General features: G+C 70.4%; 67 protein-coding genes and 2 tRNA genes (1 of these 69 only partly in view). 38 read left to right on the top strand and 31 right to left on the bottom strand.

From position 1 onward, the window contains the following. From dnaJ to ALI22I_RS03760, 4 genes are all read left to right on the top strand, one after another. On the top strand, positions 1-44 hold the final stretch of the coding sequence (dnaJ, locus tag ALI22I_RS03775) for a molecular chaperone DnaJ (protein ID WP_077004146.1). 1,108 nt of this gene lie to the left of the window's left edge; only the last 44 of its 1,152 coding nucleotides appear in the window; the start codon falls outside the window, past its left edge; the stop codon is at positions 42-44. After that, the gene (locus tag ALI22I_RS03770) at positions 41-775 is read left to right on the top strand and encodes a 16S rRNA (uracil(1498)-N(3))-methyltransferase (protein ID WP_077004145.1); all 735 of its coding nucleotides are present in this window, start codon (positions 41-43) and stop codon (positions 773-775) included. The genes dnaJ and ALI22I_RS03770 overlap by 4 nt, the downstream gene beginning before the upstream one ends. Positions 776-916: 141 nt before the next feature. Next, positions 917-1,651, top strand: a complete 735-nt coding sequence (locus tag ALI22I_RS54415; protein ID WP_338013461.1) for an alpha/beta hydrolase family protein — start codon at positions 917-919, stop codon at positions 1,649-1,651. Between the two features lie 266 nt (positions 1,652-1,917). Further along, on the top strand, positions 1,918-2,259 hold the full coding sequence (locus ALI22I_RS03760; protein WP_077004143.1) for a histidine triad nucleotide-binding protein: 342 nt from the start codon (positions 1,918-1,920) through the stop codon (positions 2,257-2,259). A gap of 25 nt (positions 2,260-2,284) precedes the next feature. Here the strand turns inward: ALI22I_RS03760 and ALI22I_RS03755 are convergent, their stop codons facing one another. Then, positions 2,285-3,073, bottom strand: coding sequence for a GNAT family N-acetyltransferase (locus ALI22I_RS03755; RefSeq protein ID WP_083751399.1), 789 nt, complete (start codon positions 3,071-3,073; stop codon positions 2,285-2,287). Between the two features lie 137 nt (positions 3,074-3,210). On the opposite strand from ALI22I_RS03755, the gene ALI22I_RS03750 reads away from it, so the two are divergent. From ALI22I_RS03750 to ALI22I_RS03735, 4 genes are read left to right on the top strand one after another with little or no spacing between them, the layout of a single operon-like run. Next, positions 3,211-4,287 (top strand): PhoH family protein, encoded by a 1,077-nt coding sequence (locus tag ALI22I_RS03750; protein WP_077004142.1) that lies wholly within the window; start codon positions 3,211-3,213, stop codon positions 4,285-4,287. Positions 4,288-4,292: 5 nt separating this feature from the next. Next, positions 4,293-4,847: an rRNA maturation RNase YbeY gene (gene ybeY, locus ALI22I_RS03745; RefSeq protein ID WP_077004141.1), complete on the top strand. Its 555-nt coding sequence runs from the start codon at positions 4,293-4,295 to the stop codon at positions 4,845-4,847. 13 nt (positions 4,848-4,860) lie between these two features. Further along, complete coding sequence (locus ALI22I_RS03740) at positions 4,861-6,156, top strand: hemolysin family protein (protein ID WP_077004158.1); 1,296 nt, start codon at positions 4,861-4,863, stop codon at positions 6,154-6,156. After that, entirely contained in the window at positions 6,149-6,487 is a 339-nt protein-coding gene (locus tag ALI22I_RS03735; protein ID WP_077004140.1) for a cytidine deaminase, read from the top strand. Before ALI22I_RS03740 ends, ALI22I_RS03735 begins: the two co-directional genes overlap by 8 nt. Positions 6,488-6,607: 120 nt before the next feature. Here ALI22I_RS03735 and ALI22I_RS03730 read toward each other — a convergent pair whose 3' ends face one another. Together ALI22I_RS03730 and ALI22I_RS50360 are read right to left on the bottom strand one after the other, a co-directional pair. After that, positions 6,608-7,504 (bottom strand): ester cyclase, encoded by an 897-nt coding sequence (locus tag ALI22I_RS03730; protein ID WP_077004139.1) that lies wholly within the window; start codon positions 7,502-7,504, stop codon positions 6,608-6,610. A gap of 23 nt (positions 7,505-7,527) precedes the next feature. After that, positions 7,528-7,968 carry an ester cyclase gene (locus ALI22I_RS50360; RefSeq protein WP_179118084.1) on the bottom strand — a complete coding sequence of 147 codons (441 nt, stop codon included), beginning with the start codon at positions 7,966-7,968 and terminating at the stop codon, positions 7,528-7,530. 355 nt (positions 7,969-8,323) lie between these two features. Between ALI22I_RS50360 and era the strand changes: the two genes are divergently transcribed. The 8 genes from era (at position 8,324) to ALI22I_RS03685 (ending at position 16,364) form a co-directional block, all read left to right on the top strand. After that, complete coding sequence (era, locus tag ALI22I_RS03720) at positions 8,324-9,220, top strand: GTPase Era (RefSeq protein ID WP_077004137.1); 897 nt, start codon at positions 8,324-8,326, stop codon at positions 9,218-9,220. Then, positions 9,221-9,991, top strand: coding sequence for a DNA repair protein RecO (recO, locus tag ALI22I_RS03715; RefSeq protein ID WP_077004136.1), 771 nt, complete (start codon positions 9,221-9,223; stop codon positions 9,989-9,991). 60 nt (positions 9,992-10,051) lie between these two features. Further along, the gene (locus ALI22I_RS03710; protein WP_077004135.1) at positions 10,052-10,870 is read left to right on the top strand and encodes an isoprenyl transferase; all 819 of its coding nucleotides are present in this window, start codon (positions 10,052-10,054) and stop codon (positions 10,868-10,870) included. Continuing rightward, positions 10,871-11,299, top strand: a complete 429-nt coding sequence (locus tag ALI22I_RS03705; protein WP_274522743.1) for a YbjN domain-containing protein — start codon at positions 10,871-10,873, stop codon at positions 11,297-11,299. Then, complete coding sequence (locus ALI22I_RS03700) at positions 11,299-11,571, top strand: hypothetical protein (protein ID WP_077004134.1); 273 nt, start codon at positions 11,299-11,301, stop codon at positions 11,569-11,571. Before ALI22I_RS03705 ends, ALI22I_RS03700 begins: the two co-directional genes overlap by 1 nt. Positions 11,572-11,711: 140 nt before the next feature. Further along, complete coding sequence (locus ALI22I_RS03695) at positions 11,712-14,477, top strand: P-loop NTPase fold protein (RefSeq protein WP_077004133.1); 2,766 nt, start codon at positions 11,712-11,714, stop codon at positions 14,475-14,477. A 159-nt stretch (positions 14,478-14,636) separates the two neighbouring features. Next, positions 14,637-15,647, top strand: a complete 1,011-nt coding sequence (locus ALI22I_RS03690; RefSeq protein WP_083751397.1) for a permease — start codon at positions 14,637-14,639, stop codon at positions 15,645-15,647. A 12-nt stretch (positions 15,648-15,659) separates the two neighbouring features. Next, the gene (locus tag ALI22I_RS03685; RefSeq protein WP_077004132.1) at positions 15,660-16,364 is read left to right on the top strand and encodes a TIGR03943 family putative permease subunit; all 705 of its coding nucleotides are present in this window, start codon (positions 15,660-15,662) and stop codon (positions 16,362-16,364) included. On the opposite strand, the gene ALI22I_RS03680 is transcribed toward ALI22I_RS03685, so the two are convergent. Genes ALI22I_RS03680 through ALI22I_RS03670 form a run of 3 tightly spaced genes read right to left on the bottom strand, consistent with a single transcriptional unit; the run spans position 16,352 to position 17,493 of the window. Then, positions 16,352-16,783, bottom strand: coding sequence for a Fur family transcriptional regulator (locus ALI22I_RS03680; protein ID WP_077004131.1), 432 nt, complete (start codon positions 16,781-16,783; stop codon positions 16,352-16,354). The two genes, ALI22I_RS03685 and ALI22I_RS03680, sit on opposite strands and share 13 nt — an antisense overlap. After that, entirely contained in the window at positions 16,780-17,181 is a 402-nt protein-coding gene (locus tag ALI22I_RS03675) for an ArsR/SmtB family transcription factor (RefSeq protein ID WP_143531941.1), read from the bottom strand. Before ALI22I_RS03675 ends, ALI22I_RS03680 begins: the two co-directional genes overlap by 4 nt. Before the next feature lie 45 nt (positions 17,182-17,226). Then, positions 17,227-17,493, bottom strand: a complete 267-nt coding sequence (locus tag ALI22I_RS03670; RefSeq protein ID WP_238598066.1) for a hypothetical protein — start codon at positions 17,491-17,493, stop codon at positions 17,227-17,229. Positions 17,494-17,510: 17 nt separating this feature from the next. On the opposite strand from ALI22I_RS03670, the gene ALI22I_RS03665 reads away from it, so the two are divergent. Beyond that, positions 17,511-17,891, top strand: coding sequence for an antibiotic biosynthesis monooxygenase family protein (locus ALI22I_RS03665; RefSeq protein ID WP_077004129.1), 381 nt, complete (start codon positions 17,511-17,513; stop codon positions 17,889-17,891). 207 nt (positions 17,892-18,098) lie between these two features. On the opposite strand, the gene ALI22I_RS03660 is transcribed toward ALI22I_RS03665, so the two are convergent. After that, positions 18,099-18,917: a tetratricopeptide repeat protein gene (locus ALI22I_RS03660; RefSeq protein ID WP_077004128.1), complete on the bottom strand. Its 819-nt coding sequence runs from the start codon at positions 18,915-18,917 to the stop codon at positions 18,099-18,101. Positions 18,918-19,029: 112 nt separating this feature from the next. Here ALI22I_RS03660 and ALI22I_RS03655 point away from each other — a divergent pair, with 112 nt between their 5' ends. Further along, positions 19,030-20,415: a glycine--tRNA ligase gene (locus tag ALI22I_RS03655; RefSeq protein ID WP_077004127.1), complete on the top strand. Its 1,386-nt coding sequence runs from the start codon at positions 19,030-19,032 to the stop codon at positions 20,413-20,415. Between the two features lie 123 nt (positions 20,416-20,538). Continuing rightward, a complete protein-coding gene (locus ALI22I_RS03650; protein WP_179118083.1) occupies positions 20,539-20,961 on the top strand; it encodes a hypothetical protein in 423 nt (140 codons plus the stop codon). 15 nt (positions 20,962-20,976) lie between these two features. Here the strand turns inward: ALI22I_RS03650 and ALI22I_RS03645 are convergent, their stop codons facing one another. Continuing rightward, complete coding sequence (locus ALI22I_RS03645; RefSeq protein WP_077004126.1) at positions 20,977-21,903, bottom strand: AraC family transcriptional regulator; 927 nt, start codon at positions 21,901-21,903, stop codon at positions 20,977-20,979. A 95-nt stretch (positions 21,904-21,998) separates the two neighbouring features. On the opposite strand from ALI22I_RS03645, the gene ALI22I_RS03640 reads away from it, so the two are divergent. The 4 genes from ALI22I_RS03640 (at position 21,999) to ALI22I_RS03630 (ending at position 25,036) form a co-directional block, all read left to right on the top strand. Continuing rightward, complete coding sequence (locus ALI22I_RS03640; protein WP_202970643.1) at positions 21,999-22,418, top strand: anthrone oxygenase family protein; 420 nt, start codon at positions 21,999-22,001, stop codon at positions 22,416-22,418. Positions 22,419-22,574: 156 nt separating this feature from the next. Next, the gene (locus ALI22I_RS48555; protein WP_143531939.1) at positions 22,575-22,916 is read left to right on the top strand and encodes a hypothetical protein; all 342 of its coding nucleotides are present in this window, start codon (positions 22,575-22,577) and stop codon (positions 22,914-22,916) included. 55 nt (positions 22,917-22,971) lie between these two features. Then, positions 22,972-23,559, top strand: a complete 588-nt coding sequence (locus tag ALI22I_RS03635; protein WP_077004124.1) for a carbonic anhydrase — start codon at positions 22,972-22,974, stop codon at positions 23,557-23,559. Positions 23,560-23,590: 31 nt separating this feature from the next. Beyond that, a complete protein-coding gene (locus tag ALI22I_RS03630) occupies positions 23,591-25,036 on the top strand; it encodes a SulP family inorganic anion transporter (protein WP_077004123.1) in 1,446 nt (481 codons plus the stop codon). On the opposite strand, the gene ALI22I_RS03625 is transcribed toward ALI22I_RS03630, so the two are convergent. Continuing rightward, complete coding sequence (locus tag ALI22I_RS03625; RefSeq protein ID WP_077004122.1) at positions 25,037-25,249, bottom strand: 3'-5' exonuclease; 213 nt, start codon at positions 25,247-25,249, stop codon at positions 25,037-25,039. It abuts the gene before it with no gap. 72 nt (positions 25,250-25,321) lie between these two features. Between ALI22I_RS03625 and ALI22I_RS03620 the strand changes: the two genes are divergently transcribed. Continuing rightward, complete coding sequence (locus tag ALI22I_RS03620; protein ID WP_077004121.1) at positions 25,322-25,525, top strand: hypothetical protein; 204 nt, start codon at positions 25,322-25,324, stop codon at positions 25,523-25,525. Between the two features lie 297 nt (positions 25,526-25,822). On the opposite strand, the gene ALI22I_RS03615 is transcribed toward ALI22I_RS03620, so the two are convergent. From ALI22I_RS03615 to ALI22I_RS03605, 3 genes are all read right to left on the bottom strand, one after another. Further along, positions 25,823-26,278 (bottom strand): hypothetical protein, encoded by a 456-nt coding sequence (locus ALI22I_RS03615; RefSeq protein ID WP_077004120.1) that lies wholly within the window; start codon positions 26,276-26,278, stop codon positions 25,823-25,825. Positions 26,279-26,377: 99 nt separating this feature from the next. Further along, positions 26,378-27,343 (bottom strand): serine hydrolase, encoded by a 966-nt coding sequence (locus ALI22I_RS03610; protein ID WP_143531938.1) that lies wholly within the window; start codon positions 27,341-27,343, stop codon positions 26,378-26,380. A gap of 16 nt (positions 27,344-27,359) precedes the next feature. Beyond that, entirely contained in the window at positions 27,360-28,091 is a 732-nt protein-coding gene (locus ALI22I_RS03605) for a peptidase E (protein ID WP_077004118.1), read from the bottom strand. Positions 28,092-28,143: 52 nt separating this feature from the next. On the opposite strand from ALI22I_RS03605, the gene ALI22I_RS03600 reads away from it, so the two are divergent. The 6 genes from ALI22I_RS03600 (at position 28,144) to ALI22I_RS03570 (ending at position 33,650) form a co-directional block, all read left to right on the top strand. Beyond that, the gene (locus ALI22I_RS03600; RefSeq protein ID WP_077004117.1) at positions 28,144-28,782 is read left to right on the top strand and encodes a YdcF family protein; all 639 of its coding nucleotides are present in this window, start codon (positions 28,144-28,146) and stop codon (positions 28,780-28,782) included. Positions 28,783-28,902: 120 nt separating this feature from the next. Next, positions 28,903-29,592: a hypothetical protein gene (locus tag ALI22I_RS03595; RefSeq protein ID WP_143531937.1), complete on the top strand. Its 690-nt coding sequence runs from the start codon at positions 28,903-28,905 to the stop codon at positions 29,590-29,592. A gap of 29 nt (positions 29,593-29,621) precedes the next feature. Beyond that, complete coding sequence (locus ALI22I_RS03590; protein WP_077004115.1) at positions 29,622-30,884, top strand: deoxyguanosinetriphosphate triphosphohydrolase; 1,263 nt, start codon at positions 29,622-29,624, stop codon at positions 30,882-30,884. 259 nt (positions 30,885-31,143) lie between these two features. After that, the gene (locus tag ALI22I_RS03580; protein ID WP_077004113.1) at positions 31,144-32,190 is read left to right on the top strand and encodes a serpin family protein; all 1,047 of its coding nucleotides are present in this window, start codon (positions 31,144-31,146) and stop codon (positions 32,188-32,190) included. 262 nt (positions 32,191-32,452) lie between these two features. Beyond that, complete coding sequence (locus ALI22I_RS03575; RefSeq protein WP_077004112.1) at positions 32,453-33,019, top strand: Uma2 family endonuclease; 567 nt, start codon at positions 32,453-32,455, stop codon at positions 33,017-33,019. 64 nt (positions 33,020-33,083) lie between these two features. After that, the gene (locus tag ALI22I_RS03570; RefSeq protein ID WP_077004111.1) at positions 33,084-33,650 is read left to right on the top strand and encodes a carboxymuconolactone decarboxylase family protein; all 567 of its coding nucleotides are present in this window, start codon (positions 33,084-33,086) and stop codon (positions 33,648-33,650) included. On the opposite strand, the gene ALI22I_RS03565 is transcribed toward ALI22I_RS03570, so the two are convergent. Beyond that, positions 33,647-34,609: a sigma-70 family RNA polymerase sigma factor gene (locus ALI22I_RS03565; RefSeq protein ID WP_443216883.1), complete on the bottom strand. Its 963-nt coding sequence runs from the start codon at positions 34,607-34,609 to the stop codon at positions 33,647-33,649. The two genes, ALI22I_RS03570 and ALI22I_RS03565, sit on opposite strands and share 4 nt — an antisense overlap. A gap of 34 nt (positions 34,610-34,643) precedes the next feature. Here ALI22I_RS03565 and dnaG point away from each other — a divergent pair, with 34 nt between their 5' ends. The 3 genes from dnaG to ALI22I_RS03550 all read left to right on the top strand — a co-directional run bounded on the left by dnaG (position 34,644) and on the right by ALI22I_RS03550 (position 37,874). Beyond that, the gene (gene dnaG, locus ALI22I_RS03560) at positions 34,644-36,539 is read left to right on the top strand and encodes a DNA primase (protein ID WP_077004110.1); all 1,896 of its coding nucleotides are present in this window, start codon (positions 34,644-34,646) and stop codon (positions 36,537-36,539) included. Further along, positions 36,539-37,048, top strand: a complete 510-nt coding sequence (locus ALI22I_RS03555) for a hypothetical protein (RefSeq protein WP_077004109.1) — start codon at positions 36,539-36,541, stop codon at positions 37,046-37,048. The genes dnaG and ALI22I_RS03555 overlap by 1 nt, the downstream gene beginning before the upstream one ends. A gap of 79 nt (positions 37,049-37,127) precedes the next feature. After that, complete coding sequence (locus ALI22I_RS03550) at positions 37,128-37,874, top strand: trans-aconitate 2-methyltransferase (RefSeq protein ID WP_077004108.1); 747 nt, start codon at positions 37,128-37,130, stop codon at positions 37,872-37,874. A gap of 95 nt (positions 37,875-37,969) precedes the next feature. Here the strand turns inward: ALI22I_RS03550 and ALI22I_RS03545 are convergent, their stop codons facing one another. Beyond that, positions 37,970-38,200, bottom strand: coding sequence for a hypothetical protein (locus tag ALI22I_RS03545; RefSeq protein ID WP_077004107.1), 231 nt, complete (start codon positions 38,198-38,200; stop codon positions 37,970-37,972). Between the two features lie 136 nt (positions 38,201-38,336). On the opposite strand from ALI22I_RS03545, the gene ALI22I_RS03540 reads away from it, so the two are divergent. The 3 genes from ALI22I_RS03540 to ALI22I_RS03530 all read left to right on the top strand — a co-directional run bounded on the left by ALI22I_RS03540 (position 38,337) and on the right by ALI22I_RS03530 (position 39,536). Next, positions 38,337-38,408: transfer RNA gene (locus ALI22I_RS03540), tRNA-Asn, on the top strand. Positions 38,409-38,526: 118 nt separating this feature from the next. Then, the gene (locus ALI22I_RS03535; protein WP_083751394.1) at positions 38,527-39,468 is read left to right on the top strand and encodes an oxygenase MpaB family protein; all 942 of its coding nucleotides are present in this window, start codon (positions 38,527-38,529) and stop codon (positions 39,466-39,468) included. Then, positions 39,459-39,536: transfer RNA gene (locus ALI22I_RS03530), tRNA-Ile, on the top strand. The genes ALI22I_RS03535 and ALI22I_RS03530 overlap by 10 nt, the downstream gene beginning before the upstream one ends. On the opposite strand, the gene ALI22I_RS03525 is transcribed toward ALI22I_RS03530, so the two are convergent. The 4 genes from ALI22I_RS03525 to ALI22I_RS03510 form a co-directional block, all read right to left on the bottom strand. Further along, positions 39,502-41,124 carry a recombinase family protein gene (locus ALI22I_RS03525; RefSeq protein WP_077004106.1) on the bottom strand — a complete coding sequence of 541 codons (1,623 nt, stop codon included), beginning with the start codon at positions 41,122-41,124 and terminating at the stop codon, positions 39,502-39,504. The genes ALI22I_RS03530 and ALI22I_RS03525 overlap by 35 nt on opposite strands. A 453-nt stretch (positions 41,125-41,577) precedes the next feature. After that, a complete protein-coding gene (locus ALI22I_RS52950) occupies positions 41,578-41,994 on the bottom strand; it encodes a hypothetical protein (protein ID WP_238598065.1) in 417 nt (138 codons plus the stop codon). Then, on the bottom strand, positions 41,991-43,010 hold the full coding sequence (locus tag ALI22I_RS03515) for a GH25 family lysozyme (RefSeq protein WP_179118082.1): 1,020 nt from the start codon (positions 43,008-43,010) through the stop codon (positions 41,991-41,993). The genes ALI22I_RS52950 and ALI22I_RS03515 overlap by 4 nt, the downstream gene beginning before the upstream one ends. Positions 43,011-43,044: 34 nt before the next feature. Next, the gene (locus ALI22I_RS03510; protein ID WP_077004104.1) at positions 43,045-43,353 is read right to left on the bottom strand and encodes a hypothetical protein; all 309 of its coding nucleotides are present in this window, start codon (positions 43,351-43,353) and stop codon (positions 43,045-43,047) included. Between the two features lie 318 nt (positions 43,354-43,671). On the opposite strand from ALI22I_RS03510, the gene ALI22I_RS03505 reads away from it, so the two are divergent. Beyond that, on the top strand, positions 43,672-43,992 hold the full coding sequence (locus ALI22I_RS03505) for a hypothetical protein (protein WP_077004103.1): 321 nt from the start codon (positions 43,672-43,674) through the stop codon (positions 43,990-43,992). A gap of 203 nt (positions 43,993-44,195) precedes the next feature. Here ALI22I_RS03505 and ALI22I_RS03500 read toward each other — a convergent pair whose 3' ends face one another. From ALI22I_RS03500 to ALI22I_RS03455, 11 genes are all read right to left on the bottom strand, one after another. After that, positions 44,196-46,259, bottom strand: coding sequence for a hypothetical protein (locus tag ALI22I_RS03500; protein ID WP_077004102.1), 2,064 nt, complete (start codon positions 46,257-46,259; stop codon positions 44,196-44,198). A 142-nt stretch (positions 46,260-46,401) separates the two neighbouring features. Beyond that, complete coding sequence (locus ALI22I_RS03495) at positions 46,402-46,956, bottom strand: hypothetical protein (protein ID WP_077004101.1); 555 nt, start codon at positions 46,954-46,956, stop codon at positions 46,402-46,404. 250 nt (positions 46,957-47,206) lie between these two features. Then, positions 47,207-50,014 carry a phage tail protein gene (locus ALI22I_RS03490; protein WP_077004100.1) on the bottom strand — a complete coding sequence of 936 codons (2,808 nt, stop codon included), beginning with the start codon at positions 50,012-50,014 and terminating at the stop codon, positions 47,207-47,209. Between the two features lie 117 nt (positions 50,015-50,131). Next, a complete protein-coding gene (locus ALI22I_RS50355) occupies positions 50,132-50,614 on the bottom strand; it encodes a hypothetical protein (RefSeq protein WP_179118081.1) in 483 nt (160 codons plus the stop codon). Then, entirely contained in the window at positions 50,530-50,811 is a 282-nt protein-coding gene (locus tag ALI22I_RS03480; RefSeq protein WP_077004098.1) for a hypothetical protein, read from the bottom strand. Before ALI22I_RS03480 ends, ALI22I_RS50355 begins: the two co-directional genes overlap by 85 nt. Then, positions 50,808-51,293, bottom strand: a complete 486-nt coding sequence (locus ALI22I_RS03475; RefSeq protein ID WP_077004097.1) for a phage tail tube protein — start codon at positions 51,291-51,293, stop codon at positions 50,808-50,810. Before ALI22I_RS03475 ends, ALI22I_RS03480 begins: the two co-directional genes overlap by 4 nt. Next, a complete protein-coding gene (locus tag ALI22I_RS50350; protein WP_179118080.1) occupies positions 51,290-51,433 on the bottom strand; it encodes a hypothetical protein in 144 nt (47 codons plus the stop codon). Before ALI22I_RS50350 ends, ALI22I_RS03475 begins: the two co-directional genes overlap by 4 nt. An 86-nt stretch (positions 51,434-51,519) precedes the next feature. Continuing rightward, positions 51,520-51,942, bottom strand: a complete 423-nt coding sequence (locus ALI22I_RS54410) for a hypothetical protein (protein WP_077004096.1) — start codon at positions 51,940-51,942, stop codon at positions 51,520-51,522. After that, positions 51,939-52,256 carry a hypothetical protein gene (locus tag ALI22I_RS03465; RefSeq protein WP_077004095.1) on the bottom strand — a complete coding sequence of 106 codons (318 nt, stop codon included), beginning with the start codon at positions 52,254-52,256 and terminating at the stop codon, positions 51,939-51,941. Before ALI22I_RS03465 ends, ALI22I_RS54410 begins: the two co-directional genes overlap by 4 nt. Before the next feature lie 2 nt (positions 52,257-52,258). Further along, positions 52,259-52,483, bottom strand: a complete 225-nt coding sequence (locus ALI22I_RS03460) for a hypothetical protein (protein WP_077004094.1) — start codon at positions 52,481-52,483, stop codon at positions 52,259-52,261. Positions 52,484-52,714: 231 nt separating this feature from the next. Beyond that, positions 52,715-53,074 (bottom strand): hypothetical protein, encoded by a 360-nt coding sequence (locus tag ALI22I_RS03455; protein ID WP_077004093.1) that lies wholly within the window; start codon positions 53,072-53,074, stop codon positions 52,715-52,717. A 139-nt stretch (positions 53,075-53,213) separates the two neighbouring features. Here ALI22I_RS03455 and ALI22I_RS03450 point away from each other — a divergent pair, with 139 nt between their 5' ends. Then, a complete protein-coding gene (locus tag ALI22I_RS03450; protein WP_077004092.1) occupies positions 53,214-53,717 on the top strand; it encodes a hypothetical protein in 504 nt (167 codons plus the stop codon). Here the strand turns inward: ALI22I_RS03450 and ALI22I_RS03445 are convergent. Together ALI22I_RS03445 and ALI22I_RS03440 are read right to left on the bottom strand one after the other, a co-directional pair. After that, the gene (locus ALI22I_RS03445) at positions 53,714-53,902 is read right to left on the bottom strand and encodes a hypothetical protein (protein ID WP_077004091.1); all 189 of its coding nucleotides are present in this window, start codon (positions 53,900-53,902) and stop codon (positions 53,714-53,716) included. The two genes, ALI22I_RS03450 and ALI22I_RS03445, sit on opposite strands and share 4 nt — an antisense overlap. Then, positions 53,899-54,690 (bottom strand): SU10 major capsid protein (locus ALI22I_RS03440; protein ID WP_077004090.1); only part of this gene is annotated, 792 nt, incomplete at its 5' end. The genes ALI22I_RS03445 and ALI22I_RS03440, both read right to left, overlap by 4 nt.

Genomic DNA, 54,690 nt, shown 5'->3' with positions numbered 1-54,690 from the left:
GCGGGCTGTTCTCGCGGCTGCGGTCCGGCCGCAACCACCGGTGACCCTGCCGGTCTTCCTGGTCGCCGCGCTGCCGCTCGGTGACACGGCCGTCCTGGACGGGCCGGAAGGGCGGCACGCGGCCACCGTGCGGCGGTTGCGCGCGGGGGAGGAGCTGGTGCTCTCCGACGGCACGGGTGCCCAGGTGCGGTGCGCGGTCGAGGAGGCGCTGAAGGACTCCCTGCGGCTGCGGGTCGTCGAACGCTGGGTCGTGCCACCGCCGTCCGTGCGGGTGGTGGTGGCACAGGCGCTGGTGAAGGGCGACCGCGGTGAGCTGGCCGTGGAGCTGGCCACCGAGGCGGGCGTGGACGGCGTCGTGCCGTGGCGTGCCTCGCGCTGCGTGACGAAGTGGGAAGACGGTCCGCGCGGGGCCAAGGCCCTCGAACGCTGGCGCAGCACCGCGCGTGAGGCGGCCAAGCAGGCCCGCCGGGCACGCGTGCCGTCGGTCGCGGAACCCGTTTCGACTTCCGGCTTGGCGCGGTTGGCGGCGTCCTCGGCGGTAACCCTGGTTTTGCACGAATCGGCGTCAGTGGGCATTGGATCGGTTCAACTGCCGGCTTCGGGTGATGTGCTGCTGGTGGTCGGACCGGAAGGCGGCATCACCGACGAGGAATTGTCGGCGTTGACCGGCGCGGGCGCGCACGTTGTGCGACTGGGTCCTACCGTTCTGCGAGCATCGACCGCGGCCGCTGTCGCCTTGGGTGCGCTGGGTGTGTTGACCGATCGCTGGCGGTAATTGGCCTTGCTCCCTTCTGGCGAACGCCTGGCATAGGGGTTACGCTCATGGCCGAGGGGTTGCATTGGTCTAAACACGATCGGCCCTTCGGACCAGACTCGCCGGACACCTCCCCCCTCGGTCCGGCGCCGCCGCGTCGCGGTGGGACGACCCCCAGGTCCCACCGCGACGCGGCCCTCTTTGTGTGCGGGGTTTCGATTGCGCATCGTCTACGGGCGACACCCGAGCCAGTTCGGTGAGTATTACGCGCCCGATGGTGAATCATTTCCCGTCGTCGTGGTAATCCATGGTGGTTTTTGGCACGAACGTTATGGCCTCGAACTGGGCAGGCCCCTCGCCGCCGACCTCGTAGCCCACGGCGTCGCCGCGTACAACATCGAGTACCGCAGGCTGGGCGGTGGCGGCGGCTGGCCCCAGACGGGCGACGACGTGCTCGCCGCGATCGACGCCCTCGACCCCGCCTTCGGCCCCGTAGTCACGCTGGGTCACTCCGCCGGCGGCCACCTCGCCGTCTGGGCCGCCGCCCGCCACCCCCGCGTCATCGGCGCCGTGGCCCAAGCAGGCGTCCTCGACTTCCTCCAACACCCCCACATCACCCGCCGCGCCGCCGAACTCCTGGGCGGCACCCCTTCGGAAGTCCCCGCCCTCTACGCCGACGCCTCCCCCGCCGCCCTCCTCCCGATCTCCAAGCCCCTGATCCTCATCCACGGCGAAGACGACGAGGACGTCCCGTTCGCCCAAAGCGAGGCCTTCGCCCGCGCCTCCGGCGCCGAACTCATCGCCCTCCCCGCCACCGGCCACATGGCCCTCATCACCCCCAACACCCCCGCCTGGACCACCTCCCGCACCGCCGCCCTACGCCTAACCCACCCCTAACCCGCCGAGAGCCAAACCCCACCCCCCAAGAGCCAAACCCCCAAGTCCCGAGAGTCGAACCCTCAGGCCCCGTGAGTTCAACGCTCAGAACACACGAGCCTCGCCTCCGCACCTGCCCGGCCTGTCCTGAGCGTTGAATTCGGGGTACCTGAACGTTCGACTCTCGCGCGTGTCCAACGTTCGGAACGGGCGTGTCCAACGTTCGGAACGGGTGAGTTGAACGTTCGGGATGGCGTGGGTGGCGGTGGTCGGTAGCCTGCGGAGCCATGTCCGATTGCCTGTTCTGCCGCATCGTCGCCCGCGAGATCCCGGCCACCGTGGTGCACGAGACCGACACCACGCTGGCGTTCCGCGACATCTCCCCGCAAGCGCCGACGCACGTCGTCCTGGTGCCCAAGGTGCACGCGCCGGACGCCGTGGCGCTGGCCGCCGCCGCGCCCACCGTGCTGGACGACCTGTTCCTGGCCGCCGGCGAGGTGGCGAAGTCCGAGGGCGTCGCCGACAGCGGCTACCGGCTGCTGTTCAACACCGGCGCGGACGCGGGCCAGACCGTCTTCCACGCCCACCTGCACGTGCTCGGCGGACGACGGCTCGGCCCGCTGGCGTAACCGGGCTGACCGGGGCTAACCGGACCTAACCGAGGGCCTGCATCACCGGCGCGTAGAGCCGCGCACGGTCGCCGCTGAACGCCCCGCGCACCATCAGGTCCGCGGTGAACCGCGGCACGACCCCGTGCCCCTCCAGCCACGCCCCCAACGCCGGGTCCCGCACGTCCACCCGCACCGTCGCCCCGACCGCCACGTCCGCGATCAACTCCGCCGCACGCGACACAGACGGCGCCACCACCGGCCCGACCATCGACACCGAACCGTTCCGCCACACCGCCGCGAACCCGTCATCGGCCACCCTGACCTGCGACGCGAACCCGAACAACGCACCCCACATCGCCGACCGGTCGGCCCCGAACACCTCGGCGTCGACCGCTACCACCTTCGCCCGGTCCCCGTCCTCCACCGGCCGCGACGTCCCCGACGCCGTCCCGTCGAACGCCCCGATGTGCGCGGTCACCAGCCCGACCGACCGGAACCCCAGCTTCTCGTACAGCGGTTTGCCGTAGGACGTGGCGTGCAGCGACACCACCGGCGTGGCGGCGAATTCCAGCGCGTGCTCCATCAGCCGACGCCCGAGCCCACGCCCGCCGTGACCGGGCGCCACCAGCACCATGCTGATCGCCGCGTGCTCGTCACCGAATCGGGTGGCGATGGTGGTGCCGACCAGCTCACCGCCGTCGAACAGCCCGAAACCGGTACCGACCCGCAAGAGGAACGCCCACTTGTCCGGCTCCTCGGGCCACTGCCGGTCCGCCGCCAGCCGGACGCACGCGGGCAGGTCTTCGGGGGTGAGCACGCGCAGTTTCTCCACGCCCCCGAGTACACCCGCCGTGTCCAACCCGTTTCTTACTCCGGTGCGGAGTGTCGGTGGGGACGGCTAGCATCGGACCAGTAGGTCGAATTCGCCAGAGCACGGCGCGAACGCGCAGGAAGAGGGCCCGAGGCCACGTGGCCGGTACCGCTGACAACACGCCGCAGGCAGGCCGGGCCGCGGCCGACGCCCAATCCAAGTTCGCCGTGCCCGACGGCGCGGTGCTCGCCCTGCTCGGGTCGCGCGACGAGAACCTCAGGCTCGCCGAAGAGCTGCTGGACGCCGACGTGCACGTGCGCGGCAACGAGATCACCCTCTCCGGCCCGCCCGCCGACGTGGCGTTCGCCGAACGGGTGTTCTCCGAGCTCGTCACGCTCGCCAGCCGCGGCCAGCAGGTCGGCCCGGACACGGTCCGCCGCACGGTCGCGATGCTGTCCGCGGGCACCAGCGAGTCGCCCGCCGAGGTGCTCAGCCTCGACATCATCTCCCGCCGCGGCCGCACCATCCGGCCCAAGACGCTGAACCAGAAGCACTACGTGGACGCGATCGACCAGAACACCATCGTGTTCGGCATCGGCCCCGCGGGCACCGGCAAGACCTACCTGGCCATGGCCAAGGCCGTGCAGGCACTCCAGGCCAAGCAGGTCAACCGGATCATCCTGACCCGGCCGGCGGTCGAGGCGGGCGAACGCCTGGGCTACCTGCCCGGCACGCTCTACGAGAAGATCGACCCGTACCTGCGCCCGCTCTACGACGCGCTGCACGACATGGTCGACCCGGAATCCATCCCGCGCCTCACCCAGGCGGGCACGATCGAGGTCGCTCCACTGGCTTACATGCGCGGTCGCACGCTCAATGATGCGTTCATCATCCTCGACGAGGCGCAGAACACGACGCCCGAACAGATGAAGATGTTCCTCACCCGATTGGGATTCGGTTCGAAGGTCGTGGTGACCGGCGACATCACCCAGGTCGACCTGCCCGGTGGGCAGCGCAGCGGCCTGAGGGTCGTCCGGGACATCCTCGAAGGCGTGGAGGACGTCCACTTCTCCATCCTGACCAGCAGCGACGTGGTCCGCCACCGGCTGGTCGCGGACATCGTGGACGCCTACGAGAAGTGGCAGGTCGAGCAGGACGAGGGTGACGCGGGCGACCGGCACCAGCACCACGCCGGACCCGGTGCGCGGTCGCGCGGGCAGCGCCGGGGACGATAGGCGCCGTGAGCATCGAGATCGCGAACGAGTCGGGCGTGAACGTGGACGAGCCGTCCATCGTCTCCGCCGCCCGGTTCGCCCTGGACCGGATGGGCGTCAGCCCGTTGGCCGAGCTGTCCGTCCTGCTGGTGGAGCTGGACGTGATGGCGGACCTGCACCAGCGCTGGATGGACCTGCCCGGACCGACGGACGTGATGGCGTTCCCGATGGACGAGCTGGACTCGGCGCGCCGTCCCGACGCGGCGGGCCTGGGCCCGGCGCTGCTCGGCGACATCGTGCTGTGCCCGGACTTCGCCAAGGACCAGGCCAAGAAGGCGGGCCACAGCCTGCTGGACGAACTGCACCTGCTGACCGTGCACGGCGTGCTGCACCTGCTCGGCTACGACCACGCCGAACCCGCCGAGGAGCGGGAGATGTTCACGTTGCAGAACCGCATCCTGGGCGACTTCCGCACCGCGGCGGCCGAGGCCGAACGCAAGTCGGCGCAGCGCGAGGCCGACTCGAAGCTCCTCGGGGCGGTCGGCCTGGAAGACGCGGACCGGCCCGAGCCGACAGCCTGAGGCGGCCGAGGTGATAGGCAGTTCCGCCGGCTTGCTGGTGCTGGCCGTGGTCTTGGTGTTGGCGGCGGGTGTGTTCGCGGGTGCGGACGCGGCGCTGGGCACGGTGTCGCGGGCGCGGGTCGAGGCGTTGCAGCGGCAGGGCCGGGCCGGCGCCGCGCAGTTGATCCTGCTGCTGGCCGACCGACCGCGGCACGTGAACCTGCTGCTGTTGCTGCGGCTGGGCTGCGAGCTGGCGGCGACGGTGCTGGTGACGGTGGTGTCCTTCGGGCTGATCGCCACCGACTGGGTGGCCATGCTGGTCGCCGGGCTGAGCATGCTCGTGGTGTCGTACGTGCTGGTCGGCGTGGGTCCGCGGACGTTGGGCAGGCAGCACCCGTACGCGGTGAGCCTGCTCGCGGCGGCCCCGATCCGGGTGCTCGGGCGGGTGCTGGGGCCGTTGAGCAAGCTGCTGATCCTGTTCGGCAACGCGATCACGCCGGGTAAGGGCTTCCGCGAGGGACCGTTCTCGTCCGAGGTCGAGCTGCGTGAGCTGGTCGACATGGCGCAGGAACGCGGCGTCGTGGACGAGGGCGAGCGGGAGATGATCCACTCGGTCTTCGAGCTGGGCGACACGATCGCGCGCGAGGTGATGGTGCCGCGCACCGAGATCGTGTGGATCGAGCAGACCAAGTCGATCCGCCAGGCGTTGGCGCTGTCGCTGCGGACCGGGTACACGCGGGTGCCGGTGATCGGGGAGAGCGTCGACGACATCGTCGGCGTGGTGAACCTGAAGGACCTGGTGCGGCTGACGTTGGCCGACGAGCCGAACGGCAAGTCCGTGGCGGACGTGATGAAGCCGGCGTCGTTCATCCCGGACTCGAAGCCGATCGCGGACCTGCTGCGGGAGATGCAGCTGTCGCGCAACCACCTGGCGATCGTGGTCGACGAGTACGGCGGCACGGCGGGGCTGCTCACCATCGAGGACATCCTGGAGGAGATCGTCGGTGAGATCACCGACGAGTCCGACACCGACGACCGGCCGCCGGTGGAGCACCTGACCGACGGTTCGGTGCGGGTCAGCGCCCGGTTGCCGGTGGACGACCTGGACGCGTTGTTCGGCACGGAGCTGGACGACCACGAGGTGGAGACCGTCGGCGGTCTGCTGGCGCAGCGGCTCGGCCGCGTGCCGCTGCCGGGGACGGAAGCGGAGATCGCGGGCCTGCGGATGCGGGCCGAGGGCGGTAAGGACGAACGCGGGCGGATGCGCATCACGACGGTGCTCGTGCGCCCGTTGAACGGCGACAACAGCGAGGGGACCAACGGTGACTGACCTCGACCTCGACCCCGAGGACCGGAAGATCGTCACGCTGGCGCGTTCGGCCAGGGCGAGGACGGGCGCGGCGGAGGGTGCCGCGGTCCGGGACACCGATGGCCGGACCTACGCGGCCACCACGATCGCCCTGCCGTCGCTCAAACTGACCGCGCTCCAAGCAGCCGTGGCCGCCGCCGTGTCCAGTGGCGCCGAGGGCCTGGAGGCGGCGGCCGTCGTCACCGCCTCCGACGCGGTGGACCAGGAGTCCCTTGCGGCGGTGCGAGACCTGACGGCCGGTGCCCGGGTGCTGCGGGCCGATGCCTCCGGAGCGGTGCTCGAAACCGTGTGAATCGACCTGAGGGAGGTCGCGTCGGAGGGGTGGCCATAACCATGGTCGACCACGCGACGCGACCTCACCCGACGTCCGCGCCGGCAGCGGCGACCCAACGGCAGCGGCGACCCAACACGGTCAGGCGGGTCGTTCGGCCAGGCCGAGCTGGGTCATCATGCTCAGGTTGTCGGTGTAGGTGTGGAACTCGGTGATCTTGCCGTTGCGGGCACGGAAGAAGCCGGAGCCGCGGACGGAGACCTTCCGCCCGGTCGCGGGAACGCGGTTGCCGCCGCCGAGGTCCAGTTCACCGGTGTTGGTGCCGGTGAACTCCAGCTCGCCGGCCACCGAGTCGTCGCCGACGACCCGGTTGGTCACGCGTACCTGCATGTCCGGGAACGCGGTCCGCCAGCCCTGGGCGTACTGGCGCGCCGCGTCGCGGCTGCGGATCGGCTCCGGCGAGACGTCGTCGATCCACACGAAGTCGTCCGCCAGGTTGTTGACGAAGGCGTCGATGTCGCCCCGGTTGAACGCCTCGGTGTGCAGGTCGTCCAAGCGGATGAGGTCTTCCCGGGACATCGTGGACTCCGCCGGCGAGGAGGCCAGCGAGGAGTCGATCACGCCGAGCTGGGCCATCATGCCCAGGGCGTCGGGGTGGGTGTGGAACTCCTTGACCTTGCCGTTCTCGGTCTTGACGAAGATCGTGGTGCGGCTGGTGATCTTCTTGCCGGTCGGGGGGATCTGGCGGTCGCCGAGGTTCAGCGGGCCCTGGTTCGTGCCGGTGAGCTCGCATTCCGAGGCGATCGAATCGTCCCCGATGATCCGGTTGATCTCACGCACGTGCAGGTCCGGGAACGCGGTGAACCACGACTCGGTGAACCGGCGCGCTTCCTCGCGGCTGCGGATCGGCGCGGGCTGCATGTCGTCCACCCACTCGAAGTTGTCCGCGAGCAGGTTGAGGAACGCGTCCGGGTCGTGCCGATCCCACGCCGCGATGCCCACGTCGTCCAAGCGCCGGAGTTCTTCTTTCGTCGTCATTTGTTCCCTCCTTGTCGAACGGTTCAGGCCGGTGCGGACGCGCTCGACAGGCCGAGCTGGCTCATCATGGTCATGTTGTCGGGGTGGCTGTGGATCTCCTTGATCTTGCCGCCCTGGACCTTCATGAAGGCGGCGAGGCCTGCGGTGACCTTCCGACCGGTCGGCGCGATCCGGTTGCCGCCCAGCTGGAGCGGCCCGGTGTTGGTCCCGTTCATCTCCAGTTCGACGGCGATCGAGTCGTCGCCGATCACCCGGTTCTTCGCCCGGACCCGCATGTCCGGGAACGCGGCGAACCACGACTCGGCGTACTGGCGCAGCTCCTCCCGTGAGCGGAGGGGCTTCGGTTCCATGTCCTCGGTCATCACGCAGTCCTCCGTGAGCAGGCTCACGAAGCCGTCCGTGTCGTGCTGGTCCCAAGCCCTGACGCACGCCTCTTCCAGGCGTACGAGGTCGTCTCGCGACATCTCGGCCTCCTTGCCGGTTGCTCGATCCGCGTCCACAAGGCTCTGCCTCGTAGGCCATTGGCACTGGTGCCGAAGGTCACCATTCGGACCAGAGGTGCCACCCAGATGGTGCACCGCTTCGTTCATGAGCACCGGCTGGAATGCCCTGTAGGCACGGAAAACGTGAGCGCGCAACCAACTGCGGCCGGTAGCGTCGCGATCCTGAGCCAGGGAATCGAGTCCCACGTCAGCCGGGCTGCTCGACCACCACGCGTGCAACGCCGTTTCGCGGCTCGGGCCGCCGGCATTCGAGGGCTTGACAACGGCTGACGAGGGCTGACGCAGCACCACCGGAGGGTGCGGGGACAATGGGTGGATGGATGGTTACCGTTCCGGGTTCGCGTGCTTCGTCGGCCGCCCCAACGCAGGCAAGTCGACGTTGACCAACGCGCTGGTCGGGACCAAGGTCGCGATCACGTCGAGCAAGCCGCAGACCACCCGCCACACCATCCGGGGCATCGTGCACCGCGAGGACGGCCAGCTGGTCCTCGTGGACACCCCCGGCCTGCACCGCCCGCGCACCCTGCTCGGCCAGCGCCTCAACGACCTGGTGCGGGAGACGTGGTCCGAAGTGGACGTGGTGGGCTTCTGCGTGCCCGCCGACCAGAAGGTCGGCCCCGGCGACAAGTTCATCGCCGCCGAGCTGGAGAAGATCGCCAAGCGCACGCCGGTCATCGGCATCGTCACCAAGACCGACCTGGTGAGCCAGCAGCAGGTCGCCGAGCAGCTGCTGGCGCTGCAGCGGGTGATGGACTTCGCCGACCTGATCCCGGTCTCCGCCGTGGACGGCTACCAGGTCGACGCTCTTTCCGACCTGGTGCTGGGCAAGCTCCCCGAGGGGCCGGCGCTCTACCCGGACGGCGAGCTGACCGACGAGCCGGAGCTGACCCTGGTCGCGGAGCTGATCCGGGAGGCGGCGCTGGAGGGCGTGCGCGACGAGTTGCCGCACTCGATCGCCGTCGTGGTCGAGGAGATGGCGCCCCGCGAGGGCCGCGACGACCTGGTGGACATCCACGCCAACGTGTTCGTGGAACGGCCCAGCCAGAAGGCGATCATCCTGGGCCACCGCGGCGAGCGGCTGAAGCAGGTCGGCATCACGTCCCGCCGGCACATCGAGAAGCTGCTCGGCACGCGCGTCTACCTGGACCTGCACATCAAGATCGCCAAGGACTGGCAGCGCGACCCCAAGCAGTTGCGCAGACTGGGGTTCTAGGTGGCGAACCTCTACCGGGACACCGGGGTGGTCCTGCGGGTGCAGAAGCTCGGCGAGGCGGACCGCATCATCACGCTGCTCACCCAGAAGCACGGCAAGGTGCGCGCGGTGGCCAAGGGCGTGCGCCGCACGTCGTCCCGGTTCGGCGCCCGGCTGGAGCCGTTCGGGCACGTCGACGTGCAGTTCTACCCCGGCCGGTCGCTGGACGTGGTCACCCAGGTGGAGACCCTGGACGCGTTCGGCGTGGTCCTGGTGGACGACTACCAGCGCTACACGGCCGCGTGCGCGGTGCTGGAGACCGCCGACCGGCTCACCGCCGAGGAGGGCGAACCCGTCCTCCGGCTGTACCTGCTGGTCACGGGCGCGCTCCGGGCGCTCGCGGCCAAGGAGCGGGACGCCTCGCTCATCCTCGACGCCTACCTGATGCGCGCGATGGCGTTCGCGGGGTGGGCGCCGGCGGTGGACGAGTGCGCGCGCTGCGGTGACCCCGGGCCGCACAAGGCGTTCAACGTGCACGCGGGCGGCATGGTGTGCCCGCGGTGCCGTCCGCCGGGCAGCGCCTCGCCGTCCGCCGACACGTTGCGCCTGCTCGCCGCCCTGCTGCACGGCCAGTGGGACGTGGTGGACGGCATCCCCACCGGGGCGCGGCGCGACGCCAGCGGCCTGGTCGCCGCGCACCTGCAGTGGCACCTGGAACGGCAGTTGCGCTCGCTGCCGCTGGTCGAGCGCGTCGAGCGAGTCGAGCGAAAGGCGCAGCCGACCGACGGTTAGAGTCGCTCGCCGCACGAGAACTCACCTGAAACGCCCCCGCAGTCACCCGAGAGGACCGCCATGCTCCGCCGACGGCGGGTCGAGCGCGTCGAGCGCGTTCCCCGACCCCCGGAACCGCACCCCACCGGCGCCACCCCGCCGGTACTGCCGGCCGACCTCGTGCCCAAGCACATCGCGATCGTGATGGACGGCAACGGCCGCTGGGCCAACCAGCGCGGCCTGTCCCGCATCGAGGGGCACAAGCGCGGTGAGGCCGTCGTGGTCGAGGCGGCCAAGGGCGCCATCGAGCTGGGCGTGAAGTGGCTGTCGCTGTACGCGTTCTCCACCGAGAACTGGCGGCGCAGCCCGGAGGAGGTCCGCTTCCTCATGGGTTTCAGCCGCGACGTGATCCACCACCGCACCGACGAGCTGGACGAACTCGGTGTGCGGGTGCGCTGGGCGGGCCGCCGGCCGAGGCTGTGGCGCAGCGTCATCAATGAGCTGGAGGTCGCCGAGGAGCGCACGAAGGACAACACCGTGCTGAACCTCGCGATGTGCATCAACTACGGCGGGCGCGCCGAGATCGGCGACGCGGCGCGGGAGATCGCCCGGCTGGCCGCCGCCGGGAAGCTCAACCCGGAGAAGGTCGACGAGCGCACCCTCGCCAAGCACATGTACCAGCCCGACATGCCGGACGTGGACCTGTTCATCCGGCCGTCCGGCGAGCAGCGCACGTCGAACTTCCTGCTGTGGCAGTCGGCGTACGCGGAGCTGGTGTTCCAGGACATCCTGTGGCCGGATTTCGACCGGCTGGACCTGTGGCGCGCCTGTGAGGCGTTCGCCATGCGGGACCGGCGCTTCGGCGCCGCCGTGGACAAGCCCGACGTGGAGGATTCGTAAGTGACCGACGAGGACGCCGCGGTGACCGCGGAACTGCTCACCGCGGCTCGTGAGGCGTTGGAGATGTTCCACGACGTCCACGTCGACGACGACGGCGCGCTCAGCTTCCAGCACGGCGAGGTGCCGTGCGCGGTGCAGGCGATGCGGTTGGCCGAGGGCCTGACCGTGCTCAGCCTGACCTGCGTGGTGGCGTGGGACCTGCCCGACGACCGCAACCTGGCGGTGTCCGCCGCCGAGCGCGCCGGGCAGGGCCTGTTCGGCACGCTCGGCGTGGTGCACACCGAGCGTGGGATGGATGTGACGTTGCGCTACGCGTTCCCTGCCGAAGGGCTCAAACCGGAACCGTTGAGCACGCTGCTGATGTTGGTCGTGTCCACTGCCTCGCAGCTGCGCAACGAGCTGCTGGCCGGAACCGGGGACGGTGCCTGATGGCTGGTGTGATCGTGTACGAGCCCGACGACGACACGGACGTGGAGGGCCTGCCGTGGGCCGTCACGTTCGAGGCGTCGGCGGGGGAGGAGTGGGCCTCGTTCGTGTGCGGCCCTTATGAGCGGGACGACGCGGTGAAGCTCGCCGAGGAAGTCCTGGCCGCCAGCCGCGGCGTCACCGCGGTCGTCGAACCACTGCTGCCGGTGACGGAGGCGGCGGACGTGCTGGCGACGATCGCCGAACTGCGTGACGAGGAAGAAGACGCCGAGTAGTCACTGACGCGTGCCTGCGGGCACTGTCCGTGACCGAACCGGTACGGTCGGACCCGATCTGGGTGTCGCTGTGACCGGGGGTGTCTGTGAGTTCGTCGGCGAGTTCGTCGGCCACCAAGGAGCTCGGAACTGTCGACGGGGTGTCGGTGGCGGTCGCCGTCACCGACACCCCGTGGGCGTTGGGCGTCGATGCCCTGGTGGTGTCCGTGGGCGGGAGCCTCGGCGATCTGGGTGTGGCGCTGGCGCAGCAGTTCACCGATTTCGCGCAGGCGGTCGGGCGGATCAAACTCTCCCGCATACCGTCGCGGCGACCGCGGATGGTCGAGCTGACCAACGTCGGTTCACTCCGCTTCGTGGTGCTGGCCTCCCCGCACGGCGACGGCGGGGATGTGAGCCTGGGTTCCGTTCGCGAAGCGACGCGAGCGGCCATCCTGACCGCCGACCGCGAGAGGGCGAGCGGAGTCGCGATCCCCCTGCTCGCCACCGGCGTGCTCGGTCTGTCCCGGCAGGACGTGGCCGCGGTCGTCGTGCCGGCGGTGGTGGACGCACTGCGGATGTCGGCTGCGCGGGGGTTGCGCCGGGTCGTGCTGTTCGGCCGGGAACCCGAGATCGTCGATGTTGTGCAGCGGCAGTGGCTGGACAGCGGCCTTCCGGTGGCCGAGCCCGCGTCGCAGGCGGTGCCCCCGGGAACCGCGGTGTCGGGCGAAACGGCCGGCGCCACGTCGCTCGACCCCGCCGGTGTCGGGCCGAGCGACGTGAGCGACGGGGTGTCCGACGACCTGGCCGGCGGGGTGTCCAGCGATCTGGTCGACCACGCGAAGCCGATCGCGATGGAACGGGACCGGCTGGGAGTCGGCACGTACGTCTCGATGCTGGCGACCGTGATCGCCGAGCGCGCCACCCCGACGCCGCTGTCGATCGGCGTGTTCGGCGACTGGGGCGCGGGCAAGAGCTTCTTCATGGGGATGCTGCGCGGGCGGATCGACGAGCTGGCGGGCTCGGGATCGCCGAAGTACTGCCACCGGGTGGTGCAGATCGGGTTCAACGCCTGGCACTACGCGGACACGAACCTGTGGGCGAGCCTGGCGGACGTGATCTTCCGGGGACTGGCCGAGCCGGACCCCGGACCGGAGCGGCAGCGCAGCGAGTTGCAGCGGGTGCTGGCCGAGAAGGTCGACCGGCGGGTCGAGTTGGCGGAGGTCAACCAGCGGGCCGAGGCGGAGGTCGCCCGGCTCAAGGCCAAGGTCGACGAAGCGGACGGCGAGCACGTCACCGGCGCGCGGGACCTGCTCGCCGCGATGCGGGAATCGACGCAGCTGAGCGAACGACTGGACCGGGTCTGGAAGCGGATCGGCGTCACCGACGAGGTCGAGCAGGGCAAGCTGCTGTCGCAGCAGCTGCGTGACGCCCACGCCGATGCCGACACGCTGCGCCGATTACCCCGCGACCGGAACGGGAAGATGGCGTTGGCGGCGGCGGGCGTCGTGCTCGGTGTCAGCGCCGCCGCCGCGTTGGCGGTCCCGCTGATCACCTGGCTCGGTGGCGCGGTCAGCCTGGTCCTCGCCGCGCTGGGCGGCGGACTGCTCGCGCGTGCCCGCAACGGGCTGGGCGAGCTGCGGGCCATGAGCGAGGACATCCGCGGCGGGCTCGATCGCATCCACGAGGAGCGCGTGCGGGAACACGTCGCCGAGACCGTGGAACAGCTCCGCAAGGCCGAGGCGGACCACCTGGTCGCCCAGGCACAGCTGGACGAGGTGGTGACCCACGTCGGCGAGCTGGGCAGGCAGCTGGCCGACCTCAACCCGGCGCACCGGATGTCGGCGTTCGTGACCGAGCGGGCCGGCGGCGACACCTACACGCGGGACCTGGGCGTGGTGTCGACGCTGCGCAAGGACTTCGAGCAGCTCGTCCGGTTGCTGGCCGACTGGCGGGCGAACCCGGACGCGGACCCGGAGGCCCGGCCCATCGACCGGGTGGTGCTGCACATCGACGACCTGGACCGGTGCGAGCCGCGCCAGGTGGTCCAGGTGATGGAGGCCGTGCACCTGCTGCTGGCCATGGACCTGTTCGTCGTGGTCGTCGGCGTGGACCCGCGCTGGCTCGTGGGTTCGCTGCGCAACCACTACGCCGGCGTCCTCCACGACGCCGACACCACCGCGTCACCGTGGCGGGTGCTGCCGGAGGACTACCTCGAAAAGATCATCAACATCCCCTTCACCCTGCCCGGCATGGCCGAGGGCGGTCTCGGCTCAGTGCTGCGCTCCATGGTCGAGGTCGACACCCTGCCCGCGACGCGGCCCGAGGCGCCGCGACCGGCTCCGCCCGGTCAGGAGCCGCCTGCCGGACTCACCGGACTCGCCGTCGAGCCGGGCGCGCCACTCGACAGCCCGACGCGCGCGCCGGCGCCGGCCCGGCCATTGACCGAGGCCGAACTGGCGTTCCTCGACGCGCTGGAGCCGCTGGTCGACACCCCGCGCGCGGCGAAGCGGCTGCTCAACGTCTACCGGATGATCCGCGCGACCCGAGACCTGAGCGAGGCGGCGCGCTTCCTCGGCGACGACGACCGGCCGGGCGAGTTCCAGGCCGTGATCGTGCTGCTCGGGATCATCGCCGTGATGCCCTCACTGTCCGCCGCCGTGCTCGGCGCACCCCCGGACTCGGCAGAGGTCCGAGGCGGTCTCGTGCACCGGGACCCGAGCGGGCAGTGGGCGTCGTTCGCGGCGGACCTGCTGCCGAGAGACGGCCGGTCACCGATCGTCGGCACGATCACCGCCGAGGAAGCGACCCACTGGCTGCGACTGCACCACGGCCTCCAAACGATCACCGACATGGTCACCCTGCCGGACCTGACCGTCTTCCAGACGTGGGTACCGCACGTACGCCGCTTCTCCTACTCCAACCACTGACCGCCCGAATTGTCGGACCTCGCCGGCAGAATGAAGACAGGGGTCCCCCGGCGAGGACCCCTGCGGAGCGTGGTCGGGGGGCGGGCGGTGGTTAAAAGTGGTTGAAGACCCGACGTAGGTCGGTGAGGTCCGAGCGGGTGGTCTGGCATCATCTCGGAAGTGACAATCACTGGCGAGATCCGCGGATCACGTCCGCGCCCCACGCCGCCGCGCTGGAAGATCACTTCACTGGAAGTGCTCTGCGTGCTGCTCGTGCTGGCGCTGGTGTTGCAGGACTGGCTGGTCGGCGTGCTCAACGTGCCGGTGCTGCGTACCGCGTCCACGGTGTTCGTCGCGGTCTGCGTGCAGGCTCTGCCGTTCCTCGTGCTCGGCGTCCTGATCAGCGGGGCGATCGCGGCGTTCATCCCGGCCAGCGCGCTGCGCCGGGCGTTGCCGAAGAAGACCGCGCTGGCGGTGCCCGTCGCGGGTGTCGCCGGGGTGGCGCTGCCGGGCTGCGAGTGCGCCTCCGTGCCCGTCTCCCGCCGCCTGATGCAGCAGGGCGTGCCGCCCGCCGTGGCGCTGACGTTCCTGCTCGCCGCGCCCGCGGTGAACCCGATCGTGCTGGTCTCCACGGCCGTGGCGTTCCCCAACGCGCCGATGATGGTGCCTGCCCGGTTCGTCGGAGCACTGCTCACCGCCGTCGTCATGGGCTGGCTGTGGACCCGGTTCGGCAAGTCCGAGTGGATCGCCGAACGCGCGCTGCGCCGCCTGCCGGACAACGACGGCACGTCCCGCTGGGTGGTGTTCGCCGAGACCGCGCGGCACGACCTGGTCGACGCGGGCGGGTTCCTGGTGCTCGGCGGCGTGTTCGCGGCGGCGTTCAACGTGCTCGTGCCGCAGGCGTGGCTGGAGACGCTGGGCGGCCAGGTCGTGCTGGCCATCGTGGTGTTGTCGCTGCTGGCCGTGGTGCTGGCGCTGTGCAGCGAGGCCGACGCGTTCGTCGCGGCCTCCATGTCGGCCCTGCCGCTGCTGCCGCGGCTGGTGTTCCTGGTCGTCGGCCCGGCGGTCGACGTCAAACTCATCGCGCTGCAAGCGGGCGCGTTCGGCAAGTCCTTCGCGGCACGCTTCGCCCCCGCCACGTTCGTGGTGGCGATCGCGTCCGCACTGGCGGCGGGAGCGGTGTTCCTGTGAGGGGTGTGACCCATGAGGCGTGAAACACAGAACATCCTGCTGGTCCTGCTCGGCGGCGCGCTGCTGAAGCTGGCGCTGACCGGCACGTACCTGCGGTACGTCAAGGAGTCGTTGCAGCCGTGGCTGGTCGTCACCGGCGCCACCATGGTCGTGCTGGCCGTGGTGGCGATCGTGCGCGACCTGCGCGGCGGCCAGGAGCACCACGGCGGGCACGAGCACGGCTCGTCGCGCAGCCCGTGGATGCTCATCCTGCCGGTGTTCGCGGTGTTCCTGATCAGCCCGCCCGCGCTGGGCGCGGACACGGTCAACCGGTCCGACCGCAACGCCGCCCAGGAGGCCAACGCGTCGAACGGGTTCGCGGCGCTGCCGTCCGACGAGGTCGTCCCGCTCAGCATCGGCGAGTTCGTCACCCGCACCGCGTGGGACGACTCCGGCTCGCTGAACGACCGCACGGTCAAGCTCACCGGGTTCGTGGTGCGCAAGGACGGCGACGTGTTCGTCGCCCGGCTGACCATCTCCTGCTGCGCCGCGGACGCCTCGCCGGTCAAGGCGAAGATGGTCGGTCAGGACTTCGCCGCGCTGCCCACCGACCAGTGGGTCGAGGCCACCGGCCGGGTGGTGCCCGGCTCGGCGACCAAGGACACCGCGTTCGTGCCGACGTTCACCGTCTCGCAGGTCGTGCCGATCGCCACGCCGGAGGACACCTACGAGGGCTGAGCCTTACCGGCGCAGTCCTGGCACGTGCCGAAGATCTCCACGGTGTGGCTGACCTCGACGAACCCGTTCTCCGCCGCGATCCGGTCGGCCCACTTCTCCACCGCCGGGCCCTCGACCTCCACCGTGCGGCCGCAACTGCGGCACACCAGGTGGTGATGGTGGTGCTGCGAGCAGCGGCGGTAGATCGCCTCACCGGAGTCGGTGCGCAGCACGTCCACCTCACCGGCGTCGGCCAGCGACTGGAGCGTGCGGTAGACCGTGGTCAGGCCGATGCCCTCGCCGCGCTTGCGCAGCTCCTCGTGCAGCTCCTGAGCGGAGCGGAACTCGTCGAGCGAGTCGAGCAGCTTGGACACGGCGGTGCGCTGCTTGGTCGAACGCAGCCCGGGCACCGCGGTGGTCGGGCGCTCGCTAGTGGTCACATCTCCTCCGTCCGGGGGGTCCGGTCGGTCTGGTTGATACCACGCGGCCCCTCGTCCACGTGGGTGACCGCGTCCACCACGATGTGCGCCAGGTGCTCGTCGACGAGCCGGTAGACGACCTCGCGGCCGTGCCGCTCACCGTGCACCACGCCCGCGGCTTTGAGCACCCGCAGGTGCTGGCTGATCAACGGCTGGGCCACGCCCAGCGCCTCGACCAGCTCGTGCACGCACCGGTCCGCCTCGCGCAGTTGCAGCACGATCGCGATCCGCACCGGTGCGGCGAGCGCACGCAGCAGCTCGCCGGCCGCGGACAGGGTCCGCGTCGGCTTCGATGGCGCGGGTGGGGGTACACGGCGTTCCGGGGAGTGCACGTGTTCGCCCCGCACTCCGACCGTCACGGCGCCTCCCAGGTGGTATGGATTTTCACCACCGATACTACGGCGCTAGAGCACGGACACCGTGATGAGCACCAGCACGGCGAGTACGAGCAGCCTCAGGACGCGTGCGCTGGGCGCGAGGAGCTGCCAGGTTGTCGCCAGCAGCACCGCCACACCGAGCGCCAGGACGCCCAGCAGCAGGGCTCCCACCACGCCCTGCAACCACACGCCCAGCCCGAACAGCAGCAGGACCAGCAGGAACACCGCTGGGGCGGGCACCCGCGCCAACGGTCCGGAACCGGGGATCAGGGTGCGCTTCGGGTAACGAGCCACCGTGGCATCCTTGCACCGTGCTGCTCGTGTGCCGCTTCACCGTGGCGGAAAATGATGTCGAGGCGTTCACCGCGCGTGTCGACCGGGCGTTGGTGCTGCTCACCGCCCAGCCCGGGTGCCGGCGGGCCCAGCTGTCCCGGTCGACCGACGAGGCGGACCGGTTCGTGCTGACCGTCGAGTTCGACTCGGTGGTGGCGTACCGACGCGCGATGTCACCGTTCGAGGTCCGCGAGCACGTCATCCCGCTGCTGTCGGAGGCGAACACCGACGAACCGGCCGCCTACGAGCCGCTGCTGATCGCGGCCGACGGTGCCGTTCGCCGCGAGGTCAGCCTGCTCGCCCACGACGCCGGCACCGTCCGCCTGGGCGAGGCCGCCGGCCCGACCGCCCCGCGCTGACCTGGCCTGGCCACGTTCCGCCGTTATCCATCAGTGGGGCAGTTGTCCACAGTCACGCCCTGACCGCTTCGGATTGTCGGTCCCCCCTGGAAAGATCGAAAACAGGGGACCCCCGGGCGGGGACCTCTGCGAAGCACTTCCGCTACTCCCGTCACGTCCGCCGCACCTGCCGGCCGGCAACGCCGTGCGCCGGGACCGCCGACGGGTTCAGGCGTTGGCCAGCTCGCGCAGCCGTGCCACGCGGTCCGGCGCCTGGTGGGCATCCAGCAGGTCCAGCGCCCGTCGTGCCTGATCAGAGGCTTCGTTCCGCCAACCCAGAGCGGCGTAGTCCTCGGCCAACTCCTCGTGGAACCACCCGTCCGGTGGGCTCGCCGCGATCGCCCGACCCATGAGCCCGGCCGCCTCGGCGGGCTGTCCCAACGCGCGCAACGTCCGGGCTACCGCATAGCGCGCGACCTCCACCTCGTGCACGTCGTCCGACGTCTCCTCCCGCGCCGCCAAAGCCGACCGGAACGCTGCCAACGCCTCCTCGAACCGCCCCGCCTCGAACCGCGCCCACCCCAGGTTGTTGAACAACGCGCCGATCCACCCCCGCACCTGCGGGTCGTCCGACGACGAGGCCAGCTCGACCCCGCGCCCCGTCCAGTCGTCCACGTTGTCCACCAACGCCGCCATGTGCGCCGCGTCCACCGCCAGGAACGTCTCACCCAGGTGACTGGCCAGCACGAACGCCGCCACGAACAGCGGCAGCGCCTCCTCCGGCGCGCCGGCCGAACGCAGCAGCCGGCCGCGTTCCAGGAACACCCGCACCCGCCCCGGCGAGTCCGGCGCGGCCAACGCTTCCGCCTCGGCCAGCATCTGCTGACCGGCCACGGTGTCACCGCGCAGGCCCTCGACGCGCGCCAACTGCGTCAGCACCTCGGCCCGCTCCGCGTCACCGATCGCCGACGCCAGCCGGTCCCGCAAGCGGGCCTCGGTCGCCGGCAGGTCGCTGAAGTCCCACATCACGCGCAACTCGTCCGCCATCCAGGCAGGGTAAGCACAGGTGTCCCGTGGTCGCTCGATGGAGGCAGGACGGCAAGGACTACCCTGGCAAGCCCGTTTCCCGTCCCTTTCTGCATCTCCCGATGGAGTGTCCGTGGCAGCCGATCGCATCGAGACCGTCGTCAGCCTGTGCAAGCGCCGCGGGTTCGTGTACCCGTGCGGCGAGATCTACGGCGGCACCAGGTCGGCCTGGGACTACGGTCCGCTCGGTGTCGAGCTGAAGGACAACATCAAGCGCCAGTGGTGGAACTACATGGTGCGGGGCCGCGAGGACGTCGTCGGCCTGGACTCGTCGGTGATCCTGCCGCGCGAGGTGTGGGTGGCGTCCGGTCACGTCGAGGCGTTCGTCGACCCGCTGGTCGAGTGCAACTCGTGCCACAAGCGGTTCCGGCAGGACACGCTGGTCGAGGAGTACGCCGAGCGCACCGGCAAGGAGGTCGCCGAGGGTGACGTCTCCGACGTCCCGTGCCCGAACTGCGGCACCCGCGGCCAGTACACCGAGCCGAAGATGTTCAACGGCCTGCTCAAGACCCACCTCGGCCCGGTCGAGACCGACGAGGGCCTGCACTACCTGCGCCCGGAGACCGCGCAGGGCATCTTCACGAACTTCCTGAACGTGCAGACCACGTCGCGTCGCAAGCCGCCGTTCGGCATCGGCCAGATCGGCAAGAGCTTCCGCAACGAGATCACGCCGGGCAACTTCATCTTCCGCACGCGCGAGTTCGAGCAGATGGAGATGGAGTTCTTCGTCGAGCCGGGCACCGACGAGGAATGGCACCAGTACTGGATCGACGAGCGCAGCCGTTGGTACACCGAACTGGGCATCTCGAAGGAAAACCTGCGGCATTACGAGCACCCGCAGGAAAAGCTCTCGCACTACTCGAAGCGCACCGTCGACATCGAGTACCGCTTCCAGTTCGGCGGTCAGGAGTGGGGCGAGCTGGAAGGCATCGCCAACCGCACCGATTTCGACCTGAACACGCACTCGAACCACTCGGGTGTGGACCTGTCGTACTTCGACCAGGCCACCAACTCGCGTTACCGGCCGTTCGTGATCGAACCCGCCGCGGGTGTCGGCCGGCCGATGATGGCGTTCCTGCTGGAGGCCTACACCGAGGACGAGGCGCCGAACGCCAAGGGCGGCGTGGACAAGCGGGTCGTGCTGCGCCTGGACCGCAGGCTGGCCCCGGTGAAGGCCGCCGTGCTGCCGCTGTCGCGCAACGCCGACCTGTCACCGAAGGCCAAGGACCTGGCCAACGCCCTGCGCAAGCACTGGAACATCGAGTTCGACGACGCAGGCGCCATCGGCCGCCGCTACCGCAGGCAGGACGAGATCGGCACGCCGTTCTGCGTCACGGTCGACTTCGACACTCTCACCGACCACGCCGTGACCGTGCGGGAGCGCGACACCATGTCGCAGGAGCGCGTGTCGATGGATCAGTTGGAGGGCTACCTCGCCGCCCGCCTGATCGGTGCTTGAGCGCACGACCGGTTTTCCGGAAGTCGGGACCAATCGCCGACCGCCGGCAACGGCGGCCGGGGTGCGGAACCGTCCGATCCCCCGTATCCGACGGTCCAGGCGTGGGCGCTGGGCGACGGAACGGTGTCGGAGAACGAGTACCGCGATGCCATCGAGGCCTTCAGGTCGTGTGTGCGGGACGCCGGCTACCCGGTGGGCGAGCCGGTGCTCAGTCCGGTCGACGGGCTCACGCTGTTGTACGACATTCCTCCTACGGGTGAGCCGGACGCGTGGAACCGGAAGGTGGAGGAGTGCAACCTGGCGCACGTTTCCCACATCGAGCCGGCCTACGTGGAGGCGCGTGAGCAGACGATGGTGCCGACACTCCGGGACGCGGCGGTGGAGTGCCTGCGCGACAAGGGTTTCACCCCGAAGGGCACTGAGCGCAACGTCAAGGAACTCGTCGACTCCACCGGCGAGACGGCGAACGTCGCGATGGAGTGCGTCACGAATTCCTTGCGACGACTGTTCCCGCAGGTGCCTGGTTTCCTCAAGATCCGCTGGTAGGTCGGCCGGAGGCGGTCAGGCGTTGGCGCGGTGTTCGGACGGGCTGATGCCGCGTTCCCGTTTGAACGCCGTGCTGAGCGCGAACGCGGTGCTGTAGCCGACGCGGCGGGCCACCGCGGCGACGGTGGCGGACGGCTCGCGCAGCAGGTCGGCGGCCAGGGTCAGGCGCCAGTCGGTCAGGTAGGCCATCGGCGGTTCGCCGACGAGTTCGGTGAACCGCCTGGCCAGCGCCGCCCGCGACACCCCGACCGCTTCCGCCAGTGAACCCACCGTCCACGGGCGGGACGGGTCGCCGTGCAGCAGTCGCAGCGCCCGTCCGACCACCGGGTCGGCGTGCGCGGAGTACCACGTCGGCGCGTCGGCCTCCGGGCGGCAGAACCACGACCGCAGCACGGAGATCAGCAGCAGGTCCAGCAACCGGTCCAGGACGGCTTCCTGGCCCGGTTCGTCGCGGGTGATCTCCGCGGCCAGCAGCGGCACCAGCGGCAGCTCCGAGCGCGGCACCACGAGGTGAGCGGGCAGCACCGACAGCAGCCGTCGGCTCACCTCGCCGTCCAGCTGGTACGTGCCGCTGAGCATCACCACCGACCCGTCCGCGTTCGCGCCCCACGTCCGCACGCCCAGGCCCCACTGCTCGCACAGCTCGGCACCGTCCGGCGTGGTGCTGATCTCGCCGGGGTGGATCACCGCCTGCACGGGCGTGGCCGGGTCGTCGGCCAACGTGTACGGGTCGGGCCCGCGCAGCACCGCCACGTCACCGGCGTGCAGCGGCACGGGCACGCCGCCATCAGGCACCAGCCACCCGTCGCCCCGCACCAACGCCACCACGCACAACGGCGCACGGTCCTCGATGCGCACCGACCACGGCGGGTCCAGGACGGTGCGCATGAGGAACGCGCCACGAGCGCGCGGCCCGTCCAACAGCCCGGCGAGAGCGTCCACGAGCGCCAGCCTAGAGACGCCCGCGTATGCGTTCGAGCGCTCAGGCGATGGAAAGTCCAGAACCCCTCGACTTGACTGATCGCATGTTTCCCACGGTGACGATCATCGCGGCCCTCGGCTGCGGGATGATGGCTGGAGTCTTCTTCGCGTTCTCCGCGATGGTCATGCCCGGTCTGCGGCGGGCCGAACCGGCGGAGGGTATCGCCGCCATGCGGTCGATCAACACCGCGGTGGTGAACCCGGCGTTCGTCGGGCTCTTCCTCGGCACAGCGGTCGTCGGTGTCGTCGCCGCGTTCGAGGGTGACCCGTGGGCGTGGGCGGGCGCGGCGCTCTACGTGCTGGGCGGGATCGTGCTCACCGCCGCCTTCCACATCCCGCGCAACAACGAGCTCGAACGGCTCGGCACGCCGGAGTACTGGGAGCGCTACCTGCGCGAGTGGGTGCCCGCGAACCACGCCCGGGCACTCCTGTCGCTCGCCGCCAGTGCGTCGTTCGTCCTGGCTGTCCTCTACTAGCCATTACGGAGAGTGATATTCCCATCCCTTTGATGATCTGCGTCACGAACCATCGGGTGAATATCCAGCGGAGTGCACGAAGACGGTTCCCCATTAACCCTCACATCACCCGGCTTTGTGACACTGGATGTCAGGAGTAGCTCATCGGGGGGTGTCATGGCGCGTGTTGTCATCGCAATGGTCGCATTGGCGCTCGCCGCCGTGCTCGCCCCATCACCGTTCGGTAACACCCACGTCATGCGGGCCGCGCCGGTGGTGCACGCGACGGTCGCCGGGGCCGAAGAGGAGCCCGTGCGCGAGTGCCGCAACGGCCCCGAGCCGCGATCTTGGTCCACCCGATCGTCGCCGGCCAGGCATGCCGGCCACGTCTCGCGCCAGGCGGTCGGAGCGGCCCGCCGCGAGGCCTCGGCGCGCGTTCAGCCGACCATCGCGCGAGGACGGGAAGAACACCTCCGTTCGTGGTCCACACCATCGGCCTTACAGGTGTTCCGGCACTGATAGGCGCCCCACCGCCAGTCGATCGCATCGTCCGACCACCGACGAGTGGGGAAACATGGAATTCCTTCAGCTGGTTCAGCACGCCCGCACGCATTCGCTGCGCAGGTCCCGGGAAACGGGCCGCAGGCTCGCCGGCGGCCAATCACCGACCGCGCTGTTCATCACCTGCGCGGACTCACGCATCGTGACCGCCGACATCACCGGCGCCGAGCCGGGCAGCCTGTTCGAACTGCGCACGGCGGGCAACGTCATCCCCGCCTACCACCCCGAAGCCGCCTCCAGCGAGTCCGCCACGATCGAGTTCGCGGTCGTGCAGCTGGGCGTCACGGAGATCGTGGTGTGCGGGCACTCGCACTGCGGCGCGGTCAAGGCCCTCCACAGCGAACGGGCCCTCGACCACCTGCCCAACATGCGGCGCTGGCTCGCGTCGCACGCCCGGTTCCGGCCGGGCACCGCGCAGCCCGACACGGCGCTGCGCGCGGAGGGCCAACAACACGTCCTCGCCCAGCTCGACAAGCTGGGCGACTACCCGTTCGTCCGCGAACGCGTCGAATCCGGCGCCCTGCGCGTGCACGGGTGGTTCTACGACATCGAGTCCGGTGAGGTCTTCGCCCACCGCTCCGACCTCTTCCAGCCGCTCTGAGCGGCACTCAAACTTCCTCGGAGTCATCGAGATGAGCGTGAAAACCGAACGTCCCGCCCCGGCGCGGGCGACCTTCTGGCCCGACGTCGGCGCGTCGCTGGTGGTGTTCCTGGTGGCGCTCCCGCTGTGCGTGGGCGTCGCCGTGGCCTCCGGCGTGCCCGCGGAACTGGGCATCATCACCGGGGTGGTGGGCGGCCTCGTGGTCGGCCTGCTGCCCGGCAGCACCATGCAGGTCAGCGGACCGGCGGCGGGCCTGACCGTGCTGGTCGCGGACACCGTCGCGGCGCACGGCCTGGGCGCGCTGGGTCTCATCGTCCTCGGCGCGGGCCTGCTCCAGATGGCGATGGGCCTGCTGCGCCTGGGCCGCTGGTTCCGCGCCATCTCACCCGCCGTGGTCCAAGGCATGCTCGCGGGCATCGGCCTGGTGCTCGTGCTGGGCCAGCTCTACCCGTTCGCCGGGCAGGACCAGCCCGCGACGACCGGCGACAAGATCTCCGGTCTGGTCGACCTCGCCCGAACCGCGGTGACCACGCCGGTCGGCCTGAGCGGCCTGGCCGTCGGCGTGTTGACGCTGGTCGTGGCCTGGTTGTGGAAGCGCACGCCGTTGCGCTTCGTGCCCGGCATGCTGGTGGCGGTCGTGGTCGCCTCCGCGGTCGGGATGCTGTTACCCGTGCCCCGCATCTCGGTCGGCCCGCTGACCGACGTGGTGGCGCTGGTCGACTTCTCCTTGCTGGACGTCGGTGTGCTGGGCGCGATGCTGACGTTCGCGCTCGTGGCGTCGGCGGAGAGCCTGTTCAGCGCGGCGGCGGTGGACCGGATGCACAGCGGTCCGAGGACGAAGTACGACAAGGAACTCGTCGCGCAGGGCGTCGGCAACACGGTGTGCGGTGTGCTCGGCGCGTTGCCGATGACCGCGGTGATCGTGCGCAGCGCGTCCAATGTGGACGCCGGCGCCCGAACCCGCCTGTCCCGCGTGCTGCACGGCGTGTGGCTGCTGGTGTTCGTGGTGCTGCTGCCGGACGTGCTGTCATACGTCCCGCTGGCAGTCCTGGCCGCGCTGCTGGTGCAGGCGGGTTGGAAACTGCTGGCGTTCCGCCAAGTCCTGGACCTGGCCCGCGCCGACCGCGCGGAAGCCGCCGTCCTGGTGCTCACGGCGGGCCTGATCGTGCTGACCGACCTGCTCACCGGCACCCTCGTCGGCCTGCTGGCGGCGGTGGTCAAGACGGCCTGGGACATGTCCCGCCTGACCGTCACGGTGACCGCACACGGCGAGGACCACCACCACGTCGCGGTGCGCGGCAACGCGACCTTCCTCAAACTGCCGGCCCTACTGGAAACCCTGGAGGCCCTACCCGACAGCAGGGTCCGCGTGGACCTGACCGCCGTCCACCACCTCGACCAGGCATGCGGCCAGGCAATCGACCACTGGGCCGCGCGACGCAACGGCGTCGAGTTGATCCACCCGGTGTCCGACTGATCAATTGAGGAACGGACTGGCCGTGTGGGTGTAGGACACCCACACGGCGTCCCGGGCGCGCGTTGCGGCGACGAACAGCAGGCAGCGCTCTCGAAGGACGTCGTGCCCATGCGCGACGGTGTCCTCCTCCTCGGAGGTGACCGCCACGCGCAGGGGCACGACGTCCTGCTCTACGCCGATCAGCGCGACGCAGCGGAATTCCAGACCCTTCATGCCTCACATGCACCTCGGGATGGTCACGCCGCACGTCACGTACCTTGAGACCCGGTTCTCGTAGATCCGTTGATGTGGGTCACCGACGACGAACAGGTCGTCAGGGCCAGTCTCGACCGCGGCGCGCTGCGGGCCCGACTGGAGGCGATCCCCGACCAGCGGGAACGGGAGGTCAAAGCGTTGCGCCGCCGCTACGCCGACCCGACGACCCGGTGGTTGCCGGTGGCCGTGACGCTGCTGGTGCCGTCCGCGATCGCACGAGGAGCAACCCGATGACCACCACGCCGGCGAAGTCGCCGAAGTCGAGGCGACCCAAGGCGCCCAGTCCGGTGGAGTAGCTCGCCGAGTGGATCGCGCTGCTGCGTCCGGACGGTCCGTTCATCGGCCTGCCCGTGCTGACCACCGCGTTCCCGAGCGGCGTCGAGGCGATGGCCCAGCCGCTGCGGGGTGCTGTGGCAGGACTTCGTGTTCGGTGATCTGCTGCGCTACCCACCGTCCGTGCTGCGCGACACCGCGCATTCCGACACCGTGACGGTGGGAGGGACGGGCGGTCATCCCCGCCCGTCCCGCTCGTCACCTGGGCCAGAACTGCATCACCCAGTGCTCGACGACCTCCCCGGTGTATGGCATGAACCCGGCTTCGAGGGCGGCCTCCCGACCTCGACAGCACACGCGAACCGCGTACACACCGGGGGCACCCACCCGCAGGGTCTCCTCCGACACCCCGGCCGTCACGGCCGCCAGTCGCAGCACTCCCGAGCTCAAGGTGATCTCGTCCTCCCACACCGCGTCCCACGGCCCGTCCGGTGACTCCGGCGGCCCGTCCCAGGCCTCCAGCCGCACAGCTGCCCGGTGCATGGCCCCGCCGCTGCGGAAGATCGCGCCGTTCTTGCCGGTCAACATCGTCTTCGGCGAGCCCAGCGCACCCCACCCCGGCTCGCCGGGCTCCACCCGGTCGTCGTCAATGAGCCCGAACACGTTCCACTCGACGTCCGCGTAGTCGTCCAGCGCGACCAACAACCTCGCCATCCCCGCCCCCTCGAAACTCGCGGCCAGCGGTGCGCCACCAGCATGCCCATCCCGTCGGCGGTGCGGTACCGACGCGCCGATCTCGAGAACAACGCGTTCCTACTCGCCGTAGGCGTGAGGTGCTGTGCCTTGCTGTGTGAGTAGGCCCGCGAGGAGGGTTGTGGTGAGGGCGGTCAGGCGGTTCTTGGCGGTCTGCTCGCCCACGCCCGTCTGGATCGACAGGACGGCGATGGCGTACCGGCCGCCGACGACGCCGGCGGTGTGCAGGTAGAAGTCTGCCGGGAGGTACCACATCCAGCCCTGCTTGGCGTAGCCGTCGATGCCTGGAGCCAGGAGGCCGTATGCCTGGTCGAAACCGTCGGCGGCGGTGTCGGCGGCGGCGGAGAGGGCGTTGACGATGAAGGTCCGGGAGTCGTCCGGGAGCTTGGTGAGGATGTAGCTGTAGAGCTTCGCGACGTCGTTGGCGGACATCTCGACGTCGCCCCATTGGGAGGCGTCGGTCGGGGCTTGGGTGGCGGCTAGGCCGGCTTGGGTGGCTACGCGGCCGATTGCGCCCATGCCGTCGTGCAGCGTCCAGAGCGCGTTCATGGCGTTGTCGTCGCTCAGGCTGAGTGCGCGCGACAGGCGTTTGAGGTCCTCCTCCAGCACCTCGCCCGACGTCAGCATGTCGACGGCCACGAGCAGCTTGCTCAACGACGCCGTGCGGAACGGGGTGTCGGCGTTGTGCCCGGCCGCTGCGCCGGTGTCCAGGTCGACCACGGCCAACCCGAGATCGACACCGGCGGCGGCCCCGACCGCCTGCGCCACGGCCGCCGAGAGGTCCGGGGCGGGTGTCTCGGCGGTGCGTGGCGAGGCCGGGCGCGGGGTCTCGGGTGAAGTGGTCGCGGGCGCGGCGTCAGCGGGCACGGCGGCGTCAGGAGACACGGCGGCGTCAGGAGGCGCGGCGGTGGTCGACGGTGCGTCGAGGGAGGCTTGTGCGGTGCACCCGGACGGTTCCGGGCAGCCCACCGAGCCAGCGCCGACCAGCAGCGCGGCCAGCGTCACCACCAGCCAGCGTCTTCCCACCTTTCAACAGTCCGTTTCACAACCGCCTGATGTCGAGTGTTTCCTCCTGTGCGGTTGCTGAAGACTCGTCGCGGCGCACGATGTACGCGCTGCCGGTGGCCCGTTCGGACACCGCCTCCACGAGTTCGGTGCCGTAGTAGACGAGCCCGGCGCCGTCGTCTGTGCAATGCGTCACGGGCAGTGCGCCGGACGCGACCGCCGCGTGGATCGTGGGCCTGCGGGCCGCCTCGGTGTCGTAGTGCACACCGTTGCCGTAGGGCAGGAAGCCCAGGCCGTTGGTGATCACCCGCAGTTCCGGGCCGAACGAGTCCGTCGCGCCGCCCTGGTACCAGCAGATCGACCCGGCGGACACACCGCCGAGCACGACGCCGTTCTGCCACGCCGTGCGCATGGCCGACCCGAGGTCGTGCACCGCCCACACGGCCAGCAGGTTCGCCACCGACCCACCGCCGACCCACACCACGTCGTGCTCGCCGACCCAGCCGGTGAGGTCGGTCGTCGGGGGCATCGTGAACAGGTTCAGGTGCGACACCTCCCAGCCCGCGAGTTGGCCCGCTTCGGAGATGTCCGCGTTGAACCACCGCTGGTCGCCCGCGGCCGTGCCGACGTGGCACAGCCGGGGCTTGCGGCCGTGCACGCCGGAGAGGTCGACGGCGTGGTGGACGAGTCGGTGGAACTCCAGGTGGGTGCGGTGCCCGGCGCGGAAACCACCTGAGGTCGCCACGATCGTCGGCTGGTCTGCTGCCATGGTGCGATCCTCGCAGCGGACGCCACGAACCGGGTGTGGAATTATCCGGGGCGTGACGCTCCTTCCGAGACTCCGCCGGCTCGTGACGCGCGTTGTGCTCGGCGGGCTCGTGATCGGCCTCCTCGTCGTCGGCGGCACGGCTTTCCGCGTGTGGCAGGTGGCCCGCGAGGACGACCGCACGCACGCCGACATGGCCGTGGTCCTCGGTGCCGCCCAGTACAACGGCGTGCCGTCCGAAGTGCTGGAAGCACGGCTGGAGCACGCGCGCCGGCTGTACGACCAGGGCGTGGTCAGCTACATCGCCACCACCGGCGGCCGTCAGCCCGGCGACAACTTCACCGAGGGCGAGGCCGGCCGGATGTGGTTGGAATCGCACGACGTGCCCGCCGACCGCATCCTCGAAGTCGGCGAGGGCACCGACACCCTCGGCAGCATCCGGGCACTGGCCACCGCCGCCCGCGCGAAGGCCCTCACCACCGCCGTGATCGTCAGCGACCCGTGGCACTCCCTGCGGGCCCGGACGATGGCCGAGGACGAAGGCCTGTCCGCGTGGACGTCACCGACCCGCAGCGGGCCGAACGTGCAGACCCGCGAGACCCAGCTGTTCTACATCCGCCGCGAGACCGGCGCGCTGCTCTACTACAACCTGACCAAGGCACCGGCGGGCGCCTTCGACGGCATCCTGCTCTGAAATCCCGCGCTGAAATCCTGAACCGCGTGGCCGCATCCGGCCAACCGATCCACCAGGCCTGAGCTCGTCGTTAGCGTCGTGGGCGACCACTCCGCCGACGCCGATGCCTCGGGAGCCGCCATGACCACCGCTGTCGCGATCCGTGCGGTTGCCGGGGTGTTCGTCGCACTGGTGCTGTCCGCCTGCGGTTCGTCGGCGGAGCCGACCGCGGCCGACCTGTTCCGCGAGTACCTGGACGCGCCGAACGTCAGGTGGGACCCGTTCCAGGGCGCGAACGCCGCCGATCGACGCGCCGACATGGCGTCCACGGGCAGCGTGAGCCAGATCCAGGACCAGCTGTTCGCCGCCGACCGGTGCGGTGACGACGGTGACGACGGTGACGACCTAGCGGTCACGGAGAGCCCTTGCGGGTCGGGCATGGCGGTGGCCGAGGCGGTGAAAGGTTTCACCGGCTCGACCGGAACGGTCCACCGACGTTCGATCCTGGTCAAAAGGGGCGGCGGCTTCGAGTGGATGATCGTCTACGTGGCGCGCAAGTCCGACGGTTCGAGCGCGCTCGTCGACACAAAAGGCCGGCTCTACCCCGGAGGGCTGGACGACTTCCGCCGCAACAACCGGCTGCTCGACGCGGACGACTGGGTCCTCGCGCCGCGGAACATCACCGCCACAACGGGGCACGTCGAGCTGGTGGTGGTCTCCGGGCACACCCGCATGCCGTGGGAGCTGTGGGTCGTCGGCGGGGTCGGCCTGCTCGTGGTGGCGGTCGGCGGTCGGTGGCTGATCCGGCGTCGCCGTGTCGGTTCCGACTGACGGCCGATCCGCTCCCTTACGCTGGGTGGATGAGTCAGGGCTACACCGACCACGACTCCGCGCGGCTGCTCCCCGAGCAGGCGAAGGGAGCGGTGCTGCCCGGGGCGCGCACCGAGCGCCGCTCGCCGTTCTCCCGGGACCGGGCGCGGGTGCTGCACTCGGCCGCGCTGCGCAGGCTGGCGGGCAAGACCCAGGTCGTCGGTCCTGGTGAGGGCGCCGAGGTGACCGGTGTGCCGCGCACCCGGCTCACCCACTCGCTGGAAGTCGCCCAGATCGGCCGGGGCGTCGGCGAGGAGCTGGGGTGCGATCCGGACGTGGTCGACACGGCCGGTCTCGCCCACGACATCGGGCACCCGCCGTTCGGGCACAACGGCGAACGCGCGCTCGACGAGCTCGCCGGGTCGTGCGGCGGCTTCGAGGGCAACGCCCAGACCCTGCGCATCCTGACCCGGCTGGAACCGAAGACCGCCAAGGGGCTCAACCTGACCCGCGCGTGCCTCGACGCCGCCACCAAGTACCCGTGGGTGCGCCGACCGGGGATGGTGAAGTTCGGCGCCTACGACGACGACCTCGACGTGTTCACCTGGCTGCGTGACGGCGCGCCGGAGCGGAAGCGCTGCCTGGAGGCCCAGGTCATGGACTGGGCGGACGACGTCGCCTACTCCGTGCACGACGTGGAGGACGGCGTGCTGGCGCACCGGATCAGCCTGTCCGCCCTCGGTGACCCGGCCGAACGGGCCGCCATCGCGGGCCTCGCCGCCAAGCACTTCTCCGACGAACCGGTCTCCACCCTCGAAGCCACCGCCGCCGAACTGCTGGAACTGCCCGTCATCGCCGAACTGGCCGAGTACGACGGCTCGCTGCGGGCCCAGGTCGCGCTGAAACGGCTCACCAGCGAGCTGGTCGGCCGGTTCGCGTCGGCCGCCGTCGGCGCCACCCGCGAGGTGCACGGCGACGGCCCGCTCAGCCGCTACCAGGCCGACCTGGTCGTCCCGCCCCAGGTCGCGGCCGAGGTGGCGCTGCTCAAGGCGGTCGCCGTGCGGTACGTGATGAGCGACCCGTCGCGGCTGGCCATGCAGGCGTTGCAACGGGAGTTGATCACCGAACTCGTCCACCTCCTGCTGGACCGCGCGCCGGACACGCTCGACCCCGCGTTCCGCCCCGCGTGGACTGCGGCCGGCAACGACGCCGAACGTCTGCGCGTCGTGGTCGACCAGGTCGCGTCGCTGACCGACGCCCAGGCCGTGGCGTGGCGGCGCGCGTTGGCGAACAGCCCCACCGAGCCCCTGTGACCGGTGGCACACTCGACGTCATGGCCGATGAGTCGACACGACCGGCGGGCCGCCCGTGGCCTTGGCGCAGACCGAGCCGTGAACCGGTGAAGGTCGCCCGCGAGCGACCGTACGACGGCTGGGCCGGCGGGTGGGACGACGATTCCGACGACGGTTCAGCCGGAGTGCGGGAACCACGGCACCCCCAGCCGCTCGGACCCATGAGCAGCGCGGGCGAACGTCCGATCCCGGACGAACCCATAGTGGTCAAGGAGACTTCGTGCCTGATCGAGCGCACCTGACGTTCGCCCTCACCCTTCACGACGCTGTCGCGCCCGATCGCACGCGCAACGCCTGCTGGTCGCCGTACTCGGTGGCCAGCGCTCTCGGCATGATCGCGCAGGCCGCGCGCGGCGAGACGGAGGCGGAGCTGGTCGCGCTGCTCGGCACGGACCACGCCAAGGTGCTCAAAGGCGCGGTGGTCGGTGACGACGCCGAGTTCGCGGTGGCCAACACGTTGTGGGCGTGGGACGAGCTGCCGCTCAACGACGGGTTCCTCACCGATCTCGCCGGGTGGCCGGGCGCGAAGGCCCGCTCCGCGCCGTTCGCCGAGGACCCGGAGGGCGCGCGCAAGATCATCAACGCCGACGTGGCCGAGACGACCCACCAGCTGATCCCCGAGCTGCTGTCGGCCGGCTCGATCACGTCGGACACGGTCGCGACCCTGGTCAACGCGCTGTACCTGAAGGCGGCGTGGAGCGCGGAGTTCCCCGAACACGACACCGCGGACCTGCCGTTCCGGGGCGCCGGGAACGTCCCGACCATGCGCCGCGAGGGCGACATGCGGTACGCGCGGCGCGCTGGGTGGCAGGCCGTGGCGGTGCCCGCGCGGGGTGGCGTGGAAGCGGTCGTGCTGCTGCCGGACGACGACCTCGGCGGCACGGAAGGCGTGCCCGAGGTGCTGGAGGCGCTGGACCGGGACCGGGTCGAACTGTTCCTGCCCAAGCTGGACCTGTCCGTGAACGCGTCGCTCGGCTCGGCGTTGCAGCAGGTCGGCGTGCGCACGATGTTCACCGGCGCGGCCGATCTCACCGGCCTGAGCCCGGACCCCCGGCTGTACGTGGACGACGTGGTGCACGAGGCCGTGCTGCGGCTGGACGAGCAGGGCTTCGAGGGCGCGGCGGCGACTGCCGTGACGATGCGGATGACGTCGTTCATCCCGGCCGGGCCCGCCCGCACGGTCCGCGTCGACCGGCCCTACCTGTTGCTGGTGCGGCACTCCGGCACGGGCGCGATCTTCTTCTTCGCCCAAATCGCGAAGCCATAGTACGGCCTCTCTCATTATTTCACTAGATTTCATTGAATCTTCGCGTTTGCCGATGGGGGTGACCCGATCGCCATTCCCGCTCGTCCGAACGGGTGGCACTCGACCGGGGTCTTGCTCTTTTCGATCGCCGCACGGCAGAACAGCGGTATACCGGTTGGGCTCATGGAGTGAGGGCGGTCGTGCGTGGGCCGGTGTTCCGGTCTAATGGGCCTTTTACCAGGTCGTCCAGCGGATGTGGACCACACGTAGGAAGGCACGCACTATGGCGAGTGTCCCCCCCGCGTTCCCCAGCGGCAGGCCGCTGACGTGGGGAGACCTGGAGTCGATGCCCGATGACGGTCGCCGGTACGAACTGGTGGACGGGGTGTTGCTGGTGAGCCCCTCGCCCCGCCCCACGCATCAGCGCGCCGTCGCACGCCTCGTCATCGAACTGACGAAGGTGTGCCCGCCGGACTGGGAAGTCCTGCCCGCCCCGGTCGACGTCGTCCTCGCCGAGGACACGGTGTTCATCCCGGACGTCGTGGTCGGCGATAGGGCGGCCTTCACCAAACGCGCCCTCATCGGACCGCCGGTGCTCGCGATCGAGGTCCACTCGCCCCGCACCCGGCTCGTCGACCTGGAGCTGAAGCGGTCGCGCCTGCAATTGGCGGGGTGCCCGCACTACTGGCTGGTCGACCCGGACGCGCCGTCCCTGCGCTGCCTCGCACTGCGCGACGGCGAGTACGAGGAAGTCGCCGTCTCGGAGGGCTCCACCGCCATCACGATCACCGAACCGTTCAAGGTCCGACTGTCCGCTCACGCACTGGTCAGCGACCACCCGATGTGGTGATGTCCTGTCACGTTCCGGGTTTCTTCCTCGTCCACCGGGTGAAGGCCCGAAACGAGGAGGGGACATGCCGAGGATTCCGGTCGTCACGACCAAGCAGGCCAACCCGCTGCTGAAGCTCGCCTACCGGTTCAGCAAACGGCGGTTCGGCGCGGTGCCGGAGCCGTTCGCGGTGGCGGCGCACCACCCGAAGCTGTTCATGGCCAGTGCGCGGCACGAGATGGGCGTGGCGAAGGCGGCCAGGACGTTGCCGGCGTCGTTGCGGGAACTGGTGGTCTACGCGACCGCGGTGAAGGTCGGCTGCTCGTGGTGCGTGGACTTCGGCGCCATGCTGATCAAGCACCGGGGCCTGGACATCGACCGGCTCAAGGAGATCCACGACTACCGGGACTCGGACAAGTACACCGAGCTGGAGAAGCTGGCTCTCGACTACGCCGACGCGATGACCGAGACGCCCACCGCCGTCACCGACGAGCAGGTCGCCGAACTGGACCGTCGGCTGGGGCACGAGGGTCTGGTGGAGCTGACCTACCTGATCGCGCTGGAGAACCAGCGGGGCCGGATGTACTCGGCGCTCGGCATCACCGACCAGGGGTTCACCTCGGGTGACGCCTGCCGCGTGCCGCTGCCCTAAGCGCCCTGAGCGTTGTCCTGAGGGGTCTGCGGGAACGGTACGTGGCCGAGCTTGTCCGGGTTCGACACGTCGTAGACGGCGGCCACCATGCCGTCCCGCACCACGACCGCGCTGACGCGCGGGGTGAGCTCGCCGCGAGCCGGGAACACCAGCCCCAGGTCGCCGTTGACCAGCGCGGGTTGCCCGGCCGCGGTGGCGCCGTCGTACTTGCGCAGCAGGCCGAACAGCAGACGGGCCACCTTGTCCGGGCCGCTGACCACGTTGATCGCGGTCTTCGCCTTGCCGCCGCCGTCGCCCACGAGCACCACGTCGGGGTGCAGCAAGCCGATCACGGCGTCGACGTCACCTGAGGCCAGGGCCTGGAGGAACCGCTCCAGCACCTCGCGCTGCTCCGCCAACGCCACCCGCGGCGGCGGCTCGGCCTCGGCCGCCGCCCGACGGCCCCGTGACGCGTGCTGGCGGGCTGTCGCGACCGTGCAGCCCAACGTGTCGGCGATCTCCGCGAACGGCACGTCGAACGCGTCGTGCAGCACGAACGCCACCCGCTGCTCGGGCGTGAGCCGGTCCAACACCACCAACGCCGCCATCCGCACGCCGTCGTCGCGCACCACCGCGTCCAACGGGTCGTCCTCGCCCGAGGTGACCAACGGCTCGGGCAGCCACTGCCCGACGTACCGCTCCCGCCGCACCGCCGCCGACCGCAACCGGTCCAGGCAGATCCGACCCACCACCGTGGTCAGCCAGCCCCGCAGGTCCCGGATACCGGCCCGGGCCTGTTCGCCGAGACCGGTCAGCCGCAGCCACGCCTCCTGCACCGCGTCCTCGGCGTCCGCGACGCTCCCGGTGAGCCGGTAGGCCACCCCGACCAGGTGGGAGCGGTGGCCGGTGAAGAGGGAAGCCAGGGTCTGCTCGGCTGCCAGGGTCTGGTCGGCTGCCAGGGTCTCCTCGCCTGCGGTCACGAGCACCAGTCTGCCAGCACTAGACTCGCTCGACGTGGCAGGACGCATCCGGGAGAGCGATATCGCGCTGGTCCGCGACCGGAGCCGGATCGACGAGGTCGTGGGGGACCACGTCTCCCTGCGCGGGGCCGGCGCCGGCGCGTTGAAGGGCCTGTGCCCGTTCCACGACGAGAAGTCGCCGTCGTTCAACGTCCGCCCCTCGCACGGCACGTTCCACTGCTTCGGCTGCGGCGAGGGCGGCGACGTCATCGCGTTCGTGATGAAGATCGAGCACCTCGGTTTCGTGGAGGCCGTCGAACGGCTGGCCGACCGGGCGGGCATCCAGCTCACCTACGAGGGCGGCGGCGCGACCGTCCAACGCGACCGCGGCACCCGCAGCAGGCTCATCGAGGCGCACAAGGTCGCCGCCGAGTTCTACGCCGAGCAGCTGGCGTCACCGGACGCGTTGGCCGCACGGGAGTTCCTGGCGGAGCGCGGTTTCGACGAGGCCGCGGCCCGGCAGTTCGGCTGCGGTTTCGCGCCCGGCGGCTGGGACAAGCTCACCAGGCACCTGCTCGGGCGCGGGTTCGAGCTGACCGAGCTGATCAAGGCCCAGCTGACCAAGGAAGGCAGGCAGGGGCCGATCGACCGGTTCCACCGCCGGCTGCTGTGGCCGATCCGGGACATGGGTGGCGAGGTCGTCGGGTTCGGCGCGCGCCGGATCTTCGACGACGACCCGGTCCAGGCGAAGTACCTCAACACCAGCGAGAGCGTGATCTACAAGAAGTCCCAGGTGCTGTTCGGGCTGGACCTGGCCAAGCGGGAGATCGCCAAACGGCGGCAGGCCGTGGTGGTCGAGGGCTACACCGACGTGATGGCCATGCACCTGGCCGGCGTGCCGACGGCGGTCGCGTCGTGCGGCACGGCGTTCGGCGCGGACCACATGAACGTGCTGCGCCGGCTGTTGATCGACGACTCGCTCAACGGCGAGGTGATCTTCACCTTCGACGGTGACGCGGCGGGCCAGAAGGCGGCGCTCAAGGCGTTCGAGGGCGAGCAGGCGTTCTCCGCGCAGACCTACATCGCGATCGCGCCGGACGGCATGGACCCGTGCGAGCTGCGCCAGGCCAAGGGTGACGTGGCGGTGCGGGACCTGGTGGCGCGGCGCACGCCGCTGTTCGAGTTCGCCATCAAGACCCGGCTGCGCGACTACGACCTGGACTCGGTGGACGGTCGGGTCGAGGCGCTGAAGGTGATGGTGCCGTTCGTGGCCCAGATCAAGGACCGGGCCAAGCGGGACGGTTACGCGACGCGGCTGGCGTGGTGGGTCGGCTGGGAGGACGAGTCGGCCGTGGTGCGCCGGGTGCGTGAGACGGCCAACGGTCGTGCACCGGCTCCTGCGCGACGCGCTCAGGCCGTGGACCCGAACCAGGGCGCGCTGGCGGTGGATGTCGACGGTCCGCCGCGTCCCGATCCGCGTGATCCGGCGCTGTGGGCGCAGCGGGAGGCGTTGAAGGCGGCGTTGCAGCTGCCGGAGATGGCCGGGCCGTACTACGACTCGCTGCCCGACGAGGCGTTCACGCATCCCGCGTACCTGGCGTTGCACCAGGCGATCCGGGAGGCCGGTGGGGCGTCCTCGGGGCTGTCGGGTCCGGCGTTCCTGGACGCGGTGTCGCAGGCGTGCGGGCAGCAGGCCGTGCGGTCGGTGCTGACCGAGTTGTCGGTGGAGGCCCTGCGGGTCAAGGCGGACGACGAGTACCGGTACGTGCAGGGCGTGCTGGCGCGGTTGCAGCAGATCCTGGTGTCCGGGCAGATCACCGAGATCAAGTCGCGGCTGCGGCGGGTGTCGCCGGTGGAGGAACCCGACGAGTACCGGGCGTTGTTCGGTGATCTCATCGCGTTGGAGGACTACCACAAGGCGTTGGGGCAACAAGCGGCGGGCGGGCTGTGATGGGGCTGTTCCGGAGGTTGTTCGGCTCGGGTGCGCCGGAGGGGTTCACCGGGGTGCTGGAGGCCGACGAGCACGTGCTGGCGTCGGCGGCGGTCGGGTCGTCGTGGCTGGTGGCGACCACTTTCGGGCTGTGGTTGCCTGGCCCGCGTCGGGTGGGGTGGCACCTGATCAGCAAGGCGACGTGGAGCGGGAACGCGTTGTCGGTGATCGAGGCGGTCGAGGACGGCATGGCGGGGGAGGCCGTGATGCTGCGCGACCTGGCGCCGCAGCGGTTCCCGCTGGAGTCGCCGGGCAAGGTGCCCGAGGTCGTGCACGCGCGGGTGACCGCGTCGATCAAGTCCCGGGAGCACAACGAGACGGCCGGGGCGTGGTTCGTCCAGCGCAAGGTGACCGGGCGGGACGGGGTCGTGCTGCAGGTGCGGCCGGATCCGGGGACCGATGTGGAGCGCGTTCGGGAGATCGCGGCGGCGGTGGCGGCGAAGATCGCTCGGCTCCGCGCCGACTCCTGAGTTTCGTTCGGAAGCTTTGACTCCTAGCAGTACGTGCGTACTGTATCAGTACGTCCGTACTGTTACTTGGGGTGTGCGCATGTGGGATCCGGGCAAGTACCTCGCGTTCGCCGACCACCGGTCGCGACCGTTCCACGAGCTGGTGGCACGTATCGGGGCCACGTCACCGCGGCGGGTGGTGGACCTGGGCTGCGGCCCGGGGAACCTGACCGGGACGTTGGCCGCGCGGTGGCCGTCGGCGGTGGTGGAGGGGTTGGACTCGTCACCGGAGATGGTCTCGGCGGCACGGGCGCGTGGGGTGGACGCGCGGGTGGGCGACGTGGCGTCGTGGGAGCCCGCGCCGGACACCGACGTGGTGGTGACCAACGCGGTGTTGCAGTGGGTGCCGGGGCACGAGGACCTGCTGCGGAAGTGGGCGCGGACGCTGCCGTCCGGCGCGTGGCTGGCGATGCAGGTGCCGGGGAACTTCTCCGGACCGTCGCACTCGCTGGTCCGGTCGCTGGTGGACGCGTCGTGGCCGGCGTTGCGCGGGCTGATGCGGCTGTCGCCGGTGCTCGACCCGGAGGGGTACGCGCTGGTGCTCGACGGGTGTTCGGTGGACGCGTGGGAGACGACGTACCTGCAGCGGCTGGAGGGGGAGGACGCCGTGCTGGAGTGGATCAGCGGGACGGCGTTGCGGCCCATCCGGGCGGCGTTGGACGACGGGGAGTGGGCGGCGTTCCGGGCACAGCTGGCGCCGATGCTGCGCTCGGCCTACCCGATGCGGGCGGACGGCACGACGTGGTTCCCGTTCCGCCGGATCTTCGCGGTCGCCCGCGTGCCGTGACCCCTAGCGCCGTGACCCTTGTGCCGTGACCTGCCGTGGCCGCCCCACTTGTCACGCGGGGCGGCCACGGCTTCGGTTCTCTGGTTCCCTGGTCCCTAGTTCGCGCGCGGGATGACGGGGTCGCGCCGGTGCCCGTTGGCGTGGGGCTGGTGACGGCCGAAGCCGGTCTTCTCACTCACCTTGGCGCGGACGATGCCGGCCGCGCCCTGGACGGCCGGGTGGTCGGCCATGGCGCGGTAGGCGCGCACGATCTGGTCGTAGCGCTGACGTCCGGCGCGCGCCCCTAGGACGTAGCCGACGGCGGCGCCGAGCAGGATGCCCTTCATGAGGTGTCCTCTCCTCCGATCGTGCCTGGTCACACACCTTCCTACCGCACGGGCAGGGGGGTGTGCGCGAGCACCGTTCCGGATGCGCTAGAGTTATGTCCCGTCGGACCGAGAGGTCCGGCCTACAACAGAACATTCCCCCTTAGCTCAACGGCAGAGCATTCGACTGTTAATCGAAGGGTTACTGGTTCGAATCCAGTAGGGGGAGCGCGATGGCAGCCCCAGGTCACCTGACCTGGGGCTTTGTCATCTCATGGGGTCGGGGTACCCCCTGTCACCCGATTGTCACCCCCTACTGCCCACTTTCTTGAGGCAGGCTGATCGGTATGGCCGACCGCTTCGCGAACCGCCGCCGGATCACGTCGCTGGACCCGGAGACCGACCACGTCGAGATCATGCGCATCTCGTCCGGGTACGAGTTCCCGTGGGACTACGTGCGGTCGTTGGAGTTCGCGCTGTTCAGGACGTACTGCGTGCCGTCGATCTCGGGTCTGCTGGCTCGTACCGGCGAGTTCGAGCGGCGGCCGCAGAAGCGGTACGACGACACGGCGTTGCTGATGGCGGAGCTGGTGGAGCACGGCTACGACTCGCCGCGGGGCCGGGAGGCGCTGCGCGTGGTGAACCGGCTGCACGGGCGGTACGAGATCTCGAACGACGACATGCGGTACGTGCTGTCGACGTTCATCTTCGACCCGATCGAGTGGATCTCGCGGTTCGGCTGGCGGCCTCTGACGGACCACGAACGGATGGCCGCGTTCCACTTCTACTCGGCCGTCGGTGTCCGGATGGGGATCAAGGACCTGCCGGCCACCTACTCCTCGTACCTGGCGTTCAAGCGCGCGTACGAGGCCGAGCACTTCACGTACAGCGACACGAACCGTCAGATCGGCCAGTACACCCTGGACCTGTTCTGTTCCTGGTACCCGGCGCCACGCGCGCTGACGTCCCGAGCCGTGCTAGCGCTGCTGGACAAGCCCATGCTCACCGCCTTCGGCTTCCGCCCGTCACCCACCTGGCTGACCGCCCTGGCCCACACCGCCCTGCACTTACGAGCCCACACCGTCCGCATGCTCCCACCCAGGCGAACACCCCGCCTGACCAACGACTCGAACAACCGCACCTACCCCGGCTACCCCACCGGCTACCGACCGTCCGACCTCGGAGCCCCGAACCCCCGGAGTGCACAGCTTGGTCACGCCGTACCGGGTTGTCGAGACGCGGAAGAGACAGATCTGTACCCTCCAGAACCGCACGTCAGGGGGCAGTAGCTCAGCCGGTCAGAGCAGCGGACTCATAATCCGTCAGGTCGTGGGTTCGAACCCCACCTGCCCCACCAAAGTACTCAGTGCGCGAACCCTCGGGGTGAGGACTGGTAAGCCGGTCTCCGGCCCTTCTGCCTCGGCGTTTACCGGCTGGGGCACCCGGAAGACGGGGACGATCCGGTCGGGTCCGAGGACCTTGATCGTCATGACGAGTGCTTCCACGAGGGCCTTGCGTTGGTTGTGGTTACCGGCGTCGAGGATTTCGGTGATGTGGTCGTTGACCTCGGTGAGCGTGGCCGCGTCGGGCATGGTCGGCTCGGCGGTGAGCTGGGCTTCCAACTGGGCTTTCCGGTCGCGGAGCTGGCGTTGCTTGGTGCGGTGCTGGAGCAGTCGCGCTTTCACGTCCTCGTCGTCGGGGTCGAACTTGTCGGCCTCGAAGGCGTCGAGGTACTTGTCGATCTTCGCCGTGACGTTGGTGAGGTCGGCCTGGACGGTCTTGAGTTCAGCGGCCACGGTCTCGTGGCTGCTCGCGTAGTGCCGGCGGGCGGCCTCGACCGCGTCACGGATCAGGATGTGCTGGCTGCTGTAGAAGGACGCGATGGCGTCCGTGAGGGCCTTGTCGACGGCGTCGGCGTTGAGCCGGGCCATGTCGCACTTCGCCTTGCCGTAGCGGGTGATGTTCCAGCAGGTGTAGTAGCGGTAGGTCTTGGTCTTGCCGTTCGCCCTGGTGCCGACCATCGGCTTGCCGCACTTCGGGCACGGGATTCGGCCGGTGGCGATGTAGTCCGAGCCGCTGGCGGCGCGGTGGCCGAGGCTTTCGCCGCGCTCGTCGAGGATGTGGTTGGCCTGGTCGAACTGGGCCGCGTCGATGATCGCCGGGTGGGCGTTCTCGACGGTGACCTCCCGGAAGTTGATCTCGCCGACGTAGACGCGGTTGGCGAGGATGTTGGTCACCTGTTTGAACGACCAGGGGCCGCCGGTGCTGGTGCGGTGGCCGCGCTCGTTGAGCAGGTTGGCGATGGTGTGGGAGCCGATGCGGTCGCGCGTGTAGAGGTTGAAGATCAGCTTGACGATGCCTTCCTCGGCCTCGTTCGGGTACAGCACGTGGGTCTTGGGGTCCACCAGGTAGCCGTAGGGGCGGCGTCCGCCCTTCCACTGCCCCTTCGCGGCCTTGCGCTCCAGTCCCGCGGTGACCCGGTCGATGATCACGTCCCGCTCGAACTGGGCGAACATCGACAGCATCTGGACCAGCATCCGGCCCATCGGCGTGGAGGTGTCGAACGGCTCGGTCGCCGACCGGAACGCAACCCCGGCGTCGTCCAGTTCGTCAAGCAGTGTCACCGTGTCGCGGAGATTCCGGGAGAACCGGTCCACCCGGTACACCAACAGGACGTCGATCATTCCCGACTTGGCCCACCGCATCGCCTTTTGGAGGCCGGGGCGGTCGGTGTTCGCGCCGGAGGCGTCGTCCTCGAACCTCTTGACGATCGTCCACCCCGGCTGTGAGGCCACGTAGGCGTCCAGGCGCGTGAACTGCGCTTCCTTGGAGAAGGGCTGGTGCTCGTCGTCCGTGCTGCGCCGCACGTAGATCCCGACGCGGACGGTGTCGAGGTCCAGCGCTGCGGCCTTCCGGACTTTCTTTGTCGTCGTTCGCCTAGACAAAAAGATTCCCCCAGGTTGTTGGCGAACCGGTGCGGCGGTCCGCCATTCTTGGCATGGCTCTACCGGCACCGGGAATGTGTTCGGTCATGCCATTGAATCTAGCATTTCCGGTGCATGGGCATCAGGTTTTGTTTTGCGTGGAGCGTCGGGATTGGTTCCATTCATTGATGAGTGCGGCGAGGGCGTCCACTGCCGTGTCGTGCTCACGGGGCTCCAGAGGCTCGGTCTCGATGTGATCGACCGTCAAGGCGTTGGGCAACCTGTTCGTGCTCGCGTCCACTTGTCGTTTCCTGATCGGCTGTGGTGAGGCGCGAGGAGCCCCCGCAACCAGCGGAGGCGGGGGCTCCTCCGCTGGTGGGTTCGGGTCGTCGGGTCAGTGGCGGCGCAGTCCCGCGTCCTACGTGATCGGTTCCTCGGGCGTGCGCCGTGGCGTGGTGGCCGTTGGGATCTCGGTCAGGAGTCGGTGGGAGTGAGGGGGCGGCCGTCGTTGTCGCGCGGGTCGACCAGTGGGGTGACGCGGTGCTCGGTGCTGACCACGACACCGAAGGTGCCCAGCAGCACCAGGGCGGCGGAGATCAGGCCGGTGAGGGCGTCTCCCTGGCCGGAGGTGAGCAGGCCGGAGCCGACGAGGCCGGTGACCAGGGCGGTGAGGCCGCCGACGATGGAGCCCGCGATGCGCAGCGGGCGGGGGCGGGGATCGGACACGAAGGGTTCCTTCTGGATGGGGTTGGGGTGGTTGCCCTCGTGCCGCTCGAACCAGCGGACAAAGCGGTAGGAGGCTTTGCCGAGTAGCCAGAGCAGCAGGGCGAGGGAGAGCACGAGCGAGCCGCCGCCGGGTTCGAGCCCGGCGGCGGCCGACTCGTGGGTCATGGGCGGATCAGCCAGTTCCCGGCGTAGATCCGGTTCGGGTCGGCGATGCCGTTGCGCGCGGCGATGGCCGCGACGGTGGTGCCCCAGCGCACGGCCAGCACCGAGAGGGTGTCTCCGGGCTGGATCTGGTAGCGCTCGCCGCCGCCTCCACCGCCCCCGGTGCCGGGGACCTGGATGGTGTTGCCCGCGTAGATGAGGTTGGGGTTGGCGATGCCGTTGCGGGAGGCCAGCTCGCCCACGGTGGTGCCGGTGCGCGCGGCGATGCCGGACAGGGTGTCGCCGGGCTGGATGACGTAGGAGACCCAGCCCGAGGGCGCCGGGGCGGGCGCGGGCTGCGGTGCCGGTGCCGGGGCGGGTGCGCCGTCGAGGACGAACGAGCCCACGCGCCAGCCGCCCACGGTGGCGTTGCGGTCCACGAACCCGGTGAAGCCGGGGACGATGCCTTCCTGGGTGTGCTGGTGGATCGCCAGCCGGGGGTGGCTGTAGTCGACGTGGCCGGGGTTGCCGTTGTACTGGGCGCACCAGAGGATCACGCCGTCGTCGGCCCACTCGTTCGGGCGCAGGCGGCGGGTGAACCAGTACTGGTTGGCGTACACCAGCAGTTCGCGGCGTCCGGAACGCTCGCGAAAGAGGCGGATGAACTCCGCGACGAACCCGTTGGGGTCGCCGGTGAAGTCGGGGGCCTCCATGTCGAGCATCGGCCACAGCGAGCCGGAGGCGAGCAGGCCGCGGGCGTTGAGCTGGGCGACGAAGTGCGCGACCTGTCCGGCGATGTCGCCGGGGTGGGCGTAGTGGTAGCCGCCGACGTGGATGCCGACGCCCCGCGCGCCGTCGACCTGGGCGGTGGCGTGCGGGTTGACGTAGCCGGTGGCTTCGGTGACCTTCACCGAGGCGAAGCTGATGTTGTTGCCCTTGACGGCGAGCCAGCCGATCGCAGAGCCCTGCCAAGAGCTGATGTCGATGCCGTAGTCCACGTGGTCCTTCCGGTTTTCGGGCATGGCGAAGCGGCCGAGCACCGGGGCGGTGTCGGCTCGTGGGTGGGTGGGTGGGTCAGGCGGGTGGGAGTTCGCCGCGTCGCGCGGCGGCGGCTGCATCCTCGGCGGCGCGGCGGCGGTCGCGTTCGGCGTCCAGCTCGTTCTCAAGACCGGCGAGGCGGCGTTCGAGCTTGGAGATGCGGGTGCGCATCGCGGACAGCTCGGCGGTGTGCGCGGTGCGCAGGGCGGTGATCTCGGCGGCGTGCGCGGTCTCGCGGGCCGCGAGCGCGGCCAGGTACTCGGCGCGGTCGGACCGGTTGGCGGTCATGAGCCGGTGGTTGGCCGAGAGCAGGTAGCCGATGATCAGCACGAGCGCACCGGCCACGCCGAAGCTAGACAGGTTGGATAGGTCCAGAACTTCACCTCTGTTTTGGCAATGCGGACCGTTCACGCGGCACCGTGCGGGCGTCCGGGCACACCTGCTACGCGTTCCCGCAATCGCGTACAGAACGAACCTCATATTCAAATGCTGGGAACGTGCAGGTCATCAGGCTCCACTGGGCCGATCGGCTCATAGTTTCAGGTGGCCCGCATTTTGCGGGTTTCTGCTCCGTTCGAGCGGTTTCGTGCGTAGTCGACCATCGTGTCGCCGAAATGCGGTAGTAGTTGTACCGATCCGACTGCCTTCGATGAAAGGTTGCGAATGAGGAAACTCGGACTGTTGATCGGTGCCATTGCTGCTGCATTCGCACTGGCCGGGGCTCCGGTTGCGGCGGCGTCCCCGGCGCCGCAGGCCGCACCGATCCCTTGCTCCACCTGGCAGTACAACACCGATGCCGGTAAGCCGATCTACAGCGGTAGCACGGGCACCGGCCTGGTCGGCTACACCGCCAACGGCGGTTTTGTGAACGTGACCGGATTCAACGAAAACTTCCGTGGCGGGAACTTCTACAACTCCGGCGGAGGGTGGTACAACGTCGGTTGGATCCACATCTCGCACATCCATTACGTGCGCTGCTGGTAGTCCGGAGGGTGTTCGGGTCGCGAAGCGACCCGAACACCCATTCCGGACATCGGATATCGCGCCGCTTGGCGGGCCGGTTCATCGTGGATGGCGGATCTTCTTGGTGACGCAGGTGGTGGCCCCGTGGGGTAGCGCATAGTCGGAGTTTCCAGCTTAAACGCACACGCAGGCGAAGCCGGAAAGGTGAGCCCACGAGCGTGGGCTCATGGAACCCGTACTCCCTCACCGGCTAGCACGGTGCGGGCGTCGGGGTCGATGGGTGGGTCGGGCCGGATGTTCTGGTCGGTGGGTGGTCCGGGGCTCAGCGTGGCGCGCAGGGTGAGGACCTGGCGGACGCGCCCGTGGCCGTCGCCGCTGGTGCGGATGCCCACCACCCACGCGGGGGTGGTCAGGGCCGCGCCCACGGTGTCGGTGATGCGGACGAGGTCGCCGAGTTGGATGCGCGGGTCGGGCAGGATCTCGACGTCGCCGAGCACGGGCAGCGGTGCGGCGGCGACGGCGAGCAGGTAGGACGCGACCGTCGAGGCCGCGGCCGAGGTCTGCAACCACGGGGTGGCCGGCACCTGGTAGACCTGCGCGCCGTAGCGGGTGACGCTGGTGGTGTCGGTGCGCCGCAGCAGCCGGCGGGAGGGGCCGTTGTCGGCCAGCTCGACGGAGTAGATCGACAGCGACGGGACGTTGCCGGAGGTGAGCATGTAGACGGTGCTCGATCCGGTGTTGCGGAAGGTGACGCGCAGGGTTGCGCCGTCGCGTTCGGTGGTGGACTCCACCCGTCCGTGGACTCCGGCGCTGCCGTCGCTCGCGGTGGACCAGCGCACCCGCGAGGTGGAGGCGGGTGTGGTGGCGACGTAGGCGATCGGGGGCGGGGAGTCGTACTCGGTGACGTCGTAGTCGTAGGTCAGGGTCAGGGTGGAGAAGGCCGGGATGCTGCGCCGGGTGGTCTCGGTGAACCGCTCCCGCGTGGAGCCGATCGTGTAGAGCGAATAGGGCACGTCGATGACGTTGCGGACGGAGTCGATCGCCTCCGACACCCGCAGTCCCGCGATCTCCCGCGCACTGGTCGCGGTCAGCACCGGTTGGCCGGGCGAGGTGAAGCGGGTGTTGTTGCGGTAGCGGAAGATGCCGTGTTCATCGAACGAGGCGGTGGCCTGTTCGGCGCGGGCCACGGCGCTGATGACCTCCCACGCGGAGCCCTGGGTGGGCGGGATGGCGGTCAACGTGCTGGTGATGGTGTCGAGCACCGCGCCGCGCTGCCAGGTCGGGCCTTCGAAGTCGGCGCGGGTGGGTTGGGTCAGCGTCAGCGAGACCTGGACGGCTTCGACCGGCAGTCCGGAGGTCATGGCGATGTAGTTGAGCTGGGTGCCTCCGGCGGGCATCCCGCCCAGCGTGCCGGGGTTGAACTCCTGGTAGTAGCCGTCCGGGCCGGACATGTAGATGCGCGCGGAGGGCTGGGTTCCGCTGAACGTCCAGTAGCAGCCCAGATGCCAGCGCCCGACCGGCAGCGGCGTGAAGAACAGCACGGAGGTGAACTGCCCGTCCGAGCTGGCCGACGCGGTTTGCGGGCTGGACTTGAAGTCCACGCCGAACTCCACGGCGTTGGTCGCCCCGTCGGCCTGGTAGAAGCAGGACAGCGAGACCCTGCCGGTGTCGGGGCCGATGGAGCTGGTGTCCACCCAGCACTCCACGAACAGCGACCGGCCGGGAACGGTGGTGCGGGTGCGCGGGTCCCAGCGGACGCCGAAGCTGGTGGTGGTCGAACCGGGCAGCGCGGCCATCTCCCACGGCGCACGGGTGCGGGTGTAGCCGATCGAACCGGAGTGGGTGCGGTAGAACCCGACGTCCGGCGCGATGCCGCCGTGCATCGAGGCATACAGGATGCACTCGGGCCGTGGCGGCGGGGCGGTGTGGATGCCCGCGTCCCGCAGCAGGTTGTCCACCACCCACGTGCCCGAGGCGATCGGCACGGTGTTGACCGACACGGCGGCCGGGAGGCGGGCCGCGCCGCGCAGCCGTTCCGCGCCGTCCAGCGCCGACAGTTCGACCCGTCCGGTGGCGGAGTCGGCTATCCGGTCGCGCACGAGGCCCCGGAAGGCGGGTAGGGCGTCGTCGGCCAGGCCCCAGCCGTGCAGGACGGATTGGCGGGGTCGGGTGATGTCGGCGGTGGCGTGCGGGGCGTAGGGGCTGTAGAGCTGGGCGGCGGTCTGGGTGCCGGTGCCGGTGATGGAGAGCCGGAGTTCGGCGGAGGCGCTGCCGTTGGTGGCGCGCATCGGGGCGGGCAGGTCGGAGTCGTAGGCCCGGTCCAGCGACCAGGTGGTGACCTGGTCGGTGAGGTCGCGTCCGCCCAGGCGGGTCAGGCTGGTGTGGACGCGTTCGGGTTCGCCGAGGGCGGCGGTGAGGGCGGGGTCGGCGTCAAGCAGGGCGCACCTCCACGAGGGTGAGCGACAGGTCGCGGTGTGGGAGTCGCGGGCGGTCGGCGTAGGCGGTGACGGTCATGGCGGGGCAGCCGTCGCCGATCGGGATGGGTTCGGTGGCGGTGACGGGTTCGCCGAGGCGCAGCAGGGCGCCGCCCACCGGGATGGTCGTGGTGAGGGTGGGCAGGTCGACCTTGGGCAGGACGAACGCCGCCCCGGCGGGCGGGACGGCGGTCACGGTGGGCGCGGCCGGTTCGGCGGAGCCGACGAACACTCCGCCCGCGTCCCAGAACTCCAACCGGCACACCGCGCCCGCCAGGGTGCGGGCCAGGTGGGTGGTGAACGAGACCGGCACGCCGGGCAGCACCGGCCACCCCACCCAGTACGGCGGGAGGTAGTAGAGCTGACTGCTGTTGGCCTGGGTGGCGGTGACGGTGAGCGTGCCGTCCGCGCGTTCGGCCAGGGTGCCCCACCCGGCGAGGGTGATCCGGCGCGGTGTGCGCCCGAGGGATTGACCGGCCTCCAACAGGTTGTCGGTCGCCGGGTCGAGCACGGCCAGGGGGCCGGGGCCGTAGGCGCGGCGGGCCAGGGCGTCGAGCCAGCGGGCGTGCTCGGGCAGCAGCGCCGACCAGGACAGGGGGAGGCGGCGGGGGGGGGGGGGCCAACCGGGTGGTGGTCACCCCGCCCGCCAGTGAGGCGAACTCCTGCACCCCGAGGGAGACCGACCGGTCGTAGTCGGTGGCGGTGTCGGGGATCTCCCGCAACTGCCCCGGTGGGCCGATCCACAGCGAACGCACGGGCGCTCACCTCCGGGACAGGATGCGTTCGCCGTCTGCGGTGGCACGGGCGATCTCGGTAGCGCCGACCTGCACCACCACGGGGCGGGCGGCCAGCTCGCGCACCGCGTCGACCAGGTCGCCCAGGTCGGGCGGTGTCGTCCCGGTGGCGTTGGTGGCGTTGCGGGTGATCACTCGTTCCGGTGCGGTTCGGCCGCGCGCGGCCTCGGGCGCGGCCATGCGGGGGATGCTGGCCGTGAGGTCGGACAGGTACTCGCGCACGGCGGGTTCCCCGGCCTCCAACCCGGTGAGCAGCCCGCGCATGATGAGGACACCGTTGCCGCGCAACAGCTTCGCGTCACGCTCGGGCGGACCTTTCCAGTCCGGCAACAGGTTCGTGACCTGCCGCAGCTTGTCCCGCAGGGAGTTGATCATGGACTCGATGCCGCGCAGCAGGCCCCGGATCAGGTTCTTGCCCGCCTCGACCAGCAGTGAGCCGAGGTCACCGAGGCCGGAGACGATCTTGCGCGGCAGGTCCGCGACCAGCGAGAGCAGTCCGCCCGTGGCCGTGTTGACCGCGCCCCACAGGAACTCGAACGCGCCCGCCACGACGTCCTTGACACCCTGCCAGGCTCGTGACCAGTCGCCGGTGATCACGCCCATGGCGATGTCCAGCAGGCCCTTGAGGAACTGGAGCCCGCCGGACACGGTGGAGACGATGTTGTCCACGACGGGCTTGACGACGTTGTCCAGCAGGAACCGCAGCACCGGGATCAGGTTCTCGGTGATCTCGGTGGCGACGGCGGCCCAGATCTTGAGCCAGTCCGTGAGGACCCCGGCGGCCTGGACGATGACCGGGAGCAGCGCCGCGACGAGGTCGATCACGGAGGGCAGCAGTGTCACGCCGAGTTCCAGCAGGGGCGGGAGCAGTGGGAGCAGTCCCTCGGCCCAGAGTCGTACCAGGGCCTCGGCCAGCGGCGGGACCAGCGGCAGCAGCCCGGTCAGCGCGGTGGACAGGGTCTCGCCGAGCAGCCGTCCGATCTCGACCAGGGTCGGCGTGGCCGTTGCGAGCCCGACCGACAGGACCTCGGCGAGCTGCTGGACCGTGGAGACGATCACCGGTAGCACCGGCAGCGCCGCCTGAAGCCCGGCGAGCAGGACTTGCGCCCAGGTGTCGGCGAGCTGGCCGACCAGCGGCAGCACCGCCGACAGGGCGGTGAGCAGGGCTCCGCCGATCTCGGCCGCGATCGGCGTCAGAACGCGAAGCAGGTTCGCCAGCGCGGGCGCGGCGATCTGCACGGCCTGCACGAGCAACTGTCCGAGTTGGACGATCAACGGGGCAGTCGCCCGCGCCAACTCGATCAGGGCGGGGGCCAGTTCGCGCACGCCGTCGGCGAGCGCTCCGCCGACGAGTTCGCCGACGAGCTGGAACACGGCCGGTGCCAACTCGGCGACGACCCCGGCCAGCAGCTCCGCCGCCGGGACCAGCAGCGAGGCCAGCGCCTGGGCCGCGACCCCGGCCAGGGGCGCGAGGGCGGCCAGGACCCGCCCGGCGGGTTCGGCCGCGCCGACGAGCACGGCCAGGCCCTGGGCGACCATCGGGCCGAGCTGGGCGATGGCGGGCGCGAGGATCGACGCGGCGACCCGCGCCACTTCGGCCAGCAGCGGTAGCAACGCCGAGGCCACCGCGCCCAGACCGCCGAAGATCTGTTGTAGGGCAAGGGTTCCCTCCGCAGAGCGGAGGAAGGCGAGCATGGAGCCGGTGACCGCGTTGAGGGTCTGGAGCAGTCCCGCGCCCTGGGTGTTGGCGGCCGACAGGACCGTGAAGACGATCCGCGCGAGGTTGCCCAGGACGCCTGCCAGGTCGCCGAGTGCGGAGAGGCCGGCGGACAGCCACTCGCGGAGTTGCCCGGTCTCGCGGGCGGTGGCGATGAACTGCGCGAACCGCTCGGTGCTCTCCCCGAGCGCCGAGGCGAGGCCGGGTAGGAACTCGCTGCCCACGGCGGCGATGTCGCGGATGGCGCGCAGCAGCGGCGCCACACCGCCGGCCAGCGCGCGGACGGACTGCCCGGTGTTGTCCAGGATCAGCCGGACGTCATCGACCGTGCGCGCCTCGGCGGCGAACCCCGCCGCGCCACGTGCGGCCTGGTTGTAGCCCTCGGCGATGCCGACCAGGCCGTCACGCAGCACCGGCAGGTACCGGTCCCCCAACCGGGAGACCTCGCCGCCGAGCCCGGCGAACAGCCGGGCCTGCACGTCGAGCTTGAGCCCGTCGAGCTGGGGGCGCAGCGCGCGGACGGCGTCGGTGGTCTCCCGCATGCCGGGCGGGAAGTCCTTGACCGCCTTGGCGTAGTCGGCCGGTGTCTCGGCGTTGAGTGCGTCGTTGAGCCCGTCGACCCCGAGGCGTAGCGCGCCCACGGCCGCGGCTGCGGCGATGCCGACCGCGGGGACGATCAGCAGCGACCCGGCGACGGTTCCGGCCGCCGCGCCGAGCCCGCCCATCAGACTCAGCGCTTGGGCGATGCCACCGGCCAGGGCGGCGTACTTGAGGGTGGCATCGCCCACGGTGGCGGTGTGGGCGGTGATGTCGCCGGTCAGGCGGGTGACGCCGTTGTCGAGCTGGGCCAGCCCGCGCACGCTCGCGCCCACGCTGCGGTCCAGCGCGGCGCGGATGGTGACGCTGTGTCCGGACAGGCGGCGGCGCAGCGCGGTGAACTCGTTCTCGGCGGGGCGGGCGTCGAGCTGGGCGAGCAGCCGCATGGCGGTCTGGTCACCCGCGCGGGCCAGCTCGGCGAGCTGGGCGCGCACCAGCGTGGTCTGGATCTGCGCACCCAACGAGATGTCGGGTGCGCCGCGTTCGGCCTGGTTGATCTGTTCCCGGACGTGACGCCCGAGACCCTGAAGGGACGGGAGAACCTTGAGGTAGGCGTGGCCGACGGTTGCCAGGAGCGCTCACGCTCCCCGCATCCACAGCGCGATCTCACGCAGTGACCGGACTTCCGGTTCAGGCTCACCCCCTGCCTGTGAGGGCGGGGCGGTGTCGCCGAGGTCCAGCGGCGCGGCCACGTCGGCGTCGGACACCTTCGTGCCCAGGGCGGTGGCGACCGTGGCCCACAGCAGGGTGACGCGGCGTTCGAGTGCGGCGAGCAGGACTTCCGGGCGGGTCCACCCGGCGTCCGGGCCGGTCGCGCGCCACACGGCGGCGTCGTCGGGCAGGTGTGCGACCACCGCGCACACCCGCCGGAACGACAACGTGCCCCGGTAGAGGTCCAACAGGTCCAGGCCCAACCGGAGGAAGTCCAGTTCGAGCGCTTCGGCGGTGGTGTCGTCCGCCAGCAGGCGGGCGACGACTACGGGTTTCCCCGCCCCAGCTCCCGCATGATCGTCTGCGAGAAGTGCTCCGCGTCGGCGGCCGTGGTCGCCAGGCCCCGCCACGTCGTGTACTGCTCCTCGCCGAGGATCAGCCGCAGCGACAGCAGGACCTTGCCCTCCTCCTCGGCCTCGATCGCGGCCAACGGGAACTCCGAGGCCGACGGCAGGGTGAAGCGCTTGCCCCGCCACATCACCGCGTGCTCACTGCGTGCGGGTGCGGCCGGGCGGTTGGTGGCCTCGCGGCGCTGGGATCGGCTCACTTCGTGTTCTCCTCGATGGCGAGCGTGCCGCCGCCGGGTGCGGCGAGCAGGACGGCGGGGTCGTCGGTGAGCCACACGGCCAACGTGGTTCCGCTGGCCGGGGCGAGCGCGGCGAAGCTGATGCCCCACCGCGCCTCCTGGGTTCGGGTCCACTGCGCGTCCTGGGTCTCGGAGACCTCGGCGCGCGGGACGTAGAGCCGGTGGTGGTAGACCTCGGTCGCCGAGATCTGATCGACCCAGTCCACACACAGGGCGCGCTCGTCGCCCTTGGGCACGGACGAGATCTCGGCGCGGTAGCGCTTCGACCCGGCGGCGGTCTCAGCGAACACCAACCCGCCGAAGTACGCGCCCAGAACCACGGCCTTGGTCTCCTGGAAGACGCTGGAGACGCCGAACTCCTGGCTGGTGTAGATGAACCGCGCCGGGGTGGTCTGCTGCCAGTGCGTGGTGCCGGTGCGCTCCACCGCGCGGCGGATGGTCACGCCTCCTCGGTCGACAGGCCCAGGCCGCTCCACGCGGCCGGGAGCGGGGTTGTCGGGTCGGGCGGTTCGGGTGTGCCCGGCGGGGCGAGCGAGAGTTCCCCGGTGCCGGGGACGCGGACGAGAGTGGGACTCAGGGCCAAGCGGACGACCTCCAGGACGATGCGGAAGGGCCGCTCTCCTGGTGGTGCCGGGAGGCGGGCAGCCTCCCGGATTCGGGTACGAGGGTTCAGCGGGTGGTGGAGCGGGCGCGCACCGCGACGGCGGCGGTGGCCAGCGGGCGGTCGGTGTGCGGGTCGATCCCCGCGAGGGGGCCGGTGACGGGTTCGCCGCCGGTCAGCCCCGGCGCGGGGCGCGGGGCGCACAGCAGCGCCAGCGCCAGGCCCACCGCGGCCTTGGCGGCGTGCTCGGAACGGTGCCAGCAGGTCAGCCGGATCACCACGCGCTGGAGCGCGGGCCAGGCCCAGGTGTGGCCGTCCTCGGCAACCAGCAGCCACGGCAACGAGGGCGGACCGCCGTCCGGGCCGTCCCCGACCCGCGTGGACACCCGGATGCCCGCGAGCACGGGGTCGGGGCGCGCGGCGAGCTGCGGACGCAGGGCACGGACCACCAGCTCGGCCACGTCGACCGGCACCGGCAGGGATTCGGTCACGACTCCTCGCCCGCCTCCAGCCCATCGACCTCCAACCCGGCGGCCTCGGCCGCGCGCTTGAGCAGGCCGTAGCGGGCTTCCATGCCGACCCCGGCGGGGTGGCGCACCGCGACCGTGGTTCCGGCGCGGTCGTGGTTGGGGTCGTCGTAGACCTCCACTGGCAGCGGCTCACCCGAGGTGACGCGCTGACCGGCACCGCGCGCGGTCGCGCCGACCTGTTCGGCCGCCGCCCGCACCATCGCGGCGAACTCCTCGGAGTTCAGCAGCTCGCGCACGCCGTCCCGGTCGACGCGGAAGCCGTGGAAGGCGTCCATGCTCAGCCCTCCACGTGCTTGAGCCGGGTCTCCCAGTGCACCCGCCCGAAGCGCGGTGAGAACCGGTCCGGCTCGCCCACCACGTCGAGGGTCTTGCCGTTCCACTCGACGCGCTCGCGGGCCGCGACGGGTTCGAGGGTGAACAGCCGCCAGGCGGTGACGACCGGGCGGCGGCCGGGTTCGGCCGGTTCGGTCGACCCGGCGGGTTGCAGGTGTCCCCAGGCCACCCGGCGGGCGGCGTCGGGGCCGTAGTCGAGGTCCGGGGTGGGGTTGTCGTAGGCGTCGGTGACCTGGTCGGGGGTGACGATCAGGAAGCGGTGCGGGAGCTGGACGGCGCACCTCCTTGTAGTGCGATCGGGTGAACGGGACGTGAATGCGTTTCGCTTTGGTCGTATGCGGCGATAGACCGGGCAGCGCCGGGGGGCACGCCCCCCGACCCCCGGCGCTTCTGCTCCCGGTCAGGCCGTCCAGATCGAGAACGCGCCGCGCGGTGGGGGAGCGGGCGGCCGGAGCAGGTCCAGTTCGTCCTCGGTCAGGTACAGGCCGCCGCCCTCGTGCGCGGCCACCCGCGAGTGGCTGCCGGTGGTCTCGGACTTGTTGCCGTCCGGCGGCGACGCCAACGCCCGCAACACCGCCGTGCAGATCACGCCCACCGCCGTGGGCGGGGGCGGGACGGGCATGGTCGGCACGCGGGCGCGGGCCAACGCCGAGGCGTCCGAGATCAGCACCGCCGCGCGGGCCTGCTGCTCCGGGGTGAGCTGCACTTCGGCACGGGCCTGTACGTCGGCGACGGTGGCCAGCGGAGGGTCGGTGGACATGTGTCACCTCGTCCACTCTTGACCGCGATGGACACAGACAGGCGTAAAGCGAGCCGCCATACCGCGATAATCGGTGCTGGTACGACTAGGTACACGGCGCGTACAGTCCATCCGCGTGAGTGGGGAGAGATCGACCTTCGTGACCGCAGTCATCGCCGCCGCCGCCGCGTTACTCGGATCAGCCCTCGGGCTCGCCGGTGCCCTTGTGACCACCAATCAGCAATTGGCACACGACCGGCAAGTACGGCTGCGCGAGGAAGTCAAGACCGGCTGCGCCGACCTCCTGCGAGAGAATCGAAGCATGGCGTCCATACTGGACGAAGCCGTCGGGAGCACATCACCCAACGTCATCTCGGACGCAAGAACGCGCGCAATTGCCGTCCAGAACGTTATGCTCCAAGCGGAGACTGCACTTCTCCTCGTGGCCCCGGCCGACATCGTCGCCAAACTGACCGATCCCGATGCGGGAAAGCAAAAGCTCTCCACTTCGGATGCGCTGCTTGACCTCGCGCGCAAGGCCGAGAACCCCACGAGCACGGAATTCCGATCCGCGCTTGACTCCGTCAAGGAACTTCAGAAGGCGATGGGTGCGGAGTACATAGACATCGGTGGCGCATGCAGGGGCTATCTGACCAACAACTAATCGTCATTCTTCGCGCTCGTGGAACTCGGCGGCCGTCCGCCCGCCGCACGGACACCCAACGCCGGAGGTAGCTCGCGCAGCGCCTCGATGGTGTTCTTGTCTCTGATGTCGACCTCGCCGTCCACGAACGTCACGCCCAGGTCGTGGACGACGAGTTGCGGGTAGCGGGTGCTGGTGAACTTCACGCGCCACCCCCGGTCGGGCCGGTGATCTTGCCGTGCGCGATCTCCGGGCCGTACTCCAGCGAGATCTCCCCGTAGATCTGCGCCCGGTCCGTGCTGCCGGTCTTCGCCAGGGGCTCGGAGAACAGGAATCCCTGTCCGGGCTTCTCCAGCAGTACCGGGGCGCATTGGTCGAGGCTGACCACCTGCACCGTGTCGGTGGGCATGTACCTGTTCAACATGATGTTGATGCGGCCGAAGTCCGTTTCGATGGTGGTCACCGAGACGCCGCCGACGTTGCGGGACTGCTCCTGGTAGTTCTTCTTGGTGACGAACTCGTTGGTGAGCTGTCGCTTCTGCCATGCGTTGCACATCAGCGTGGCGGTCTCCGAAATCTGGATGCCGCCGTTTTCCCAGACCTTCTGCAAGAGGTCGATGACCAGGGCCTCGGTCAAGGGCTGCGGGGTGGCGTTGGTGATGACGTTGGTGCGGGTGGCCTCCAGGATGCCGCGCGTCTTGCGCACCGTGGAGTTGTCGGTGGGTTCCTGGTAGCGGCCGACCAGGAACGTCAACTCGACGTCACGGGCGATCTGCACGAGCGCCTGGCGGGTCTGCCAGTCCATCTCGTTGGGGACGGCGTTGGTGCCGCCGATGGCGGCGGCGTTGGGGTTGGCCGCCCCGGTCCCGGCGAACATGTTCTGCGTGGACTGCCGGGTGTAGGTGACGCCCACCGTCTCCTGGTGGATCTCCAGGACGTTGCGGTCAGTGCCCCTCACGCGGGTCTCGGCGGGCGGGGCGTCCGCGCCCTCCAG

Origin of the sequence: Saccharothrix sp. ALI-22-I (assembly GCF_001984175.1) — a bacterium.
Lineage (GTDB): Bacteria > Actinomycetota > Actinomycetes > Mycobacteriales > Pseudonocardiaceae > Actinosynnema.
Note: the sequence above shows the minus strand (reverse complement) of the source record. Positions and strands in the feature narration are given on the sequence as shown.

Excerpts from the sequence above, each read along its gene's own strand:
- ALI22I_RS03760 (WP_077004143.1), top strand. The coding sequence starts at position 1,918 with ATGTCCGATTGCCTGTTCTGCCGCATCGTCGCCCGCGAGATCCCGGCC.
- ALI22I_RS03730 (WP_077004139.1), bottom strand. The coding sequence starts at position 7,504 with ATGACGACGAAAGAAGAACTCCGGCGCTTGGACGACGTGGGCATCGCG.
- ALI22I_RS50360 (WP_179118084.1), bottom strand. The coding sequence starts at position 7,968 with ATGTCGCGAGACGACCTCGTACGCCTGGAAGAGGCGTGCGTCAGGGCT.
- era (WP_077004137.1), top strand. The coding sequence starts at position 8,324 with ATGGATGGTTACCGTTCCGGGTTCGCGTGCTTCGTCGGCCGCCCCAAC.
- ALI22I_RS03710 (WP_077004135.1), top strand. The coding sequence starts at position 10,052 with ATGCTCCGCCGACGGCGGGTCGAGCGCGTCGAGCGCGTTCCCCGACCC.
- ALI22I_RS03700 (WP_077004134.1), top strand. The coding sequence starts at position 11,299 with ATGGCTGGTGTGATCGTGTACGAGCCCGACGACGACACGGACGTGGAG.
- ALI22I_RS03685 (WP_077004132.1), top strand. The coding sequence starts at position 15,660 with ATGAGGCGTGAAACACAGAACATCCTGCTGGTCCTGCTCGGCGGCGCG.
- ALI22I_RS03660 (WP_077004128.1), bottom strand. The coding sequence starts at position 18,917 with ATGGCGGACGAGTTGCGCGTGATGTGGGACTTCAGCGACCTGCCGGCG.
- ALI22I_RS48555 (WP_143531939.1), top strand. The coding sequence starts at position 22,575 with ATGGCGCGTGTTGTCATCGCAATGGTCGCATTGGCGCTCGCCGCCGTG.
- ALI22I_RS03635 (WP_077004124.1), top strand. The coding sequence starts at position 22,972 with ATGGAATTCCTTCAGCTGGTTCAGCACGCCCGCACGCATTCGCTGCGC.
- ALI22I_RS03630 (WP_077004123.1), top strand. The coding sequence starts at position 23,591 with ATGAGCGTGAAAACCGAACGTCCCGCCCCGGCGCGGGCGACCTTCTGG.
- ALI22I_RS03625 (WP_077004122.1), bottom strand. The coding sequence starts at position 25,249 with ATGAAGGGTCTGGAATTCCGCTGCGTCGCGCTGATCGGCGTAGAGCAG.
- ALI22I_RS03620 (WP_077004121.1), top strand. The coding sequence starts at position 25,322 with ATGTGGGTCACCGACGACGAACAGGTCGTCAGGGCCAGTCTCGACCGC.
- ALI22I_RS03615 (WP_077004120.1), bottom strand. The coding sequence starts at position 26,278 with ATGGCGAGGTTGTTGGTCGCGCTGGACGACTACGCGGACGTCGAGTGG.
- ALI22I_RS03605 (WP_077004118.1), bottom strand. The coding sequence starts at position 28,091 with ATGGCAGCAGACCAGCCGACGATCGTGGCGACCTCAGGTGGTTTCCGC.
- ALI22I_RS03595 (WP_143531937.1), top strand. The coding sequence starts at position 28,903 with ATGACCACCGCTGTCGCGATCCGTGCGGTTGCCGGGGTGTTCGTCGCA.
- ALI22I_RS03590 (WP_077004115.1), top strand. The coding sequence starts at position 29,622 with ATGAGTCAGGGCTACACCGACCACGACTCCGCGCGGCTGCTCCCCGAG.
- ALI22I_RS03575 (WP_077004112.1), top strand. The coding sequence starts at position 32,453 with ATGGCGAGTGTCCCCCCCGCGTTCCCCAGCGGCAGGCCGCTGACGTGG.
- ALI22I_RS03570 (WP_077004111.1), top strand. The coding sequence starts at position 33,084 with ATGCCGAGGATTCCGGTCGTCACGACCAAGCAGGCCAACCCGCTGCTG.
- ALI22I_RS03555 (WP_077004109.1), top strand. The coding sequence starts at position 36,539 with ATGGGGCTGTTCCGGAGGTTGTTCGGCTCGGGTGCGCCGGAGGGGTTC.
- ALI22I_RS03550 (WP_077004108.1), top strand. The coding sequence starts at position 37,128 with ATGTGGGATCCGGGCAAGTACCTCGCGTTCGCCGACCACCGGTCGCGA.
- ALI22I_RS03545 (WP_077004107.1), bottom strand. The coding sequence starts at position 38,200 with ATGAAGGGCATCCTGCTCGGCGCCGCCGTCGGCTACGTCCTAGGGGCG.
- ALI22I_RS03535 (WP_083751394.1), top strand. The coding sequence starts at position 38,527 with ATGGCCGACCGCTTCGCGAACCGCCGCCGGATCACGTCGCTGGACCCG.
- ALI22I_RS52950 (WP_238598065.1), bottom strand. The coding sequence starts at position 41,994 with ATGACCCACGAGTCGGCCGCCGCCGGGCTCGAACCCGGCGGCGGCTCG.
- ALI22I_RS03505 (WP_077004103.1), top strand. The coding sequence starts at position 43,672 with ATGAGGAAACTCGGACTGTTGATCGGTGCCATTGCTGCTGCATTCGCA.
- ALI22I_RS03500 (WP_077004102.1), bottom strand. The coding sequence starts at position 46,259 with ATGCGCGCCACCAACGGCAGCGCCTCCGCCGAACTCCGGCTCTCCATC.
- ALI22I_RS03465 (WP_077004095.1), bottom strand. The coding sequence starts at position 52,256 with ATGGACGCCTTCCACGGCTTCCGCGTCGACCGGGACGGCGTGCGCGAG.
- ALI22I_RS03455 (WP_077004093.1), bottom strand. The coding sequence starts at position 53,074 with ATGTCCACCGACCCTCCGCTGGCCACCGTCGCCGACGTACAGGCCCGT.